Source organism: Pantoea vagans (assembly GCF_004792415.1).
GTDB classification, from domain to species: Bacteria; Pseudomonadota; Gammaproteobacteria; order Enterobacterales; family Enterobacteriaceae; genus Pantoea; species Pantoea vagans.
Window position 1 is genome coordinate 3,950,598 of sequence record NZ_CP038853.1, and the last position, 57,671, is coordinate 4,008,268.

Sequence of the window (57,671 nt, forward strand, 5' to 3'; positions counted from 1 at the left end):
ATACTGACGTGGACGGGCATGTAATAAATCCAGCAGGTATTGGCCGTAGCCGGTTTTTGTCAGCGCTTCACCGGCAGCACGCAGCTGGTCATCACTGAGCCAGCTGTTGCGCCAGGCGATCTCTTCCAGGCAGGCAATTTTAAAGCCCTGCCGTTTTTCCACCGTCTGCACAAACATGCTGGCTTCCACCAGGCTGTCATGGGTGCCAGTATCCAGCCAGGCAAAGCCGCGTCCCAGCAGTTCGACCGTCAGCTCACCGCGCTCCAGATACATCTGGTTAATGGCGGTAATTTCCAGCTCGCCCCGCGAAGAGGGCTTAACCTGTTTTGCGAATTCGATAACCTGGTTGTCATAGAAATAGAGTCCGGTGACCGCCCAGCGCGATTTCGGCTGCTGTGGCTTCTCTTCAATCGAAATCGCCTTGAAGTTATCGTCAAACTCCACCACACCGAAACGTTCCGGGTCCATAACCTGATAGCCGAACACCGTTGCGCCACGATTCTGTTCGACGACTTTCCGCAGCTTAGGACTGAAACCCTGACCGAAATAGAGATTGTCACCCAGCACCAGGCAGCAATTGTCATCGCCGATAAACGATTCGCCAATGATAAAGGCCTGCGCCAGCCCATCAGGACTGGGCTGCACCGCATAGCTCAGGCGTATCCCAAATTCACTGCCATCACCCAGCAGGCGTTCAAACTGCGCCCGATCTTCCGGCGTGGTGATCAACAGAATGTCGCGAATCCCCGCCAGCATCAGCACGGAAAGCGGATAGTAGATCATCGGTTTGTCGTAGACCGGCAGAAGTTGCTTTGAAACTGCCCGGGTTATCGGGTGTAATCGCGTGCCCGATCCTCCCGCTAAAATGATGCCTTTCATCACTGCTCCTTACGCGGGTTTATTGCGATAAGCCGAGGCGTTCGCCCTGATAGCGACCATCAAGAATGGCCTGCCACCAGGCGGGATTAGCCAGATACCATGCCACGGTTTTACGCATGCCGCTTTCAAAGGTTTCCTGCGGCACCCAGCCAAGTTCATGCGCAATTTTACTGGCATCGATGGCGTAGCGCTGATCGTGACCGGGCCGGTCAGTGACATAGGTAATCAGGTCGCGATAATGCGCCAGCCCGGCAGGTTTCTGCTCTGCGGCCAGCTCTTCAAGCAGGCTGCAGATGGTTTCGACTACCTCGATATTGCGGCGTTCGTTATGGCCGCCAATATTATAGGTTTCGCCTGGCTTGCCCTGACTGACCACCTGATAGAGTGCGCGAGCGTGATCTTCAACGTAGAGCCAGTCACGAATCTGCTGGCCGTTGCCGTAAATCGGTAAGGCTTTGCCGGCCAGCGCATTGATGATGGTCAGGGGAATCAGCTTCTCCGGGAAATGGCAGGGGCCGTAGTTATTTGAGCAGTTGGTAACCAGCGTGGGCAGACCGTAGGTTCGCAGCCAGGCCCGCACTAAATGGTCGCTGCTGGCCTTAGAGGCGGCGTAAGGACTGCTTGGCGCATAAGGGGTGGTTTCGGTGAAATAAGCCTGACTGTCATGCAGATCGCCAAACACTTCATCGGTCGAGATATGATGGAACAGAAAGGCCGCTTTGCGCGCGTCATCCAGGTTTTGCCAGTAAGAACGCGCGGCTTCCAGCAGCTGATATGTCCCGACAATATTCGTCTCGATAAAAGCCACCGGCCCGTCAATCGAGCGATCAACATGGCTTTCAGCCGCAAGATGCATTACGCAGTCTGGCTGATGGCGGGCAAAAACCTGATCAAGCGCCGGACGATCACAGATGTCCACCTGCTCAAAACAGAAGCGGGGCGAATCGGCCACACTGGCGAGTGACGCCAGATTTCCGGCGTAGCTGAGTTTATCGACCACCACGACCTGATGTCCGGTTTCTGCGATCAGAAAGCGCACCAGAGCCGAGCCGATAAAACCGGCACCGCCCGTGATCAGAAACCGCTTCATCGCCAGACACCTTTGGTGTCGACAATCCAGTTCTGCTGAACGTCGGCGGCATCAATGGCACGGAAGGCGCGGTGATCGACCAGCATCACCAGAATATCGGCCTTTGCCAGCGCCTGCTCGCAGGAGACCAGCTCTGCTTTGTCAGCCAGCGAGTCAGCAAGCTGCTCAATGTGCGGTTCAACTACCCAGGTCTTGCCGCTGTGCCACTCAGCAATTTTCTGTACCACACCGACGGCCGGGCTTTCGCGCAGGTCGTCGATATTCGGTTTAAAGGCCAGGCCAAAGCAGGCGATGGTGATATCGCTGGCGCGCTTGCCGGTCTGCGTCAGACAGTCCGCCAGCGCGGTTTTCACCTGGTCCAGCACCCACTGCGGCTTGGCGTCATTCACCTCGCGCGCGGTGCGGATCAGGCGGGCTAGTTCGGGATTCTGCGCCACGATAAACCAGGGATCGACGGCGATACAGTGACCGCCGACGCCCGGACCCGGCTGCAGAATGTTGACGCGCGGATGGCGATTCGCCAGCGCAATCAGCTCCCAGACGTTAATTCCCTGGTCGGCACAAATCAGCGACAGCTCATTGGCAAAGGCGATATTCACGTCACGGAAGCTGTTTTCGGTCAGCTTGCACATCTCGGCGGTACGAGCATTGGTTTCAACGCATTCACCTTTTAAAAACAGCCGATAGAGCTCGCTGGCGCGGGCAGAACAGGCAGGCGTCATGCCGCCAATCACCCGGTCATTGTTAATCAGCTCAACCATCACCTGGCCGGGCAGCACGCGCTCCGGGCAGTAGGCGACAAAAATATCGGGCGTCTCTCCGTGCTGCGGAAAACGCAGATCGGGACGCGCCGCAGCCAGCCAGTCGGCCATCTGTTCGGTGCTGCCCACCGGCGAGGTCGATTCCAGAATCACCAGATCGCCCTTTTTAAGAACCGGCGCGATCGACTCCGCCGCAGCTTTGACAAAGCGCAGGTCGGGCTGATGATCATCTTTGAATGGCGTCGGTACGGCGATCAGAAAAGCGTCAGCGGCTTCAGGCTGCGTGGTGGCGCGCAGATCGCCACGCGTCACGGCCGCATGCACCACCTGATCTAAATCGGGTTCCACAATGTGGATCGCGCCACGATTGATGGTTTCTACGGCGCGCGCGTTGATATCCACGCCCACCACTTTTTTTCCCTTTGAGGCAAAAACGGCTGCCGTCGGCAGCCCAATGTATCCCAGTCCAATCACGGAGATGGTTTCAAAACTCATAATTCGGCTCGGTTATCTTTTAAGGCTTGTAAAATACGACCACAGGCTTTGCCATCGCCATACGGGTTATGGGCATGGCTCATCGCCTGCCACGCATCGTCATCACTCAGTAATTCGCTGACGCTGGCAACGATTCTGGCGATATCGGTTCCCACCAGTCTGACGGTTCCGGCATCAACGGCTTCGGGCCGCTCGGTGGTGTCGCGCATCACCAGTACCGGCTTGCCCAGTGAAGGCGCTTCCTCCTGGATGCCGCCGGAATCGGTAAGGATCAGCCAGGCGCGGTTCATCAGCCAGACAAACGGCAGGTACTCCTGCGGTTCAATCAGAATGATATTCTCAATGCCGCTGAGTATCCGGTTAACCGGCTCGCTGACATTGGGATTGAGATGTACCGGATAGACAATCTGCGCCTCGGGATGCTGGCGGGCAATCTGCGCCAGCGCGCTGCAGATACGTTCAAAACCGCCGCCAAAGCTTTCACGCCGGTGGCCGGTAACCAGTACCAGTTTCTTATCCGGGTCGAGAAACGGATAGCGCGCCGCCAGTTGTGCGTTCAGATTACTGTCGTCCAGCACTCGATCGCGAACCCACAGCAGTGCATCAATGACCGTATTACCGGTGACGACGATGCGCGCATCGGGCAGATTCTCCTGCAACAGGTTCTGACGCGAGCGGGTGGTAGGCGTGAAGTGCAGGCGGGCAAGATGGCCAGTGAGCTTACGGTTACCCTCTTCCGGCCAGGGCGAGGCGAGATCGCCGGTACGCAGACCCGCCTCCACATGCCCGACGGGGATTTGCTGATAAAAAGCCGCGAGGCTCGCCGCCAGCGTCGTGGTGGTGTCACCATGCACCAGCACGATATCCGGTCTGAAGTCGAGCAGGACGGTTTTCATGCCCTCTAAAATGCGGCAGGTGATCTCGGTCAGTCCCTGTTCGGGACGCATAATATTGAGATCATAGTCCGGCTCCAGCTTGAACAGACGCAGCACCTGATCGAGCATTTCGCGATGCTGGGCGGTCACGCACAGTCGCGATTCAAAAGCGGGATCCTGCGACAGCGCCTGCACCAGCGGCGCCATTTTAATCGCTTCCGGACGAGTACCAAATACGGTCAGAACTTTCACACTGTTTCTCTCAATCATGCGCGTCTGACATCAGACGCGGACGACGTGCCAGCGCCACACCCGCGCCTGTTAATGCCCCAACGGCACCCCACATAATCATCATGAACAGACGTCGCGGACTGTCACGTGATACCGGCTCTTCCGGCGTACGCAGATAACGGTAGGTCTGAAACTGGCTGTTCAGTTTTGGTCCGGTCTGCAGCGTGGTCAGCATTGCTCTGTTCTGATCATAGCTGATATCAAAGCCTGGACCGGTGGCGCGCAGGGTATCCAGCTGTCCCTGCAGAACGGGCTGGCCCAGCAGGAACAGGTCGCTGTCTGCCAGGTTCTCACCCGCTTCGCGCGTCTGTTTCTCATTGATGCCCTGCTGGCTGGCAATCTTCAGCGCCTGCTCCAGCCGATGCTGCTGGCGCTGGAAGACTGCGTTAGCCACATCTTCCTGACGTTTCACCTGCGCCTGCAGCTGATCGGTACGCGCCCGCCAGGCTCCTTTTAACTCATCATTCAGATGACGCGCGGCGCGCTCACTGGCGTAAGCGATGTACTGCCGCAGCAGATTGTTGGCGTCGCCCGCTGTTTCCGCTTTGAGTTTAACGTTATCGGGCAGGTTATGTGCTGCGTCTGCGGGCGTGAACAGGATGTTGCCGATCAAATCGTCGAGCAGCGCAGCATCGTTATGCGCATTGCCGGTTTTACGGTTCTTGTAGTAATCCGTTTGCTGCCAGAACTCCCGACGCGTATCCCAGGAGGCAAGCTGCATGGTGAACTCCTGATAAACCTGATCCATCACTGTCGGTGACGGTGCAGCCAGCGTCAGGGCATTGTTGCGCACATCCAGATTGGTCAGGAACTGCTGCTGCGCATAGTAAGAGCCCAGCATGTTCACCGTCGGGCGATCGGTGATCGCCGTGGTGCTCCAGACCTGTTTCAATAGCAGCGTCGCCAGCCAGGCGATCAGAGCAAACAGCAGCGCCAGCCCGACAATCCAGCGTTTGCCACGCCATAAACGGCAGCTCAGGCCGCGAATATCCAGTTCGTTGTCCACAACGTCAGCAGGCATGGCAGAGGTATCCTTTTTCAGCATCGGGTTCATTTATTTTTTGCTTCGCGATGTTGGCTCAGACGACGCTTGATACGCCGGACGCGTCGCGCCACGCGCCACGCATGCTTCAGGCAGTAGCCATAAACCATAAAAGCGCCCAGGAACAGCAGCAGCATCACCCACTCCGGGATGAACGCCAGATATTCACCCAGTACACCGATACCGGCGAGGATGGCCGCCGCAACGGTAATCAGGACAAAGGCCTGACGCGAGGTAAAACCAGCACGCATAATCAGATGGTGGATGTGCTGACGATCGGCCGAGAACGGGCTCATGCCTTTGCGCAGGCGACGATACATAATCGCCACCATATCCATCAGCGGAATGGCGATCAGCCAGAGTGCGGTAACGGGTGTAATGGGATGGCTCAGGCCCTGCGTCGTTTCCAGCAGAATCCAGATAATGGTGAAGCCGATCATGGTGCTGCCGGCATCGCCCATAAAGACTTTGAAGCGACGCCCCAGGAAGCCGAGGTTAAGCAGGATATAGGGCAGCGTGGCGGCAATCATCGCAAAGCACCACATCGCAAGGCTGGTCTGGCCGTCGAAGTAGAGGATGATGCCCATTGCGGCAAAGGTGACCGAGGAGAGTCCGCCCAGCAGACCATCGATCCCGTCTACCATATTAAAGGCGTTGATCGCAGCCCAGACGGCAAACAGCGTCAGGACATAGCCGAAGGGCCCCACGATAAGCTCGAACGGACCCACGATAAAGCCCAGGCTGAGCAGATAGAGTTTTGCGCCAAACATCATCACCAGCGCGACGATGGCCTGTACGACTGCGCGAATTTTGACGCTGATATCGAATCGGTCATCCAGTGCGCCAACCAGCACCAGAACCCCGGCGCAGCCCAGATAGAGCAGCGCGTGTGGCAGATAGTAGTTGGTGATGGCAAACGTAAAGCAGATACCTGCGAACACGGAAATGCCGCCCACCAACGGAATCGCGCCATGATGACGTTTACGTGAGTTAGGCTTGTCAACTAAACCAATTTTTTTAGCTGCTTTTCGAGCAAAAAAGAGGAAAGCCAGGGAAAAGAGAAAAATTAAACCAAGCTCAGTACTCATAGTGAGTAAATTCACGTTAAACGCTCTCAGCTAACATCCCGCACCACAATACGCGAAAAAGCGCGACTGGTGCTGTGTCGGATTCCGAATTCTGCATAAAGAGACAGACGAACGGTCATAAATTCGCCATCACTACCACAGTCATTATAAATGCTCCTGCCAGTGTTCAATCCTATAGCTCACAAATGAAAAACGCCACGTTGAGACGTGGCGTAAGGTCGATTTTCTGCGCATTTGAACTAAAAAAGCCGAATCTGTGGTCCGGCCTGGCAGTATCGGATTATGAACGCTTCATCATATCGAAGAATTCATCATTGGTTTTGGTCATCGCCAGCTTGTTGATGAGGAATTCCATTGCGTCGATTTCGCCCATCGGGTGAATAATCTTACGCAGGATCCACATCTTCTGCAGCTCTTCCTGAGAGGTGAGCAGCTCTTCTTTACGCGTACCAGAACGGTTGTAATCAATCGCCGGGAAGACGCGTTTTTCAGCAATTTTACGGGCGAGATGCAGTTCCATGTTACCGGTACCTTTAAACTCTTCGTAAATTACTTCGTCCATCTTCGAACCGGTATCAACCAGCGCGGTCGCGATGATGGTCAGGCTTCCGCCCTCTTCCACGTTACGTGCAGCACCAAAGAAACGCTTTGGACGATGCAGGGCGTTGGCATCCACACCACCGGTCAGGACTTTACCTGAAGCAGGCACCACGGTGTTGTAGGCACGCGCCAGACGTGTGATGGAGTCGAGCAGGATGATGACATCTTTTTTATGCTCAACCAGACGCTTGGCCTTCTCGATCACCATTTCAGCAACCTGAACGTGGCGCGAAGCAGGCTCATCGAAGGTTGAGGCGATAACTTCGCCTTTAACCAGACGCTGCATCTCGGTCACTTCTTCCGGACGCTCGTCAATCAGCAGCACCATCAGCACGCAATCCGGGTAGTTATACGCCAGGCTCTGCGCGATGTTCTGCAGCAGCATGGTTTTACCGGCTTTCGGCGGTGCTACGATCAGACCACGCTGACCGCGACCGATCGGCGATGCCAGATCGAGTACGCGAGCGGTTAAATCTTCCGTTGAGCCATTACCCCGCTCCATACGCAGACGTTTATTTGCGTGCAGCGGCGTGAGGTTTTCGAACAGAATCTTATTACGCGCGTTTTCCGGCTTGTCGTAGTTAACTTCGTTAACTTTCAGCAGCGCAAAATAACGTTCACCTTCTTTTGGTGGACGGATTTTGCCAGAGATGGTGTCACCAGTGCGGAGGTTAAAGCGGCGGATTTGGCTGGGGGAAACGTAGATATCATCAGGGCCGGCGAGGTAGGAGCTGTCTCCGGAACGGAGGAATCCAAATCCATCCTGAAGAATCTCCAGCACGCCATCACCAAAGATGTCTTCGCCGCTTTTCGCGTGCTGCTTCAGGATGGAAAAGATAATGTCCTGCTTGCGCATGCGAGCCTGATTTTCCAGCCCCATATTTTCGCCGAGAGTAATCAGCTCAGCAACCGGCGTATTCTTTAATTCGGTAAGATTCATAGTGATGGGTTCTTAAACTCGGGGTAATACTCGGAATGTTTGTCGTGAGTGGTATGGCAATTAATCCATGCCGTTAATGGCTCTTTTCGGCTCTTCCCGACGATCATCGTATGAAATGGCGATCGGTATGCAGGCAGATGTCCGAATGTGATGCCAGAGTTGGAGCTAACCGTAAGATTGCTGAACCGTTCTATCTTTATAAGGTACAGGGCGACAGGGTTCAACAAGGGAAAACTTTTAGATGCAAACTACAAGGTAAGTTCGTAATGCAGTATTGGTAAGTTAGCACGCCCGAAAGCGAACGTCCAGCAGCAGGAGATAAATTCACCACTGCCAGACGTTCAGCCCTGAATTACGCCAGGTTGGCGTTCAGGAACTCTTTCAGCTGGCCTTTAGACAGCGCGCCCACTTTGGTCGCGGCGACTTCGCCATTTTTAAACAGCAGCAGCGTCGGGATACCACGAATGCCGTATTTCGGTGCCGTGCCTGGGTTATCATCAATATTCAGCTTAGCGATGGTCAGCTTGCCATCATACTCTTCTGCAACTTCATCAAGGATGGGCGCGATCATTTTGCAAGGACCACACCATTCAGCCCAGAAATCTACCAGTGTAACGCCGTCGGCTTTCAGCACGTCGGTGTCGAAACTGTCATCAGTCAGATGAACGATTTTATCGCTGCTCATGTTTTACTCCAAAGATTATGCCTGGCGAATTGGCGTAATATATACCAATGTTGGTTGACTTTATTTCATCGGATACGCTTTCGTAAAGCGATAGTAAGCTGATATTCTACCACACTATGAGCAAAACACACTTAACTGAACAGAAGTTTTCCGACTTCGCCCTGCACCCAAAAGTGGTGGAAGCCCTTGATAGTAAAGGCTTTCAATACTGCACGCCGATTCAGGCGTTAGCTCTGCCTTTTACGCTTTCAGGGCGTGATGTTGCAGGCCAGGCGCAAACCGGTACCGGCAAAACGATGGCGTTTCTGACGTCAACGTTTCATCATCTTCTCTCTCATCCTGCGGCAGAAGGTCGTCAGGTTAACCAGCCACGGGCTTTAATTCTTGCGCCGACGCGTGAACTTGCTGTGCAGATTCATGCGGATGCCGAACCCCTTACCGCCTCAACCGGCCTGAAACTGGGTCTCGCCTATGGCGGAGACGGTTATGACAAACAGCTGAAAGTGCTGGAACAGGGCGTTGATATTCTGGTGGCAACCACCGGCCGCCTGATCGATTACGCGAAGCAGAATCATGTCAATCTCGGTGCCATTCAGGTCATGGTGCTGGACGAAGCCGATCGCATGTTCGATCTCGGCTTTATTAAAGATATCCGCTGGCTGTTCCGTCGCATGCCGCCTGCTACGCAGCGTCTGAGCATGCTGTTCTCGGCGACGCTCTCTTACCGCGTCCGTGAACTGGCGTTTGAGCACATGAACAGCGCTGAATATGTCGAAGTGGAACCGGAACAAAAAACCGGCCATCGCATTCAGGAAGAGCTTTTCTATCCGTCTAACGAAGAGAAAATGCGCCTGCTGCAGACGCTGCTGGAAGAAGAGTGGCCCGATCGCGCCATTGTATTCGCCAACACCAAGCACCGCTGTGAAGATATCTGGGGCCATCTGGCCGCCGATGGACACCGTGTTGGTCTGCTGACCGGCGACGTGGCTCAGAAAAAGCGCCTGCGCATTCTGGATGACTTCACCAAAGGTGATGTGGATATTCTGGTCGCCACCGATGTAGCCGCTCGCGGCCTGCACATTCCGGCTGTGACGCACGTCTTTAACTACGATCTGCCAGATGACTGTGAAGATTACGTTCACCGTATTGGCCGTACCGGTCGTGCCGGCGCCAGCGGACACTCGATCAGCCTGGCCTGTGAAGAGTACGCACTCAACCTGCCTTCAATTGAAGAGTACATTGGCCACAGCATTCCGGTCAGCAAGTACAGCAGCGAAGCGTTGTTAACCGATTTACCGCCACCTAAGCGTCTGCAACGCAGTCGTACCGGCAATGGCCAGCGTCGCGGAGGGAATAACGCCAATCGTCGCGGTGCTCCACGCAACAACAACCGCAAACGTTCAGGTTAGGCCACCATGCTCAGCGCGTCGTCACTTTATGCAGCGATCGATTTAGGGTCTAACAGCTTTCATATGTTGGTGGTGCGCGAAGTCTCTGGCAGTATTCAGACCGTCGCAAAAATTAAGCGCAAGGTTCGCCTTGCTGCCGGTCTGGATAAAAATAACCTGTTGTCAGCCGACGCGATGTCGCGTGGCTGGCAATGCCTCAGACTCTTCTCTGAACAACTGCAGGATATTCCCCCCGATCAGATTCGCGTGGTGGCGACCGCCACGCTGCGTCTGGCTGCCAATGCGCAGACCTTCCTCGACACCGCCCAGCAGATTCTCGGCTGTACCATCAACGTCATCAGCGGTGAAGAAGAGGCGCGCCTGATTTATCAGGGCGTGGCCCACACTACCGGCGGTTCCGACAAGCGCTTAGTGGTCGATATCGGCGGCGGCAGTACCGAACTGGCTACCGGCGACGGCTCACACGCATCCGTGTTGTTCAGTCTGTCGATGGGCTGTGTGACGTGGCTGGAGCGCTTCTTCAGCGATCGTCATCTGGCAAAAGAGAACTTCGACCAGGCTGAGCAGGCGGCCCGTGAGATGATCCAGCCGATTGCCGCGCAGCTGCGTGCGCAGGGCTGGCAGGCCTGTGTCGGTGCATCCGGCACGGTTCAGGCGCTGCAGGAGATCATGGTGGCGCAGGGTATGGATGAGCGCATCACGCTGAATAAACTGCAGCAGCTGAAACAGCGCGCCATTCAGTGCGGCAAACTGGAAGAGCTGGAAATCGAAGGACTGACGCTGGAACGGGCGCTGGTGTTTCCGAGCGGCCTGTCGATCCTGATCGCTATCTTCCAGGAACTCAGCATTGATAGCATGACACTGGCAGGCGGCGCCCTGCGCGAAGGACTGGTTTACGGCATGCTTCATCTGCCGATTGACCGCGATATCCGTACTCGTACGCTGCACAATGTCCAGCGCCGTTTCAGCATCGATGTCGAACAGGCAGACCGCGTGCGTCAGCTGGCAGAGAGCTTTTTCCGTCAGGTTTCCACACCGTGGAAGCTGGATCAGCGCTGTCGTGAGCTGCTGCTCAGCGCCTGCGCGATCCACGAAATTGGCCTGAGCGTCGACTTCCGTCATGCGCCACAGCATGCGGCGTATCTGGTGCGTCACCTCGATCTGCCTGGCTTCACACCGGCGCAGAAGAAGTTGCTGGCCTGTTTACTGCAAAATCAGAGCGGCAGCATCGATCTGGCATTGCTGACTCAGCAAAACGCGCTGCCGCCGCGTCTGGCGGAACGGATGTGCCGTCTGCTGCGGCTGGCGATTATTTTCTCCACCCGCCGTCGCGATGACACCCTGCCTGCAGTGCGGCTACTGGCAGACGATGATGCCCTGCATCTGACCCTGCCCGCAGGCTGGCTGGAGGCGCATCCGCTGCGCAGCGAACTGCTGGAGCAGGAAAGCCACTATCAGTCTTACGTCCACTGGTTGTTAACCCTGTCGTAATAGCACCCGCGTGAGGCGAATTTCCTTCGCCTCCTGCGAGGTTTAACTCTTCTTCGCTTTATCCAGCATCGCTCTCAATCCGGCGACCCGACTCTGCCCGGTTTTCATCCGCTCTTCCGCACTGACCACTTTGCGCTCGGTCTCCCATTGCAAATCGTCCTGCGGCAGCTCAAGCAGGAAACGACTCGGTTCTGGCCGGATTAACTCGCCATACTGCCGGCGTTCGCGACAGAGGGTAAAGGTCAGTTCTTTCTGCGCCCGCGTGATCCCCACGTAAGCCAGGCGACGCTCCTCTTCGATGTTGTTCTCATCGATGCTGCTCTGATGCGGCAGCAGCCCCTCTTCCATGCCCACCAGGAACACATAGGGGAACTCCAGCCCTTTAGAGGCGTGCAGCGTCATCAGTTGCACCTGATCCAGCTCTTCATCGCTTTCACCACGCTCCATCATGTCGCGCAGGGTAAAGCGCGTCACCACCTGCGCCAGCGTCATTGGCTCATCGATATCGCTGCCTTCCAGCATTTCAGTCATCCACTGAAACAGCGTGTTGACGTTTTTCATCCGCATTTCGGCGGCTTTCGGGCTGCCGGAGGTTTCGAACAGCCAGCTTTCGTAGTCGATGCCGCGAATCAAATCGCGGACGGCATTCACCGGCTCTCGTTCGCTCAGCTGGATAATCTCATTCAGCCAGTGGGTGAAGCGCTGCAGATGCTCCAGACCACGGCCGCTCAGCGTCTGCCCCAGACCGACATCAAAACTGGCGTTAAACAGACTCTTGCTGCGCAGGTTGGCCCATTCACCGAGCTTCTGCAGCGTGGCCGGGCCAATCTCGCGGCGCGGCGTATTAACGATGCGCAGAAACGCGCTGTCATCCTCAGGATTGGTCAGCACACGCAGATAGGCGAGCAGATCTTTAATCTCCGGCCGGGAGAAGAAGGAGGTGCCGCCAGAGATGCGATAGGGGATGCGGTTCTGCATCAGAAACTTTTCAAAGGTCCGTGACTGATGGTTGCCGCGATACAGAATCGCGTAATCTTTGTACTGCGTGCGGTTAATAAAGTGATGCGCGATCAGTTCACCGGTGACCCGCTCCGCCTCATGCTCTTCGCTGTTGGCGGTCAGCACTTTCAGCTCGCTGCCCTGCCCCAGCTCCGAAAAGAGCCGCTTCTCAAAGACATGCGGATTATTGGCAATCAGGATATTGGCCGCCTTCAGGATGCGCTGCGAAGAACGGTAGTTCTGCTCCAGCTTCACCACCTCCAGCGCCGGGAAATCCTGATTCAGCAGCACCAGATTCTGCGGCCGTGCGCCGCGCCAGGAGTAAATCGACTGGTCATCGTCGCCGACTACCGTGAAGCGCGCGCGTGCGCCAACCAGCAGCTTAACCAGCTCATACTGGCTGGTGTTGGTGTCCTGATACTCATCCACCAGCAGATAGCGGATACGCTGCTGCCAGCGCTCACGCACTTCCTGATTACGCTGCAGCAGCAGCGTCGGCAGCAGGATCAGGTCATCAAAGTCCAGCACGTTGCACGCCTTGAGATGCTGACTATAGAGGGCATAGCAGTGGGCAAAGATATTATCCTGCTGTGATTTCGCCTGCGCAGCAGCGCCCTGCGGATCGATCAGATCGTTTTTCCAGTTAGAGATGGTGGAGATAAGCTGCTGCAACAGCGTCTTATCCTCTTCCAGCCACTCTTTGGTCAGCTCTTTCAGCAGGGCGAGCTGATCCTGATCGTCGAACAGCGAGAAGTTCGACTTCATGCCCAGCGCCGCCGTTTCGCGTTTGATGATCTCCAGTCCCAGCGTATGGAAGGTTGAGATCAGCAGGCCGCGCGCCTCTTTGCGGCCCAGCGTCTGCGCCACACGCTCTTTCATTTCGCGCGAGGCTTTATTGGTAAAGGTCACCGCAGCGATGTGGCGCGCCTGATAACCGCATTCACGAATCAGGTGGGCGATTTTCTTGGTAATTACGCGGGTTTTGCCCGATCCCGCGCCCGCCAGCACCAGACAGGGACCGGTAACAAATTCGACGGCACGTTGTTGGCTGGGGTTTAAACGCATAGGAGAAATCGCCTGATTGAATCAAAAGAAAGGGGTTTATACTGGGCGGCAATTATACACAACCGAGATACCAACATGGCGAAAACCGCGGCGGCTTTACACATCCTGATCAAAGAGGAAGCGCTGGCAAAAGAGATTCTGGCGAAACTGGCGAAAGGCGGCAATTTTCAGGAGCTGGCAAAGAAGCACTCTACCTGTCCTTCCGGCCGGAAGGGGGGCGATCTGGGCGAGTTCCGGCAGGGACAGATGGTGCCAGCCTTTGATAAAGCGGTCTTTACCTGCCCGCTGCTGACGCCTTACGGGCCGGTAAAGACCGGCTTTGGTTATCACATTATCAAAGTGCTTTACCGCAACTAGTTACTTCTTCTGTTTCATCTGCTGCAGGACGTTGCTGCACTGGTTGTCTTCGTTATCACTTGGGGAGATCAGTGCCAGCAGCGCCGCTGCCGGACCGACGACTGCACCCAGTGCCACGGCAGCGGCACCGCGGGCCAGCAGTGGCCCCGTTTTCACGCCCGCATCAGGATTTTTAAAGGTGCCACGCACGTAAAGCGGGGAGCGCAGCGTCACGATGCGGATGCCTTTACTCTCCGGATTCACCGACAGATCCAGCCGCTCACTGGCGAAGTTCGCATTACCTGACACATTGATAATCGCGTTCTCGGTATCAAACACAAACAGGTTAGGCGTCGCCACACCGTTCTGCAGTTTAAGATCGGTCGCGGCGCAGTTGATACGCACCTGGTCATCGCCAAACAGTTTGCCCACCACGTAGTTACCGACGTTGAGTCCGGCAATCTCCATCAGGCTGCGGCTGATCAGTCCATCATTCATCAGCAGCTTAAGCTGACCGTTGCTGGTCGCCAGCAGATCGGCCACTGAGTTACCGGTGCCGGTAAAGCTGGCATCGCCATTGAGCTGACCACGGCTGTTCTTCATTGCGTCCACCGTTGGGAAGAGCTGACGCAGCTGCAGCTTACGGACATGAAGGTCAACCCGGCCACGCATCGGCGAGCGATCGCCCTCCAGTCGGATGGTGCTGTTAAGACTGCCGCCTGCCACACCAAAGCGCAGCGGATCCAGCAGCAGATCGCCGTTTTTCAGCTGTAAGTGGGTATAGAGATCGCTTAACGGCAGGGAATTACTGTGTTCGATTCGTTTGCCGCTGAACTTCACATCGGCATCCATCACGTCCCAGTTTTTGGTCTCAAATTTATCATGCGGCAGCACGCGGTCGGCGGGCTGATTCGATTTCTCACCGCGACGGGCTTTGGCCTGCGCGGTTTTTTCGCTGCCTTTGCCTGAGTCCACGCCAATCAGCGGCCCCAGATCGGCCATACGCAGCTGCTCCGAAGTTAGTTCGCCGGTCAGCGTCGGACGGGGTTTGCCCTGCGTGTAAATCAGCGAGCCATGAATATCGCTGTCGCCAATGTGTCCGTTGAATTTCTCATAGCGGTAGACCGCACCCTTTTCGCCATTGAATTTCGCAATCAGATGGCCATCAGTTTCATAAGGCGGTGTGTCAGGCAACAGGACACCGGTCAGACCATAGAGATTCGCCAGCGTATCGCCTGCGAAGCGCAGCCGCACGTTAAGCCCGCCGAGGTTCATCGGATCCTGCAACCCGCCCGTCACCTGCACGCGCGTGGAGCCGTTGCGCACATCGGCCTGAATCGGGAACGGAGTGTTCTGGCTGCGCAGCGACAGCATGCCACCGATTTTGCCGTCGCCACTGAGTTTCTCGTTGTTATAGGTGCCACTGGCTTTCCAGCCAAAGACAAAATCGCCCGCGCCCTTCTGCTGGTCATCGCCTCCGGCAATCTGCGCATAAGGCACTGGTTTACCCAGCGGATTGACCTGCACCGTCACATCCGCACGGTTAACGGCATCGCGATAACGGATTTGTCCCTGATCAAACAGAATATTATCCAGACGGAAGGACCAGGCAGACGGCGCGGCATTCTTCTCGTCTTTGTCACTATTGGCCAGGGTAAAGGTCCAGTTGTTCTTTTTATCTGCGGTCTGGATCAGCCGGGCATCAGGCCGCTGCAGCTTAATCCACGGGATAAACAGCTCTTTATGCAGCAGCGACAACGGTGACAGCGTGGCATCCACACGTTGCAAATGCACCATCGTGACGTCAGGAATGTCTGGCGGATTGCCCAGCATGATATCTTCCGCGTGCACCTGCGGCCACGGCACCCAGCGCCGCCAGCCTGCCTCGTCGCGATTTCTTGCCCAGTCGATACCCAAATCTCCCCGTATCGCAAAGGGACGGTTTAATTCGGCAGAGACTTTCTGATTGATGGTGGGCTTCAGGCGATTCCAGTCAAAGGTGGCGATGACGACGATAATCACCACGATTAATAACACCAGAATTCCTGCTACCCAGCTGACTATTTTCCCGGTACGCGACATTACGCTTTCTCCTTGCACATTCACGGTCTGCGTTAAAGATAGTCGAGACGGCGAGCAACGGCATCAGGGAAGCTGGATAGTGAGATGATTCAGTTCAGAAAATGGGACAGGCCGCGAAAAGTAGTAGCCCTGGGCCGCGATAGCGGGGGACGCTTTCACCTGCTGCCACTGCGCTTCCGTCTCAACGCCTTCAACAATGACGCCGTTACAGTAGCGATTGATCAGCGCCAGCAGCATCGAAAACAGGCTGCGCCCTTCATCGGTGGTGCCCAGCAAAACAAACAGGTCGCGCGAGAGCTTGATGTAATCATAGTTGAGCTGGGTCAGCGCCGAGAAATTGGCCATACCCGAACCGAAATCGTCCAGCCACAGCGCCCCCAGCTCAGGAATTTTCGCCACTTTCTCCTCCTGCGGCAGCACCTGATGCTCGGTGAGTTCAAAGCGTAACCAGGGCAGCCGGGCAATAAGCTGGCGAATAGCAGGTCGATGCTGAATGGCGAGCAGTGAGGGGCCGTCTATGTTGACCGAGGCGACCACATCATTGCGTTCAAAAAATGCAGTCCATTCTGCGAGCAGTTCAAGCTGCTCATACACGACGTTCAGGCGCTGAGCGATGTCGAGTCCGGCAAACCAGGCTTCAGGCGAGAGATTACGTTCCGGCGCCATGGGATGATAAACGGCGGTCAGCAGTTCAATGGCGAGTAACCGACCGGTTACCCGATAGATCGGCTGAAACCGATAGCGTCGATGACATTGTTGCCAGAAGAGCGGCGTTTCCGTGTGGAGATTAAGGTCGGTTGAAGACGGCAGCCATTGGCTAATACTCTCCATCACCATGCTATTTTCCTGGTTGGTAACACGTCCCCAAAACGGGAGACTGAAGTGATTATCGTAAATGCCTGTGATAATGAGATGAATGGAGCGGCCGTATGAAAACGGGAAGTTTACCAGCCGATTCGTTAGCATAATCGGTAAAACAGGCCGAAATTAGCCGCTCTTATCGCCCGGATCGGGGCCTTTCAGCGCCTTAAGTTAAATTAAAACACCGTTTTAAAATCATTGACGTCTGCCATACCAGACGCGAGACTAAGGCGATATTTCACTACAGGTCTGAAACCATGACGCAGAAGAAAATCGCCATCATCGGCGAATGCATGATTGAGCTGTCCGAAAAGGGTGAGAACATTAAGCGAGGCTTTGGCGGCGATACCCTTAACACGGCCGTTTATCTCGCCCGCCAGGTTGATGAGCAGCAGTTACGGGTCGATTATGTTACCGCGCTGGGCACGGATTCGTTCAGCGATCAGATGATCGCCGCCTGGCAGCAGGAGAAGGTGAATACGGACCTGATTCAGCGCCTCGATAATAAGATGCCGGGCCTGTATGTGATTGAAACCGATGCCGACGGCGAGCGTACCTTCTGGTACTGGCGCAGTGATGCTGCCGCGCGTTACTGGCTCGACAGCCCGCAATCCGCAGAGATAGCCGAACAGCTGTCGCACTACGATTATCTCTACCTTAGCGGCATCAGTCTGGCGATTCTGCCGCCGGCAAGCCGTGAGAAGCTGATGGCATTGCTGGCCCGCTGCCGGGCGAATGGCGGCAGGGTGATTTTTGATAACAATTACCGCCCGCGTTTATGGGCCGATCGCGCCAGCGCGCAGGCTGCGTATCGCGCCATGCTCAACTGTACCGATATCGCTTTCCTGACGCTGGATGATGAACATCTGCTGTGGGGCGAGCAGCCGCTCGATGACGTTATTGCGCGTACCCGTCAGGCCGGTGCCAGCGAAATCGTCATTAAGCGGGGTGCAGAATCCTGTCTGGTCGCTATCGGCGATGCGCCGCTGATCGAGGTGCCTGCGGTACATCTGGCGAAGGAGAAAGTGATCGATACGACTGCCGCTGGCGATTCATTCAGTGCCGGATATCTGGCGCGTCGTCTGACGGGTGCCTCAGCGGAGGCCGCCGCGCAGCGCGGACACCTGACCGCCAGCACCGTGATTCAGCATCGCGGCGCGATTATTCCGGCAACGGCGATGCCTGAGTGATGCTGTAGCAGTTAGCGTCGTAAAGATCGATCTGCGAATGTAGATGACGGAAAATGCGCCCCTGGGCGCATTTTTTAGCTTTGGGCATTCATGCCTCTTACGCACAAAGCGGCTGACTGAACTGCATCTGATAGAGCCGCGCATACGCGCCGTTCTGTTGCAGCAGCTGCTGATGCGAGCCGCGTTCCACAATTCTCCCCTCTTCAATCAGCAGAATTTCATCTGCCTTTTCAATGGTTGAGAGCCGGTGAGCGATGATCAGCGTGGTCCGGTTCTGCTGTAGTGTTTCCAGCGCAGACTGAATCGCGCGTTCAGACTCGGTGTCCAGGGCCGAGGTCGCTTCGTCGAGGATCAGAATCGGGCTGTCGCGCAACAGGGCGCGGGCAATCGCGATGCGCTGACGCTGTCCACCCGACAGCAGCACCCCATTTTCCCCAATCACCGTATCCAGTCCGTTATCCATTTTATTAATGAATTCCATGGCATGAGCCATCTCTGCCGCCTTTTCAATTTCCTCGCGGCGGAAAACATCGGTGCGGGCATAGGCAATGTTGTTGGCGACCGTATCGTTGAACAGGTGAACATGCTGAGAGACCAGCGCCATCTGCTCGCGCAGCGAGGCCAGGGTATAATCACGCAGGTCATGCCCATCCAGCAAAATTTCGCCGCTATCGATGTCGTAAAAGCGCGTCAGCAGGCTGGCGAGGGTCGATTTCCCTGAACCGGAACGGCCGACCAGCGCTACGGTTTTACCGGCGGGAAGGGTCAGATTGATATGCTGCAGCGCCGGGGTTTCCGATCCCGGATAGGTAAAGGTGACGTCGCGAAATTCAATGTTGCCGGTGGCGCGTTTAACCACGCGTGTACCTTCGTCTTTCTCCTGTTCCGTATCCAGAATCGCAAACAGTGTCTGACAGGCCGCCATGCCGCGCTGGAACTGGGCATTGACGTTGGTCAGCGACTTTAACGGACGCATCAGCATCAGCATGGCGGAAAACACCGCGCTGATGGAGCCCGCCGTCAGCGTGGCCATCACCGAGGGGAAGCTGGCCGCATAAAGCACAAAGGCGAGTGCCGAGGAGGCGAGTAGCTGAATAATCGGATCGGAGAGCGAAGTCGCCGAGACCATTTTCATTCCCTGGTGACGCATTTTGTTGCTGACCTGGCCGAAGCGGTCGGTCTCAACCTGCTGACCGCCGAACATCAGCACCTCTTTATGGCCTTTCAGCATCTGCTCTGCATGAGAGGTCACCTGCCCCATGGTGTTCTGCATATTTTTGCTGATGCGGCGGAAGCGCCGGGAGACGATGCGGATCGCCAGCGACACAATCGGTGCCAGCACCAGCAGGATCAGAGAAAGCTGCCAGCTGTAGTAGAACATCATCACAAACAGGCCAAGAATCGAGGCCCCTTCACGTACTACCGTGACCAGCGATCCGGAAGAGGAAGACGCGACCTGTTCGCAGTCGTAGCTGATACGGGAGAGCAGCGTGCCGGTTGATTGCTGATCAAAGAACGATACCGGCATACCCATCATGTGACTGAACAGCCGACGACGCAGGGTCATGACCACTTTGCCTGACACCCAGGAGATGCAGTAGCTGGAGATATAGCCGCTGACGCCGCGGATCAGGATCAGCCCGATAATCACCAGCGGCATCCAGACCAGAATGCCGTGGTTATTTTTGCCAATCACATCGTCCAGCAGCGTCTTCAGTAACGTCAGCATAAACGGGTCTATAGCAGCATTGACGATCAGGGCAACACCCGCAACCAGCAGTCCCAGCCTGAAAGGAGAAACTGTCGGCCACAGGCGACCAAAGGTTTGTCTGGTAGAGAGATCGGTATCAAACATGAGATGCATCTTACCGTTGTGAACAGACGGATGATGTTATGTTAAACCGCATCAACCAACAGGAAACTGCCTCGTGGTAAATGATGCCGACCATTCCCAAATGAGACTGGCACATTCATCTCAGCATTGAGGCGGAGCTCACTCTGTCACTAAAAGCATTATGTCGCCTTAACAGCAAACAGCGTGATATCCGGTAAATTGCGGCTAAAAAAGCGGCCCGTGCCAGCCATTTACCTTAAGCTGAAAATTAGTGGTTAATAACAGACACTCTGCGGCAACCCCCGTTAACCCCTCTTATAATTTATTGATTAAAATTAATCCTTTACGCAGAAAGATCTCTTTCCAGGCATAGTCCGAATCTGGTCAGATTCGCCCTTTTCGGATGGACGACCGCCTGAAAAAAGACCATCTTTTAATCAAAAGACAGCAGGACGCTGTTCTCTCCGGCCGCGAACAAAACAATTAAAATATTCCCCGCATCAGGATCTATTTATGCACACAGAAATTATTAATATCTGGCCACACGGTGATGCGCCAGGCGCCAGCGACTCCCGCGCCGAACCGCAGATTGTCGATATGGCAAAAGAGTATGAGCCTTACGATCGCGCCGCGACCGGCGTGCGTTGCCCGGAGATGGCGATCTGGCATCCGGTCGAATCCAACGGCATTACCCTGCTGGTTGCACCGGGCGGTGGCTATCAGCGTGTAATGATCGATCGTGAAGGCAGCGCGCTGGCGACCTTCTTTACCTCCATGGGCTATACCCTGGCGGTCATGACCTATCGCCTGCCCTACGACGGGCATCACGAAGGCCCCGATGCGCCGCTGGCCGATGCACAGCGCGCGGTTCGCGTCCTGCGCGATCGGGCACAGCGCGGCCTGAACGGTAAATACATTGTGATGATGGGCTTTTCGGCAGGTGGCCACGTGGCAGCCAGTCTGGGAACGCGTTTCGCAGAGAAACTCTATCCGGTGCAGGATGGCGCTGAAAACTTCTCGCCGCGTCCGGATGCGATGGTACTGGTCTATCCCCTGATCAGCATGCGTGACGGCATCGCCCATGAAGGTGCCAGAACCCGCCTGCTGGGTGCGTGGCCGGATCAGAAAACGATTGAAGCCTACTCAATGGAAACCCGGGTTCATCCGCTGGTGCCGCCGACGCTGTTAATCCACGCCGCCGACGATGATGATGTCTCCGTGAATCACAGCATGGCGTTTTTCGGCGCGCTGCGTGAGCACAAGGTTCCGGCAGAGGTGCATTTCTATCAGAAAGGCGGGCACGGATTTGGTATCCGTGGCGTGGCAGATTTGCCCCTCGCCAGCTGGCCGATGTTAGTGACCGAGTGGCTCAGGGCAAAAACCTGACGTTACGCGGCGGGCGGAACGTCTTTGACGTTGCTATCCGGTGGACTGGCTTCATTGCTGGTCGCCGGTGCTGCTGATGGGGACATCACTTTGTCCCAGCTATTTTGCAGGCTCTTCACGTTGGTTTCTGCTTCGCCTTCCGGCTGAATCAGAACCATCATCAGTTCCTGCGTCAGCTGCTGGCGCAGCTCCTGGTTCAGCTGTTCACGGGTCAGGCCGGCCAGGAAAGTCTGACGCAGCTTCTGATACTGCTCAGGTGCGATATCGACCACGGCGTTCTGCTGCGAGCGCAGGCGCTGACTCATCAGCACATCGGTGTCGGTGCGGGCATACGTGGTAAACAGCTTGTTCAGCTCCAGCAGCTTCTGCGCCATCAGCGCATCAAACTCCTCCTGCGGTAAACCTTTATCACGCACGTTTGCCAGCTCACGCGCCACCAGATTCATATTCTGCGCCAGATTTTCATTGCGCCCATCCAGGTTGATCGAGCACTGCGCACGCTGATAGAGCACGCGGCAGTCAAATCCGACCTGGATGCCCTGCGCCTTACTGTCACTCAGCGCACGCTGGACATGCCAGAACAGCGCTTCACGAGCCAGATCGCCCTGCCAGTAACGCTGCAGATTCTGAGAGTCACGAATCGGCTGCCACGGCGTATCCCACACCAGTGAGAGGCGATCCTGGGTCATGTTGCTGCTGACCAGGTTGACCGGCTCATGCGGCAACGGCGACAGGGTGGGCAGTGGCGCAGGGGTTTCACGTTTGCCGGTTAACGCCGAGAAGGTTTTGTTGATCTGTTCAGAGAGGTTACGGCTGTCGACGTTGCCTACCACGTAGAGCGTCATCGCATCCGGGGTATACCACTGATGATAAAAATCGCTGAGCTGAGTTAAATCGACCGGCGCACGCGGCTGCGCGGCGGGATCGTGCGCCAGCAGCGCGGAGCCTTTCAGGCGGTAACGCCACCAGACATCCTGCGGATCTTTCGGCCAGGTCGCCACCGGATCGGAAGCGGCCAGCGCGGTGTTAACCACCTCTTCAGTGATCGCCATATTGCCTGCCGTGGCCGCCAGCCAGTTCAGCGCTTCTTTCAGCAGCTCAGGGCGGTTATTCGGCAGACTCAGATTATATTGGGTGGAATCATAGGAGGCGATGACGGGCGGCAGCGGATGCTGAGGATCCATCGCCTGTTGCCATAGCGCGCGCTGCTGCTGCGTATCGAGCGCCGTGTTATGCACCATCGCCAGACGCGACAGCAGATGGCTGAAGCCGGTCTGTTGCGCACTTTCCACCAGCGAACCGGTGTTCACCACCAGACGCAGTTCAATGCGGTCACTGGGGCGCTGCGGTGTGGCCAGTAACTGCCAGTTAAATCCATTATCCAGCTTGCCTTCCTGCCAGGCCGGATCCGGTTGCAGCGTTTCTGCCTGGAGACCAAAGCTGCCTGCCAGCACTAATCCACCAACCAAAAGCCGAATTCTGGTGCCCTGCATGTGAACCCCTACTCAAATAATTCAAATATCGTTATCACTGGCGCATATTGCCGCTGTTATTAACGAATCGGCTGGCGCCGAATCGCGCTGTTATCCAACAACAGAGTGTTTGACCACAGGAAGCTCAGGATGTCGCGCAACGAAGTGAAAAACGTCAAAAAAAACAAGTGGGGTTCATTATGCAAATGCCCGCTGTCAGGGCAAGCGACAGCGGGCATTTGTGGGGATTTAAGTGAAATTCAATGATTAAATTGAAGATTCAGACGCTTTATTCTCCTTATTACGGCCTGCCAGCGTGTCGGTCAGCTGTTTATGATCCAGCTGATCGACCCACTTCGCGACCACCACGGTCGCCACACCGTTACCGATCAGGTTAGTCAGCGCACGGGCTTCGGACATAAAGCGGTCAATACCGAGTATCAGCGCCAGACCCGCCACCGGCAGATGTCCTACCGCAGAGAGCGTCGCCGCCAGTACGATAAATCCGCTTCCGGTTACCCCCGCTGCGCCTTTCGAGGAGAGCAGCAGCACCACCAGCAGCGTAATCTGATGGAAGATATCCATGTGCGCATTGGTCGCCTGAGCGATAAACACCGCCGCCATGGTCAGGTAAATCGAGGTGCCGTCGAGGTTAAAGGAGTAACCGGTGGGGATCACCAGCCCGACCACTGATTTTTTACAGCCCAGTTTCTCCATCTTATCCAGCATACGCGGCAGCGCAGACTCGGAAGAGGAAGTCCCCAGCACAATCAGCAGCTCTTCTTTGATATAGGCAATGAACTTAAAGATGCTGAATCCGGCAAACAGACGCGCAATCAGCCCCAGCACGATCACCACAAACAGCACGCAGGTGATGTAGAAGCAGATAATCAGCTGGCCGAGCTGCACCAGTGATCCCACGCCATATTTACCGATAGTGAACGCCATTGCGCCAAATGCCCCTATCGGTGCCAGACGCATGATCATGTTAATAATGCCGAAAATCACTTTTGAGAAATTTTCAATCACGTTGAAAATCAGCGTGCCGGTATTACCCAGGCGATGCAGGGCAAAACCAAACAGAATGGCGAACAGCAATACCTGCAGAATGTTGCCGCTGGCAAAGGCGCCAATCACGCTGTTAGGAATAATATCCAGCAGGAAGGGAACGATGCCCTGCTGTTCTGCCTGCTGGGCGTACATCGCCACGGCTTTAGCGTCCAGCGTGGCAGGATCAACGTTCATCCCCGCACCTGGCTGCACGACGTTCACCACGATCAGGCCGATAATCAGCGCGATGGTGCTGACAATTTCAAAATAGAGCAGGGCTACTGCGCCGGTCCGCCCTACCGCTTTCATGCTTTCCATGCCAGCGATGCCGGTCACCACGGTACAGAAAATCACCGGGGCGATAATCATCTTGATTAATTTAACAAAGCCATCTCCCAGCGGCTTCATCTGAGTCCCTAACTCCGGGTAAAAATGGCCTAACAAAACGCCGATGCCAATCGCCATCAGCACCTGGAAGTAAAGGCTTTTAAAAAGTGAGGTTTTCATAAACAGGTGTCCACTAACGCCGTGAGGTGATGTTGTCGGATTCGTTATTGTGACTGGCGGGCAACAGAGGTGGCGCCTGACAGTAACCCGAAAATAACACTCTGTTTACGTGATTAATACAGGGTGACAAACGCCCAGGAAACCCTGGGATCGTAATTCTGAACTGAAACGCTTCAGCAAGGGGTTTTGTAACTAAAATTCTCGCAAAATCAATGAATCAGGCAATTATTGCGGCAGTGAAGAGTTTTCGATCCACGTCTCGTTGAATCGGCTCACCGGCAACGCTTCCGCATAGAGATAGCCCTGACCGATAGCGATACCGCGCGCCAGCAGCCAGTCGCGCTGCTCCGCCGTTTCCACGCCTTCAGCAATCACCTCAAGATGGATAATCTCGGCGATGGCCGCCACGATGCGGACCATGGTGTCGTCATGCGGCAGTGCCGCCACAAAGCTGCGATCCATCTTCAGTTTGTTAACCGGCAACGCTTTGAGCTGATGGAGATAGTTCAGGTTGGAATAGCCCATGCCGAAATCATCCAGCGCCACCGCCACGCCGGTCTGCTGCAACAGTCGCAGCATCGATATCGCCTGTTCCGCATCGTCAAGCTGAGCCGTCTCTGTCACTTCCAGCACCAGGGTACCAGGTGCGATGCGGTGGCGCGCCAGCAAAGATTGCAGATGAGAAACTACGCCGGTATCCCGCAGTTGCACCGCGGAAATATTCACACTCAGCGGCAGCATAATGCCCTGTCGCTGCCAGCCAGCCAGAATGCGGCACGCCTCTTCAAACACCCAGCGGCCAATCGCGCTAATCACGCCAATCTCTTCGGCACTGGCAATAAACTCTTCGGTCAGACCGTAACTGCCATCTGGCTGGCGCATACGCAGCAGCGCTTCTGCGCCGGTTAACCTGCCGGTGCGCATATCCACCTGAGGTTGCAGGTAGAGGGCGAACTGCTCATCGTGCAGCCCCTGCAGAATGTCATGCTCCTGCGTCAGGCGTTTCTGCGCGCGCTCGGTCAGGGCAGCGTCAAAGAACAGAATCTGATTTTTGCCCTGATGACGGGCCGACATCATCGCCGAGGTTGCACGGTCAAGCAGCTCATTCGCGCTCAGCGGCCGATCGTCGCGCAGCGCCAGACCGATACTGACGTTAGGACGCAGCTGCAGCTGATGCAGGTTGACCGGCTGATTCAGGCGAATCATCAGGTTGCGCGCCAGGCGCAGCGCACGGAACGGATTGCTGGCGCGCTTCATTAACAGCACGAAGTCGCTGACACCGGTCTGTGCCAGCAGGGTATGGTCATCCAGCGTATGCCGGATCTTCTCCACCAGCGTCAGCATCAGCGTATCGCGCTGCTCATCGCTCAGTACGCCGTTAGCTTCCTGCAACGTTTCAATGCGGATCACCATCAGACCCAGAGGCTGTTCAGGGTTGCACATGAACTGCTCGACCAGCGCCAGAAACAGCGTACGGTTAGGCAGATCGGTGACGGCAAAATGGGTGGTCAGCCGACTCATCTCGTCATGAATAGACTCCAGCACCTGCTGATTGCGGTTGTAGCTGCGAATCAGCATGCCGATTTCGTCATCGCGGTGGCTCTGCGGCAGGGTCAGTTTATGCGTCAGAATCGACTGCGGTGGCAGCTCCTGCAGCTCCCGTGAGAGATTGCGCAGCGGATGCACCACCAGCCGGTTGATGCACCAGCTGATCGCCACGGAGAGGATCAGCGCCAGCAGCAGATAGGTGATGATCATGGTCGAGAGCGTGCTGAGGATAAACTGGTAGACGCGCGTCGAGTTAGCCTGCAACACCAGATAGGCCAGCGGCTTCGGCATCCCGGTATTTTCCACCGAATAGAGCGGCAGGGTAATCTGCACCGGCAGCTCAAACAGGCGGGCCACCAGAAGCGGCACCGGTTTTTCCGTCTCAAAGTCGGCGTGCAGGGCCTGGAACGCATTCGGCAGCACTACATCGGCGCGCGATAAAATACCGGCTGGCTTCAGTGAATGAAGAATGCGTTCGGCCTGAGAAATATCGGCACGCAGCACCGCTTCCGACAGCGGCTGGCGGACGGTGTGTGCGATATTCTCCATCTGCTGGGCGTAGTCAATCCTGCGCTGCTGCACAAAATGAAACAGTTGGATGACGATAAAGATACTGATGGTGATAACCGCAACCAGCGAAACTGTCGCCATCTGCTTTATCGTAAGTGACCGGCTTACGCGCAAAAAAATTCTCTCCCGACGATGAAAAAAGCCCAGATAGCAGACAGGACAATGCCCGCCAGTATATCCCATAAACTGACTTTTTTACCGTCTGAAAAGTCCTGCTTTTTCCCGTTCCGTGTTATTTAAAATCTGCGTAAGGGATCAGCGGCTGTGGCGGCATATCGAGATCGCCTTCCCAGCCGCCGGCAGCATAGCGCACATAGAGCAGACCATGACTCGGGGTGTAATCCTTCGCCTGCTGAATATCGACACCCGCACCAATAAACCAGCTTGACGTCAGCCGTCGCTCAATCACTGCCTGCAGCGTATAGCCCGTACCGCCGCCGGAACTGCTGGCAGAAGACGGATTACTGGCCAGGGTATAACCCGGATTAACCGGATAGCGCTGCTGCGCACTGGTTTTCGAATGGGACCAGGAGACGGAGCCGCCCAGGTCAAACGACCAGTTCTCTGTCCGCTGCCGCCAGGTCACCGGCACGGAAAAAGAGAGATACTGCTGCGGACTATAGTAACCGCCCTGGCCGAAGGTGTAATCGCTGAGATCCTTCTGATAGTGCCAGAGCATGCTGTTCAGCCCGACGGTCGCACGGCGGTTGTCGCTGTTGATGAGCTTGTAGTAGTAGCCGCCCATCAGCCGTTCGCGGCTGTTATCCGCAACATTCTTACCGGTGATCTGATGCGCACTGATGTCGCCCCAGACGCCATGCGCCCCGCCCTGATCGTAACTCAGCCCGATGCTGCCGCCCGTGGCCACCACGCCACCCCAGCTTTTGCCGCCATTGGCGGCGGGATCGCGCGTCCCGGCATAGGAGAGTAGCGAACTGGCTATCGGCCTGCGTGAGGCGGTAAGTGTGACGCCGAGCTGTTTCACATCGGTTTTCCAGCTCAGCCCGCCGGTCCAGTTCGTGACTTCAAAACCCAGCGGCGTGGTACCGAGATCGGCTGACCAGGTTGCGTTATGCCAGCCAGCGGCCAGCGCCGTACCCTCATCGCGCTGGCGGGTCTGACGACTGCAGCCGCCGGAATTCGCATCGTCACAGCTGCCAAACAGAGCGTTGATGTTGCCGTTTTGGGTGGTAAAGGTGCCTGCGGAGACATCCACCCGATCAAGACGGAAAAAGCCCCGGCCATCGGCAAACGGATGTTCCGCCTGCAGCATGGTGGTGTGCGCCGTAAAATCAGAGATGCCGCCGGTGCCGCTGTTGCGTGAATAGTCCTGCTGCACCGTCAGCGTGGTCTGCTGCTGACGGTAGAGATCGGCCGTGTCGCTGCGCAGGCTGCGCTTCAGCCAGTCATCCTGGGGATCGTTGCGGGTTGCGCGGCTGATATTGCCATTGCTATCGATACCGCTGGCCGTCATCGCCTGACGATAGTCTGCCAGCGCCTGTTCAGGCTGCTGCTGTGCGCCCTCCAGCCGTGCCGCATCACGAAACACCAGCGCCTTATCCTGCGAAGGCGGCAGCGCGGCGGCGCGCTGTTTCAGATCGGTAAACTGCGCAGCAGCCCGCGTGGTTTCACCCACCGCCTGCCACGCCAGCGCAACACGGCGATCCGCATTGACACTCGCCTGTACGGGCGGCAGTTGCGCCAGGGCCTGTCGGGCTTCGCTGTTGCGCTGCAGGGAAACCAGCGCTTCGATTCGTCCCAGCGCCGCATCGCCGTTATCCGGCAGGCGCGACAGCACCTGCTGATATTCCGCCAGCGCCTGCTGCGCTTCACCGCGCTCCAGCGCCCAGTCGGCCAGCATCAGGTCGCGCCGGGTAGAAACCGGCTGCTGCTCAAGCAGCGTCACCGCTGCCTGCTCCTGCCCGGTGGCGCGCAGCGCCTCAGCCTGGGCAAAGATCTGATCCTGCTTCAGGCGGTCAGCCAGTTCGCGCATATCGCTGCTCCACTGCGCGTCGGGCAGCCGATGCAGCGTGGCCATCGCCTCGCTGTTGTTATCGTTGCCTGAGAACCAGAGTGCGGTCGCATAAAGCGCGGTGGCGTCCTGAGGATGCTGCTGCGGCAGTGCGCGCATTACCGCATCCGCCTGCTGTCCGACTCCGCTGTTACGCAGTGCACCCGCCAGCCGGTAACTGAGCCAGACGTCATCCGGTGACAGCTCGCGCGCCTGACGATATTTCTCTGCGGCCTGCGACCAGCGTGCCTGCTGCGCCAGGGCATCCGCTTCCGCACGCAGGCTGTCGCTGCGCAGCGTCCGGATCGTGTCGGCCAGTGCGCGCTGCTGTGCAGCAGGTAAGGTATTGATGAATTCCATCTCGCGGGCGGGCGACACCGTCTGATACAGCCCCGCCAGCCGACGTACCGCGGTGATATTCGTGCCATCCAGCCGTCGCGCGCGCTGCCAGAACTGTTCAGCCGCCGCCGTCTCTTTGCGGGCCATCGCCACATCGCCCAGGCCAATCAGGGCATAACTGTCGCTGCTGTCATACGTTTGCGCCGCGAGATAGTGCTTTTCGGCAGCATCAATATCGTGCTGTGCCAGCGCTTTATCGCCCTGCTCAATCGCCAGCCAGTAGCGATTGCTCTGCAACAGCGACTGCCATTTGCCGATCAGCGTGCTCTGCTGACCCGCTTTGATGGCGCGTTCCAGCCAGAGAATGGCGGCATCACGATGGCCGGCGCGGGCCTGGGTCTGTCCCATCGCGCCCATTAATTCAGCATCTTCGGGATTCGCTTTCAGCGTCCGGTTAAGGGTCGTCATCGCGTTATTCACATCGCCTGCGTCGACCAGCGCCAGCGCCCGCATCCTTTCCCGATAAGCGGGATCGGCCAGCGTCGTCTGCTGCTTCGCGAGCGCCTCTGCGCCCTGCTGGTACGCATCGCCCTCAGTGAAGACGGCCAGATAGGCTTTAAGCTGCGCCACGCTGCTGTCGCTGATCGGCTGACTGGTGATCTGCTGCAGCCAGAGGTCGGCGGCAGCGGCACGCCCGCCGTTGCTGTTTGCCAGCTTTTTCAGCTGCGCTATCGCCTTTTCTGGCTGCTGCTGATTAAACGCCATGCGTGCAATTTGTAGCTCAACCCCGATATTGCCCGGATAGCGCTGTTCCAGTGCCTGAAGCTGCTGATAAGCCACCCCCTCCTGGCCGGGAAGGCGCGCCAGCAGCCGCCAGTACTCCAGGGCAGTATTGGGATCGGGGAAGACGCCGTTAAACAGCGCGTCATAAGCGCTTTTCGCCTCGGTCAGTCGCCCCGAGGTGGCAAGCAGACGCGCCTGCTGCAGTTGCTGCCGTCCATCGGATGAGGTCAGCGCCAGGCCGACAGCTGATTCGCGCGTCTCTGCCGAATCAGGTGCAACCTTTTTCAGTTGATCCAGCAGCAACTGCGCGCTGGCGATATCGCCCTGGTGCAGTGCCAGCCGCAGACGTGCCGCCAGCACCTGGGGATTATCGGGATCGATTTTCTCCAGCCGATAGAGCGACTGCTGTACCAGATCGTATTTGTTGGTCGACTCGCCGGTACGGACCTGGGTCAGCAGCCAGTCGACCGGCGAGACTTCCGATCCGTCAGCGGCGACGGCCATGCCCGGCAGCGCACTCAGTGCGCCGAGCAGCATGCCTGTCCGCAATAACTGAGCGTTATTCATCTTCATCCAGTAAACGACGACGGGTAATAATTCGCATCAGACGCCATGTCATCAGCGCGAACAGCACCACCACAAAGAGCGCACAGAGTGCCAGCCAGAAGGGATGGGAAGAGAGCAGCGACCAGAGACGCTCCCACCACGGCAGATGGCCGACAAAGTAAGTCTCTCCGACGCGCAGGCTGTTGACGCCCGACTCACGGATAATCGCCGTAGAGCCTGAGATCGCCTGGCGTTTGCCGCTGTCAGCCAGCGCCTCATCAAGCAGCTGCCAGCTGCGCGGACTGCCATCGGCGAGCAGCGCGACGACACTGCGCTGATCGTAAAACGGAGACTGGAAACCGATCACGGTCGCCAGCGGGCCGCGTGACCCAATGGCCGTGGTGCTTTCCGCTGCTCTTTCAGCCTCGCTCAGCGGCTGAACAGGCTGAGAAACCTTGCGCGCCGGGGTTTTCAGCCAGCTAGCGGTGGCATCGACCAGCGCTGTGATCCGACGGTCATCCTGAAGATCTTTGGGGATGTCGCCGATCATCAGCAGATCCGCATCCTGCTTTTTCGCCGTACTCCAGTCATCGGTAAGCTGCACGCGCAGCGCCGGATAGCCGGTCTGCGCGCCCATATTTCCCAACGCATTCAGTAGCGTACTGACCTGTTGTGCATCGGGATTGGGCTGGACCAACACCAGCGTCTGGGCCAGATCGGCGTAGCGACTGAACGGGAAGCCCGCATTCGCCCAGCTCTGCAATGAGGGCATTTCGATGTAGTGGCGATAGCCAGAGAAGTCGATGCTGGAACTGTCGTCCACCACCACATGATGTCCTACCGGCGTCACGGTTTCACAACGCCCGTCGGCGGTGCCACCCATAAAAGTGTTGGCATAGTCAAAATCAAAGCGCAGCTGGTTTACCACGCCCAGCCGCAGCGCCGGGATCAGCAGCTCATGATTCTTGTCCATCATTCCCTGAATCAGCGGAATATGCAGCAGTTGCTGCCCGGCGGTATTTTTCGGCACCAGCGGGTAGTCCTGAATAAACTGATTATTCAGGTTAACGGCCAGCCGTGAGCCATCCGGGTGGACAGGCGAGGTATAGCGATAGCTCAGATCCATATCGATACCGCGCGCCCGTACCAGGAAGAGATCGGGCGGCAGGTTCAGCGTCAGGCTGATCGGGTTGGGCTGCAGACCGTCAGACTGTAACTGGTTTTCATACTGCGTCAGCTCTGCAAAAGTGGTGCGGCGATCGGTCCGCACCCAGTTTGGCGCATCATAGGGCTGACGCGGTGCCAGCAGTGTGACACGGTCGACGGTGGCGCTGTCGCCGCGTAACAGCAGCTCACCCTGCGCAATCCCCTGCACCGCCGTCAGCAGATCGTCGTCGTTGCGTCCCAGGATTAGCAGCATTTTTTCATAAGGACTGTCAGGCTGGCTTACCATCGCCACGGTCGGCTTCATCACCGGCGGCAAATTTTTCAGGAAATCCGGGCGTGCATCGTTGGTGGCAAACACCACCGCATGCTGCTGTTGCGGCAGCTGATTGTAGAGCACCGGAAAATGCTGTCCGCGCCAGGCGGCTTTGCTGCCGAACCAGGAGGCCAGGATCGCGGCGGCACGCTGCTGGTTAACGTCTGGCCGGGCAGCAAACACCATCGGCAGGGTCAGCGGTCGCGTGTCACGCGTATCAAGAAAGGGCTCCGGGAAATGAGACAGGTCATTTTTCAGCGGCAGCTTTTGTAGCGTCAGAGCCAGACCGCTCTCTTTGCCGATATCGAGCCAGATGGTGCTGTTGGCCGGATTTTCACAGATGTTGGCGTAGTGACCGACCAGCTCAAAGCGAACGCGGTTAAAGTCGGTGATAAAACGGGGATCGATCGCCAGCTGCATCTGATTCTGTTTGCCAATTTGTTCCGGCGTCAGGGTAATCAGGCTCACCAGCTCATCATTGAGATAGACTTTCAGCTGCGACAGCGTGGGCAGCAGCGCAGGCGACGGCCGGTAGCTGAGATTAAGCAGCGCACGTGTCACTACCTCATCACTGCGCACCCCGAACTCGATCTGCCCGCTGGGGCGCGTTCCGCTCAGCGTCATGCTGCCCGGCGGCGGCGCCAGCTTAGCAAAGCTCAGCTGACTGCTACGCAGCGGCGCGGCAGGCTGCTGCGGCAACGATTGCACCGCCGTTTCTCCGGTAGCCATGACCGGTGCACTCTCCTGCGCCACGGCACTGCTCAGCGTTGCCGAGCCCAGCAGCAGCGCAGCGACCCACCTGTTTATTCCTGTTGTCGTCATATCATCAACTCAATGCAGATTTTTTGAAGCGGGCACGCGTCCGATGCCTTGCGGCAACAGCGAAGCCAGCCAGCTTACCCCAGCGGTAAGCAGGTTAAACAACCGACGTAACTGCGGCGGGCCATATTCCGCCAGGCGCAGATAACCTTTAAAGCCGAGGATCATGATGTCGGCCAGACTCTGCACTGGCTTATCCTCCGGAAAACCGTCCTGCCACAGTGCCCAGGTATCAGCACGGGCGAAGGTGCACTGGATAAAATCAATATGTTGCTGGGTGGTCAGCTGATGCAGACGGACACCCGCCCGACGGCCAAAGACACGCTGAACCTGGCACGGAAAGCTGAACTCCTGCTGTCCACGACGCAGCAGCAGCCAGACTTTTTCATCCTCCCGCAGCGCATCCGGTTCGCGCATCTCCAGCCCCACACCGCCGTCAGAGTAGTCACGCAGCGTACAGGGCAGCATATGACCATCTTCGCGTGCGATGGCGGCGGGCATGGCAATCTCTACCCGATGCGCCTCGCGGATCTGTCGAGCTTCAACCGACACCGCCACCGCGCCACCGAGAATAATCATGTTGTAAATCACCCAAATCAGGCTTACGCATACCGTCAGTATCTCGTTTGCCGGGCCATGCTGTATGCGCCAGAACGCCATCAGCACACCCGCCAGATTGAGCAGCACCAGCAGCATATAGGGCTTGGTGATCACCCAGTCCAGATGCTGCTCCTCAACCAGTCCGCCTTTGGCGGTAACGTTAAACTTGCCTTTGTGGGGATTGAACAACGCCACGGTGGTCGGGCGGGCGATATACCAGGCCAACACCGTCTCGTAGACTTCGCTCCAGAAAGAGTGACGCCAGCGCCCCTGGATACGCGAGTTGGTGAGGCTGGTATGCAGCATGTGAGGTAAAACATAAATCGCGATCGCCAGCGCAGGCGCGTAGATGATGTAGGCGTGGCAGAGTAAAAATGCTAGCGGTGCCAGCAGGAAGACCAGCCGTGGAATGCCGGACAGGAAGTGCAGCATGGCGTTGGCATAACAGAGCCGCTGCACCCACTTCAGCCCTTTACCAAACAGCGGGTTGTCCAGGCGGAAAATCTGCACCATGCCGCGTGCCCAGCGGATACGCTGCCCGATATGCGCTGACAGGCTTTCGGTTGCCAGTCCGGCCGCCTGAGGAATGCGGATGTAGGCCGAGGTGTAGCCACGCCGGTGCAGACGCAGCGAGGTATGGGCATCTTCAGTCACGGTTTCGACGGCAATACCGCCAATCTCTTCCAGCGCGGTGCGACGCAGAATGGCGCAGGAGCCGCAGAAGAAGGTGGCGTCCCAGGTATCATTACCGTCCTGCACCAGCCCGTAAAACAGCGACCCCTCATTAGGCGTACGGCGAAACCGCCCGAGATTGCGCTCAAACGGATCGGGCGAAAAGAAGTGATGCGGCGTCTGCAGCATCGCCAGCCGCGGATCCTTGATAAACCAGCCCATGGCCATCTGTAAAAATGAGCGTGTCGGCACATGGTCGCAGTCAAAAATCGAGACGAAGTCGCTGCGGCAGTACTTTTTCAGCGCGTGGTTGATGTTGCCCGCCTTGGCATGTTCGTTAGAGGGACGCACGACATAGTTGATGCCCACGCTGGCAGCAAAGTCGCGAAATTCCGGCCGGTTGCCGTCGTCGAGCAGATAGATAGTCAGGCGGTCTTTCGGCCAGTCGATGCCCAGCGCAGCATAGAGCGTCGGTCTGACAACGCTGAGCGGTTCGTTATAGGTCGGCACCAGCAGGTCCACCGATGGCCACTGCGAACGATCCGCCGGCATAGAAACCGGCTGGCGATTAAGCGGCCAGAGCGTCTGGAAATAGCCCAGCACCAGCACCACCCAGGCATAGGTCTCTGCTGCAATCAGTAGCAGACCAAAGATCAGGCTCAGCGGATCGTCCCAGTTCAGCGTCGAGGTATAGCGCCACCAGAGGTAGCGGCACGACACGGTCAGCGACAGCACGATGAGCATCATCGTGGGAAAACGCCCCGGTATGCGCCGTACCAGCATCGCCAGCCCCCAGAGCAGTACGACAAAAATAAACTGGGTCATCAGACCAAAGGGCTGACTGATACAGAGCAGTGCCAGCAGTGAGGCAAAGAGGGCAACGACGACGAAAAGGCTGCGCCGCATCAGCGGTGACAGGCGCTTCAGCCGCTGTTCAAGACGCGTATCAATGCTGTGGGTTTGCGAGCGGGCGACAAGATTATCCAGCCAGCGATAACCGTGGTGCCGCCAGCCAGTCAGCACGCTCAGGCGGTTAACGCCGTCGCGCCCGCCCGCACCCGGTAGCCGGATCACAATCAGCCAGAGTGTCTGAATCAGATAACGCAAAATATCCAGCGGACGCGGACGCTCCGGAGAAATGTGCGGGTAAAGGCGGCGGCGCTGCTGAATAACACGCTGCCAGGCCGGGCTTTCGAAACGGAGCAGCATCAGCCCCAGAACAGACCAGAACAGGTGAAGTGCACTGGCGAAGCGGGAAGCGCCATTGCCTCGCGCGGTGGTATAGCCGCTGTGCAGTGATTGCCAGGCGGGAGCAGTCAACAGCCAGCGCAACGGGTTCACGACCTCACCCCATTCAGATTGAGCAGCAGCCAGTTTGCCAGCGTGACGATCTCTTCGCTGACTAACGCATGTGGCCGATATTCACCAACCGGCTGCTTCATCATCAGCGCTTCAGCCAGCGCCTCATCGCGGTGGATCAGCAATGGTATCAGCTCTGTCAGCGAAGCCATCCAGAGCTGATGGAGGTCCTGCTGCAGACGGCTGTTGGCATTGAACTGATTGATGATAAAGCGGGTACGTGCCGGAAAATGGCGCTGGCTCAGACGTAGATGACAATTCGCATCTGGCTGAGTGACGCACAGTATACCGTCCAGTGCCGGAAAGAGCGTTTCGTGCCACGGCAGGGGATCGGCGGGCAGATCGAAAATAATCCACTGATAGCGCGCCTGCAGGTCCGGCAATGCCTGGAGCAGCGGCGCGGCTACCGCCTCATTCTGGTGGGCAATAGTCAACGCATGCTGATGAGAGAGCACACCATGTGGAAGCAAATCAGGTCCATTGGGATAGCGAAGCGCGGCATGCTGCCACTCCCCGTCATCGCACAGCGCCTGCATCCAGCCACTCTCCTGCTGAGCGGGCAGATTAAAATGCACGCCGAGCTGACTGATCGGCGAGCCATCGATCAGCAAGACCCGCTCGCCGAGGGTGGCGAGCGCCCAGCCGAGTCCGGCACAAAGAGAGGTTGTGCCAATGCCGCCCCGCACGCCCTGAAGCGCTATCAGCGGCATCAGTCAGATTGCTCAGGCTGGCTGGGGAGCGTTTCCGCTAACAGCGGCCAGCGCGACACGATCTCTTTCAGGCGCTCTTCACGTGCAATGTCGACATAGCGAAAAGAGTGCAAAGAAAAGGCGTCACGCAAAGCGCTAATATCATCCTGACGATCGCCGGCAGTGGCGACAGGGGTATAAAGATTTTGGTTTTTCATTACTTTTCGCCAAAAATAAAACAATGTCAGACTCAGAATGACCGTCTGCGCGCAAAAAAGGGCATTGAAAAAAAATTTCCTGAAACGCGGCATTTGCAGAACATTGTGAGTCAGCCTGTCATTAGCAATGTTCAAATTTCTCAGGTTACATCCAGGCCTGTCTATAATAAGCTAGCCTGGACTGGAAAAATAACGAATTCAATATGAAAAATTCTTTTTCGCTAGGGCTGTTGCATGTTCAGCCTGAATTAACGGCATTGCAAACCCCTGGCTGTTATTGGGTCACTTGTGCACGGCAGGATGACGCCCGCACTTTTATTCGACAGGTGATTTCACATCAGCAGGCCGTCACGCTAATCAGCGCTGATCAGCCGCCGCGTGATTTACTGACGCCCGACCCGGTCGGCGGTCCTGACCGTATCCCGCTGTTTTCTCTTCCCAAAAGCAAACGAAGTCTGTTGCAGCTGGAAAGTGATTTTCTGCGCACGTTCGGCAGTAAAAATGGCCTGGTGATATTTAACAGCAGCGCAGCGCAATGGGATAAGCTCGATGACGCCGAATTAACGCGGTGGATAAAGGGTATGCGCCACACGCTGCATAAAAGAAAACTCACGCTGTTAATCGTGACGTCCGGTTCCACTATAATAAACCTGAGTAATAATCTTCAGCGTTATTTTCGTCAGCTGGATGGCGTGGCGCATTTGGGTTTTCAGCAGGATAGCTGGCAGTATCGAATTAACTGGTGGTATGCCGCAGAACGCCTGCTGGCCGATCGTGCAATACGCCTGGGCTGTGAAGAAGATCGTTTCTTTACGTTAAATGAAAATCAGGAACCGCTGAGCCTTAATGACGAGCAGCATTATCTTGCGGACAAAATCGTGCTTGAGGGTGCACCGCCACTTTCACGCCAGTGGCAACTCTTTGATGATAATGAGCAGGTCTGGTTACGGGCTCAACAGGCCAATGCCGCAACGGTTATTTTCAGCCTGACCCGAAGCGACCTGATCAACGAACTGGCGAAGTTTGTACACAGCCTGCGACGCGGACGCGGCAACGGCCTGAAAATTGTGGTGCGCGAGATGGGTGCCAGCCTGCGTTACAGCGACGAGCGTCTGCTGCTGGCCTGCGGGGTAAACGTTATTGTGCCGACCAACGCGCCCATGTCGCGGTTTCTGACCACGCTGGAAGGCGTTCAGGGACAGGTGTTTAACCGTCGCGTTCCCGCCAGTCTTGAGGCGTTAACCGCATCGTTGCAGCCTCTGCATGAAAAAGGCTACCTGCGGCTTGACGCCTTCTGCCAGTCGGTCAGCCAGTTGATCAGTAATACTTTGCTGCCGGAAAATGATAAGGGCCTGCTGGTGGCGTTGCGGCCGGTGCCACAGCTTAAACCGCAGCAGATCCTGACACTTTGTAAGCCGCGCCGCTTTGGCGATCTGGTCACGGTACTGGAAGATCGCGTCATTCTGTTTCTCTCCTCCTGCCGCTATAACGATCTTGATAAAGCATTGAAATATATATTTTCACTGCCTCACGACGAGCTGTTTGCAAACCGAATGGTCTGGTTCGAGGATAATCAGATTTTTGCGGAAGTCAGCAATATTAAGAAACTGACGCCCATGGCGATTCAGGATCTGACGCCGGTATCAGAGACAACACGTGCCGCCGTTGAGCGCCATCACGAAACGCAGGAACGCTCAGCCCCCCTGCCCATCACTTTACTGCCGGAGAATGAATCCCGATGAACCTGATGGATTGGGTACAGATTGCGCTGCTGATCGTTGTTATCTTGCTGATTTTAAAGCCGGTCTGGCATCAGTGGCTGCCGCGTCGCTGGAACGGCCTGCTGAATCGGCTGTTGCCTGCTCGCGCGCTGAAGTCTGAAGGTCACTGGCAGCGTCAATCTCCAAAAACGGATGCAAAAATTAATGAAAAATGATCAACCCGCTGCGGCCCACTCTTCCCGGTTGTGGTCCTGCTGGCGCGGACTGGGCGGCTGGAACTTCTACTTTTTAGTCAAATTCGCCCTGCTGTGGTACGGCTACCTCAACTTTCATGCCCTGAGCAATCTGGTGTTTCTCGCCTGGCTGCTTTTCCCGCTGCCGTCGGTTCGCCTGCATCGCCTGCGCCACTGGGTCTCGATCCCGGTTGGCTTCGCGCTGTTCTGGCATGATACCTGGCTGCCGGGACTCAGCAGCATTCTCAGCCAGGGCGATCAGCTGGCGGGCTTCTCGGGTGCGTACCTGCTTGATCTGGCTGACCGTTTTATCAACTGGCAAATGGTGGGTGCCCTGTTTGTTCTGCTGGTGCTCTATCTGTTTATTTCGCAGTGGGTTCGCATCACCGTGCTGGTTTCATTGATGCTGATCTGGCTCAACGTGCTGACCATTGCGGGTCCGGCGATGTCGCTGCTGCCGACCCGCGCGACGACCCCGCAGGTGGTGCTGAATCAGACACCGGCTGCTGCCAGCCAGGCGGCGGCCGTGCCGGATGGGCTCGATCAGTCAGCCGCGCCCACCAGCGCCAGCCTGACCGCCTGGCTCAGCCGTTTTTATGAGAGTGAGCGCAAGCGCGTCACCCATTTCCCTGACAGCCTGCCGGCCGATTCGCAGCCGTTCGACATCCTGGTGATCAACATCTGTTCACTCGCCTGGTCCGACATGGATGCCTCCCAGCTGCGTAATCATCCGCTGTGGCAGCACTTTGACATCATGCTGACCAACTATAACTCCGCCACCAGCTACAGCGGACCGGCGGGGATCCGTCTGCTGCGTGCCAGCTGCGGTCAGACTTCGCACAGCGAACTCTACAAACCCACCGATTCACGCTGTTATCTGTTCGATAATCTGGCGAAGCTGGGCTTTAAAGAGCAGCTGATGATGGATCACACCGGCGTGTTCGGTAACTATCTCAAGGAACTGCGCGAGGGTGGCGATATTCAGGCACCGCTGATGTCGCAGGCGGGTATTGCCCCGGAGCTGACCTCATTCGACGGCTCGCCGGTGCTTAACGATGCCCAGCTGTTGCAGCGCTGGCTTGACGATCGCAGCAAGAGCAGCGATGCACGCAGCGCCACCTTCTACAACCTGATCCCGCTGCACGACGGTACCCGTGAGCTGGGCAGCACCCAGACTGCCCCGTGGAAGCCGCGCGCTCAGCTGCTGTTTGATCAAATCGACGCCTTCCTCACCCAGCTGGAGAAGTCGGGCCGCCGGGTGATGGTGCTGGTGGTGCCGGAGCATGGCGCCGCACTTGAGGGCGATAAGATGCAGATGTCAGGCCTGCGGGATATTCCCAGCCCTGCCATTACGCATGTGCCTGTGGGGATTAAGTTTGTCGGCATGAAGGCCCCGCATCAGGGACAATCCCTCAATATTGATGCACCGACCAGCCTGCTGGCGATTTCAGAAATTATGTCGCGGGTGGTGGACGGACAGGTATTTAATGCGCCGAATGTGAATATGTCGGTATTGACCGACAAACTGCCGCAGACACCGGTGGTGTCGGAAAACGACGGGGCGGTGGTGATGATGTATCAGGGCAAGCCCTGGATCAGGCTCAACGGCGGCGACTGGGTGCCCTATCCGCAGTAACGCATTATTGCCGGATAGCAGAAGTATGAGTCAGGCGCGGCTCAGCGCCTGACATACCGGGTTATCAGCCACAGAACGGCGGCCAGCGCCGCCGTTCTGCGATTGATCAGCGCTTCTCCTGAAACGCCTGCCAGGTCAGCAACTGCAGGCTGGCAGAGAAGTAGTTCTGATCGGCAGCCAGCTTATCGCTCAGATAGCCGGTCTCATTCAGCGTCAGGTCTCGCACCGCCAGCAGACCGCCCTCAAGGTGGTAAGGAGCTGGTGCATTCGCCAGCACATCGAACCAGGCGGGGGTCAGCATGCGGCTGTAACCCTGCCAGACGCGCTGAAACGGCACCAGCGCCAGACTGTGCGGGTCATACCACCAGATGTTCAGCGGCACGCGAATCGCGTCGTAGCTGAAGCGGTTTGAGTAACCCACCGCTGGCGCAACCGACCCATCCGCATTCAGCGCGACCCAGTCCAGTGGCAGGCCAGTTTTACCAAAGCTCAGCTTACCCAGCAGATCAAAACCATCGTTAATCAGCTTATCCCAGACCTGCAGATGACTGCGCTCGCCAAACTCCCGCCACGCCTGAAACAGGAAGTACGAAGGATTCAGCACCACATAGCTGGTTTTATTGAAGCCCTGCGCGCCCGGCAGCAGGACGGTATGGCCGCCGAAGCTCGTGACATCCAGCTTGATGATCGCGCGCTGAATGCGGTCTGACTCCTGCTGGTAACTCTCCACCTGCCATTTCTGTGCGGCGCGCTGTAGCGCCCATGCCAGCAGCACATCGCCATCCGAGGCGTTATTTTTGTCGGCAACCGGGTTGTCACTGCCCGGCACATAGCGCCAGTAGAAGAGATCGGTCTGCGGATTACGCAGCTGAGTGCGCGTCCACTGCCACAGCCGATCAAAGGTGGCGCGATCGTTGTTGGCCACCGCCAGCAACATGCCATACCCCTGACCTTCGGTGTGACTGACATTGTTATTGGCGGTATCCGTGATCCGCCCTTCGGCGGTCAGAAAACGACTTTTAAAGGTATCCCAGCCGCTGGCATTGGCCTGCGCGCTGCAGGCCAGCAGTAAAACAGAGCAGATCCAGCCCATCCAGAATGGCTTACGTTTCATTTCTGATCCTATTGATATCGATAGTGCAGCGTACTGCCATCGTTGAGTTCAAGCGTCACCGGCACCATTCTGCTGCCGCCCTGGCCCTGCAACCAGCCTGAAAAAAGCCCGGCGATGACCGCACCAAACGCCGCCTGCCAGTCAGCCGGAGAATGGCGATTGTCGCCTGCCGGTAAGGCGTGATACGCAATCAGCAGCGCCTTCTCTTCCGGCTGAAGCTGCACAAAGCCCCAGTTAAACCGCGCCAGTTGCAGGTTGGCCTCACGCTCCAGATCCTGCACGGTGCGCGACTCTGGCAAAGGATAGCGGGTCGCCAGCGATTCACCCATCCTGTAGAGAAAAGCTTCCGCCTCCTGCTGACCGGCGTTGGCGATCATCCCGTCAATCAGCACGCTGACCAGGTCAAACCAGCCCGGCTGATAAGGATGTGATACCCCCGAATGCTCACTCATTACTTCTCTCCGAACAGGTAACGGACATAGAGCCGGGCGCTGCTTTCGTTGTAGTCACCAAAGGTGTCATAACCCAGCTGGCCGCCAATCGTCACATCTTTATTGAGTTTGTAGTCCGCCCCGGCGTGCAGGTTATAGCCGATGCCGTTTTTACTGCCGCCAGAGTAGTACGCGTCTTTCACGCTGCCGCTGGCAGCAAGGGATGCCAGCTCTGACTGCAGGCTGGCATCCGCCGGGAAGTACGCGCTCTTATCCTGACTGTAGGTCTGATAACCGGCGGCACCGCCAATATTCACTTTGAGATCGTCAAACTTGCGTGAGAACTCTATCGGGAACGAGACCGACGCGTAGTTCTGCGGGCTGAAGTAGCCGCCCTGCCCGTAGCTGAAGTAGCTGAGGTTTTTTGAGAAGTCCATCCACGCCAGACTCATGCCCACTTTCAGCTCGCGGTCGTCACTGTGGAACGGACGAACATACGCCCCGGCGGTCGCCTGCAGGTTATTGTTGCTGGCAACATTTTCACCAAGGTAGCTGTAAGCGCCGCCGCCAGCGTAGAAGCCCGCATCGCCATTATCGTAGCTTAACAGGGCGTTCGCGCCGTTCTTCGTGACGCGTCCCCAGCGTTTGCCGCTGGCTTTATCTTCTGCGCCGACGTAAGAGAGCAGGCTGTCGGTAATCGCGCGACGCTCACCGGTCAGGATCAGCGTCAGGAAGTCGGTGAGTTTCGGTGACCACTGCACCCCCCCGACCAGCGTACTGAGATCCTGGCCCAGCGGCGTACTGCCGATATCCACTTTGTAGCTATCGCCCTTCAGCGCCAGATTCAGCTCGACGCCAGAAGCGGTCTGCGAATCGGTGGTCGCGTTGGGCAGATCATTCACCGTCGCGCCGCCTGCGGCCACAACGCGGCCCTGGCTCAGCGCATTGGTGCCGAAACGACGCCAGGCATCGGCGGCGCCACTGCCTGCCGTGAGTGAGACCGGCGTGGCGGTAAAGTCGAGGCGCGCCGTTTCAAACGGCACGGTGGAGAAGGTCAGCGGCGCTTTGGCTTCCGTCAGTTTGCTCAGGCCCGACTCGCCGTCGCGCCCGCGCACCTGCACCATGCCCTGACTCCAGGTAGCCGTTTTCTCCTGCAGCGAATCCATCATGGTATTGACGTCATGCAGAACCTGTGACTGCTGAGAAACCGTTGTGCTGCCCGCAGCCGGTTCGCCCTGTGATGTCACGCCAGCAGTCTGGCCCACCGGTGCCGCCTGCCACGGCAGCACGGTGCCGTAGCTGGACGGTGAGCGTCCCACCGGCGAGGTGGTGCGGTTGATAAACGGATTGTCCGCCAGTGCCAGGCCGCCCACGGTCGGCACGCTGCCAGGCTGCGCGCCCTGCAGGCCAGTCAGCTGCGCGCGCGCGGAACGCAGATACGCCATCGCCTGTGAATGGTTGCCATTGGCTTCGGCGACACGTGCCAGCAACAGCAGGCGATCCGGCGTCTGCGTGGTGGTGTTAAGGCCGCGGCTCAGCTCGTTAGCACGCGGCACATTGTTCTGCGCCAGCGCGACGTTGATGGCCCCGACGCGCGCATCCTGGGTCGGCGTATCCTGGGTCATCAGGTAGTCATAGACTACGCCCGCATCCCGGTTCATCTTGCCGTCCTGATAGAGGCGGGCCATCGCGAACATCAGGTCGCGGTTCTGCGGATCCTGCTGCAGCGCGCCAATCAGCTTGTCATAAGCCACCGCGTACTGCCGCTGCTGCCGCAGGCGATCCACTTCGTTAATCAGATAGCCGTTACGAATACCCGCGAGCTGCGTCGGGGTGCTGCGCGCCTGCAGCTCCGGGTTGCTGAGGAAGCGCTGCGCCTCACCGCCGAGGCCCGCCTGATTCAGCACCGCCATCTGCGCGGCATAATCGCCCGCGTTGCCCTGCACGCCACGCTGCAGGTTCGTCCGCACCACCGACACCGCGCTGGTGAGATCGCCCGCCTTTGCCAGCTTCTGCGCCAGGTTTCCGGCATCCACCGGATTAGCGGGCGGCATGACCGTGAGCGCTTTCAGGGTATTGGCGGCGGCGGCCGTCGCGCCCTGCGCCAGGTACTGATCGGCGGTGCTCATCTGCAGATTGAAATTCACCCGCTGCGCCAGTTCACGCATCGCCGCCGTCTGCGCATTGGCAGGAATGCGCGCCAGCAACGCGCTGGCCTGCTGCCAGCCACCGCTTTCGCTGGCGTTCAGCGCACCGGCATAGAGTTCGCTGGTGCTGGCCCCGTTGCGCATCACCGGCTGCATCACGTTGGCCGCCAGCAGCGTATCGCCCTGCTGACGATAGAGCCGGGCTAAATCGAGCCGCAGCCAGCCATCAGAGGGATAGCGCTGAATGCCCTGCTGCAGCGTCGCGATGGCAGCGGCGTTGTTACCGGCCGCCAGCTGACGCTTTGCCTGCTGACGCAGCGCATCCGCTTCATTGGCCCGTGGCGTCACGCTCTGACGCACGCTATCCGGCAGTGCCCCCAGCAGCGTACTGGCTTCGGCACTGCGATTCTGCTGACGCAGAACGTAGAACAGCCCTTCTTTGGCGCTGCGGTTATCCGCATCACTTTGCAGAATGGTGCGGTAGATCTGCTCCGCCTGCTCAGGCTGATTGGTGCGGCGCAGCACGTCGGCGCGGAACAGTCTGGCGGCCAGCCCTTTTTCACCGTCAGCCTGGACCAGCGGTTCGCTTAAGGTCAGCGCCTGCGCGCTGTCGCCGTTTTTCAGCGCCTGCTGCGCGCTGGCCAGCTGCGCATAAAAGCGGGCATCGTCGGCCTGCTGCTGGCGCGAGGAACCCTGATCGCCGCCCTGCTGAGCAGAGCGCTGCAGATAATCAGCCGCTTCCTGATAACGTCCGGCTCGCTGGGCCACATAGCCCATGCCCGCTAACGCATCGGCATCCTGGGGATTGGCTCCCAGTACTTTTTCAAAGCTGGTCTGCGCTCCGCCGACGTCACCGCTGTTCAGCGCGCTGAATCCGGCTCCTTTTTCTGCGCCACCGACATTTTTACGGTAGTAGTCGATGACGGCAGAGTCCTGCGGATGACGCTGCTGCCAGGTCTGATAGAGTGCCGCATCTGACGGCTGCGGACCGAGCCACAGCAGCGCCTGGCGCAGTGAACGATCGGCATCCTGATTACCACTCGCCAGCGAACTCAATACTTCAATGCCTTCGCGACGGGTCGGTTCCTGATAAGTCAGCGCTTTACCCAGCGCCAGCCGTGCGCCGGTGTCCTGCGGATGCTGAGCCGCAAACTGCCGCAGCGCCTCAACCGCCTGCGGCAGCAGCGTACGGTCACCCGCCATCGTAAGATAATATTCTGCCGCGACGCTCGGTGGTGGCTCATTACCGCTGAAGGTATTGCGCCAGGTCTGTAACGCCGCCGGAATGTTGCCGCTGCGCGCCTGCTGACGCGCCAGCGAAAGCTGCGCCTGCGGAATGGTCTGCATCTGGCGCGCATTATCCAGCTCGCTCAGGTGCGGATCGCTTGGGGAGACCTGGCTGAGACGGGCACGATACTGCGCTGCGGCAGCCGTGTCGCCGCCCTGTTGTGAATAGAGGGCCAGCAGATAAAGCGCCTGGGTATTGCCGGGTTCAACCATCAGCACCTTTTGCAGCGAGGCTTTCGCCAGGTCGTCATGCGCTTTCTGATGCCAGTAGGAGGCCTGATCGAACAGGGCCTGCAACGCCGGATTGGCGCTTTCCGCCGCCAGCAGCGGCGGTGACAGGGCCAGGGCGCTGCCCAGCAGCAACGCATGGCGGATACCGGCACTTAACAGATTTTTTTTCATTATTGTTGTCCTTACTTCCTGCCGGAATCATGGCTCTGCTTTGGGTTCAGACGCCGCCAGGCATGACGCTTCAGCATCACCCAGGCCGCACTGCCCACCAGCGCAGAGAGCAGCATCGCCGCCACCGCCAGCAGCACCGAGTGCTGGTTGGCATACCACACCACCATCATGTACCAGGGCATTTCGCCGCTGGGGAACTGTGCACCGACGCGGAAACTACGAATGCCGTTTTCATCGGTGATAATCGCGGTGTCGCCGCGCACTGCGGCGTTAATCTGCGCCGAACTTAAATCGTTGTGCAGTCGCAGCAGCTGATCGTCGCTGGTTGCCACCGTCATCACCACCAGCCGATCGCGATTCCACGGCGACCGGTAGCTGAGAAAGCCCCGCCACGCTTCGTTGGAAGAGAAGTAACGATCCGCATCCAGCTGCTGACGACTCCAGTCGCCGGTCAGCCAGCCGCGTAATTTTTCCAGCGTGTCGGGCTCTTTCACCCCAAAAGTGCTGCTGGTAGCGTCATAGGGTGACGCCGCCAGCATCGCCTGATTGAAGGCGCTGTTACCGGTGGTGCTGACTGCCAGCAGATCGCTCTGCTGTATGCGCGCCAGATGGGTGCCGCCAGTGGGCAGACCAAACAGCACCTGATTCTGCGTCAGCGCCACGCCGGTCGCGGTTCCGGCCCGCGCCGCCAGATCCAGCAGCGTCGACAGCTCGGCATCGCTGGGCGTTTCCGGCAGCAGCAGCGTGGTCTGGCCAAAGTCAGCCAGCCGCGAGAACGGGAACGAGGCACCGACAAAGTAAGAGAGGTTCGGCAACATGCTGAAGTGGCGGGTATGGCTCAGATCGATCCACGAGTCCTCTTCAATCCGGCTCTTGATGTTGTTGTTCAGGAGCACGCCGCAGGGCGCATCGGCGCGCGGTTTGATATTGAAGTAGAGCGCCAGCTGGTTATCGCCATAGATCAGATAGGGCTCGAGATTCAGCTGATACTGCTCCTGACGCGCATCACCGCCTAAACGATGCCAGGCGTTCTCCAGCAGGCCGACTTTGTTGACCGTCAGGTTGCGCAGGAAAGTGCCGTTGAGCATGACGTTAAGGAACGAGTTGTCCTCATCAATCCAGCTTTCAGACGGGAAGCGATAGTGCAGATTAACCGGCACCGTGTCGCCATCCCACAGGAACAGATCAGGCGCGGCGCGGAAGTTAACCCGCAGCGCATCATGCCAGATGCCGCTGCTGGTCAGGCTCTGGTCTTTACGCAGCAGTTCGCTCAGGCGGACCGGGCGGTCAGTGTTAATCCAGCGTGGCGCATCGTAAGGTTTGCGGTTGCCAATGGTCTGTACAGGAACCTGCAGCTGGCTCTCATCGTTGGTGAATGGCTGGGTTGTCAGACGGTTCGCCGCCTGACGCAGCTGATCGTAATTGTTACCACTGACCAGCAGCAATTTGTAAACCGGGTTACTGGGGTTATCCACCACCTGCAGCATCGGGCCATGACTGGCCGGGAACGTCAGGATGCCGATTCGATCGCCAGGATGACCAAACAGGATGCCGTTGTTTTCCGGCAGTTCGCCGCGCACCACCGGGAACCGGATGCCGCGATAATCACTCTGAATGCCAAGCCAGGAAGCGACCAGTGCCGCCGCGCTGACCGCATCAGGTGAGACGTTACTGGCAAAGCCCATCGTGATGGTGGACGCCGTCATCCGCTGCGGATCCAGGAACGGACGCGGGAAGTTGCGCAGGCGCGTACCGATATTGAGCTTCTGCCCTTCAAGGTGCAGCGCGGTATTCGGCAGAATGGTGACCTGATACTGCTGCGCGCTCTCTTTCTCACACAGCAGCTTGTCCGCATCGTTGATTTTAAAACTGAGGTTGTTGTTCGACACCACCATCGCCGCCGGAATATCCAGCTCATAATCACTGACGTCGCTGTCCGTGGCACCCAGCGGCAGCGTACCGAGCGGCTGACCATTCAGCATCAGCTGCAGCGAAGTATTGCGTGCCGCCAGCGCGGCTGAGACGCGCAGCGTCAGATTCAGTCGCGCATTGGTAATGACCTCATCGCCGGGCAGGGTAAAGGTGATGCCCGATTGCAACTGACCGCCGGTCAGCGTAATGCCGCGTGACTGGCCCATCTGGGCTACGGAGATGACGCTGCTGATCGGCTGATTGATAGCCGCCGTGATCGGCATCTGCGGTTCTGCAACCGGCGCAGTCGTCTGGCCTGGCGCGTAGGGCAGCGCACTGGCGGCCGCTTCCAGCGCGGGATCGGCACTGCTCAGCCCCTGCGGCAGCGGCACCGCGGAGAGCGCGCTGCTGTCCTGCGTCACAGCGCCGCTGCTCGTCACCGGTGCGGTGGAAGAAGCCTCGCCATTCGCTGACGCCTGAGGTGCGGCGGCGGCTTCTGCAGCCGGAGCATAAGATGGGGTCGCAGATGTCTGTGAGGCATCCGGTACTGCACTCTGTGGCGCAGAGGCCGGTACAGATTCTGCGGGCTGGGCCGCGGATGGCACTGACGGCGTTGCTGATCCGCCACCACTTACCGGGGCCGTCACCTGCGCTGAACCGGCATCCGGTGTGGCAGCATTATTAACAGGCGTTGCAGGTGGTGTCGCCGGAGCCGCACCGCTGGCCGGTGCCTGGTTTTCCGCTGGCGCACTGACAGTGGCATCGGCTGACTGTGTGGTTGCAGCGACATCAGGCGACGCCGGAGCCGCACTGTTTACCGGCACACTGACGGCGGCATTAGCAGATTGTGAGGTTGCAGCAGCCTCAGGCGGCGTCGGCGCAGAACTGTTCACCGGCGCACTGACGGCGGCATTAGCAGATTGTGAGGTTCCAGCAGCCCCAGACGACGCCGGAGCCGCGCTGTTTACCGGCGCACTGACGGTGGCACCCGCTGGCTGGCTGGTTGCAGCAGCCTCAGGTGGCATCGGTGCCGCACTGTTTACCGGCACGGCACTGCTGTTATCAATCGCTGTCTGCGTTTCCGCGCCAGCGGGCGTCAGCCATAACGCGGCGGTCAGTGAACTGGCCAGCAACGTGTGCGTCAGGATCTTCATGCCGCGCCATCCTCTTTCGCCGCCGCGGCAACCGGGTCGACTTTTTTACGTTTATCGTGGCGACCTTTCCAGGTCAGCCAGAACAGCTCAAATACGGTACGGATAATGGTGCCCAGCGAAATCAGCGGATTGTCCTGCTTATATTCCGGCTGGATCCAGGCATCCGCACGCGCCAGTACCACCCGCACCAGTTCGCGACGGCGCGCCAGCGGCATCGCCTCAAAGCGCAGGCGGATGCTCTCGTCATCGCCGGAAATCTTACTCACCGGGATGGTGATCGCGCCGGATTTCAGCAACAGATCAATCTCTTCAATTTCATCCGTTTCATGACGGCCATCCGGCGCATCAAGCTGTGCACCGCCCATCGACAGGTTGCTGGTCAGGGTGCGTGATGAAATGCCGCTGGCGTAGTGAATAATCGCCGGGATTTGTACGTCAACGCGGATAGTTTTACGCACCTGTTTGGTTTCGCGCGCTACGGCAATCGCCGCCATCAGAATGATCAGGCTGAAAATCGCCCAGCCGACGTTAAGCGCAATAACGTAAGGGTCGACGCCAAAATAGTCATGCATCACCGCACGTATCACGCCCGCGACAATCCCGATGCCCAGCAGCAGCGCCACAATGACGTGCGGACGCACGATGTGGAAATCGAAGAAGCCCTGATCCAGCACGCCGCCTTTATCGGTCACGTTAAACTTGCCATGTTTCGGCGACAGCAGCGTCAGGAGGGTCGGGATCACCAGATGGAAGCACATTACCGTCTCATAAATCTCACCCCAGAAGGTGTAACGGAAGCGGCCATTCATGCGCGAGTTAACGTAAAGCGACATCACCAGGTGCGGCAGCACATAGGCAAAAATCAGTGACGCCGACGAGTGAATAATATTCAGATTAAACAGCAGGTAAGCCAGCGGCGCGGTCAGGAAGGCGACGCGTGGCAGACCAAACTGGAAGTGGAGCATGGCGTTGAGGTAGCAAAGACGCTGCTGCCACTTCAGGCCGCGACCAAACAGCGGATTATCGACGCGGAAAATCTGCGTCATGCCGCGTGCCCAGCGGGTTCGCTGGATGATATGCAGACCTAGACGTTCGGTCGCCAGACCGGCCGCCAGCGGGATCGACAGGAAGGCTGAGCCCCAGCCCAGGCGCTGCATTTTCAGGGCGGTGTGTGCATCTTCAGTAACAGTTTCAACGGCAAAGCCGCCAATCTCTTCCAGCGCCGAACGACGGATTACCGCACAGGAGCCGCAGAAGAAGGTGGCGTTCCAGTTATCGTTACCCTGCTGCACTGGGCCATAAAACAGCGCGCCTTCGTTGGGAATGCTGCGCGCAGCGCGCAGGTTACGCTCAAAGGGATCGGGCGAATAGAAGTAGTGCGGCGTCTGCAACAGCGCCAGCTTTGGATCTTTCAGAAACGGTCCCACCGTCGCCTGCAGGAAGGTGCGGGTTGCCACGTGGTCGCAGTCGAAGATGCAAATCAGCTCACCTTTGGTGATTTTCATCGCATGGTTGAGGTTACCCGCTTTGGCATGTTTGTTGTCGTCGCGGGTGATATACCCGACCCCGACATCCGCCGCAAAGCGGGCAAATTCGCTGCGTTTGCCATCATCCAGCAGATAGATTTTGAGTTTGTCACGCGGGTAGTCGATACACTGCGCCGCCAGCACGGTATCGCGCACCACATCCAGGCTTTCATTGTAAGACGGCACATAAATATCGACCGTCGGCCACAGACGGGTATCGTCCGGCAACGGCTCAATGGTGCGCTTTAATGGCCAGGTGGTTTGCAGGAAGCCGAGAATTAAGATGAGCCAGACGTAAAGCTCCGCCAGATATAAGCCAATCCCTAATATCGCCTCGACTTCGGAATTAAAGTGCAGCGTCTCAGTGGTGCGCCACCAGATATAACGGCTGGACATCAGGGCAGAGAGAATCACCATCACCACGGTTATTTTGCGGCTCTTGCTGAAACCCAATAAAAACATCATGCCGATGCTGATCAGACCAAAAATATACTGTTTCTGGCTGTCCATTGGCGTAATGATGATCACCGCGGCAACGGGTGCAAGCACCAGCAGCAGCAGGTAAAACCCGATTTTACTCATGATTCACCCTGAGAAGAGCTGTGTAAGTCAGTCGCCTGCAGTAGCCGACTAAAAATGATTTGTGCGGATGGAAGCCTGAACTTCGCCATTTCCCACGGTGATATTCAGAATGCTGCTGACCCGTTTGGCGATCAGTTCAATATCAAATGCCGCTGCTGAGGCAGGGCTGAAATCATATACGGACTGCTGGGAAGCATTGGCTTCACCCACACTTTCATCACGGTGAACCACGCCCAGTAAATTATCGCCCAGACGCTGCTGCATAAATGCAGTGACATCGCGATTAATATTCCGGCGGTTATCGCACTGGTTCAGGATAAAATAGTGTCCCTGCTTATTATTGAGCGGTTTCCCGGTCATCCGGTTCTCTTCAATCTGCGGTAATAAAGACACAGAAGCGGTATCCGCTAACATCACCACTAAATGCATATCGGCCAGCGCCGTCATTGCTTTAAGGGCCGGGCCCGGACCAGGCGGAAAATCAGCGACAATGACCAGACCGGGATAATTAAGTACCGTATCCAGACCACGCTTAATAAAGTGGGGATCTTTCATCAGGTTCTCTTCGAACCGTTCGCGCTGTGGCTCGGTGACGTCGCCATAGGGCAGGACAAAGATATTGCCGCCAGTGGTGAGGATCGACTGGCTCCAGTCCGCCTGCTCTTCTGAGCGCGCCACAAATCCGCGACCATCATGCAGCGGCACGCCAAAGTGAAGACGCAGTGCATTCTGCACATCAAAATCAATGGCCAGAACTTTGCTACCGGAACGCGCCAGACTCCAGGCCAGATTCGCCGCCAGCGTGGTTTTCCCCACGCCGCCCTTCGGCGAGCACACACAAACTAACGGCATAGCGCAATCTTCTCCAGTAACGGTTTGAGTAAGGTTTCTTTCGGCAGATTCGACGGTTCGCTGTCACGCGAGCGGAACAAGGCACTAAACCGTTCCGGTTCAGAATGGGGTGTGACAGGCGTGATGGCGGGCCGGACGGGCTCAGGATGTGATACAGCAACAGGCTCAGCCGCAACCCGTTTTTGCGGCGGCGGCGGTGGCGGAAACAGTGATGAAGGGTCACGTTCAGCCGTGCGTGCTGCGGGCAGGCTGCTGCCTGACAGACTATCGAGAATTGAGCTGCGGGCTGATGTCGTCGGTTGCGCACTGAGTGTGGCAGGCCTTGCCGGTGCCTCAGGCGGTGGCGCGGTGAATTCATCCCCGCGCAGCGGCTGAGGCTGCGGCAGGTCGATTCGCTGACCGCCTCCCAGTGAGGTCTGATGGTCCTCTTTCGCCAGCTGGCGAATCAAAGCCCATTTACTGTGTTCCGCCGCTTCCTGCGCCTGGCCAGACATATCTTTAAAGTCGATGTCGAGCGTTTGCGTTTTCTCTTTAAAACGCTGCAAATCATCGTAATTATTCTTCATTGGCCGTGGCCTGCAACAAGGGAGGAATTTTCCTGGAATATAACACATCCCTTTAATGTCAGTCAGAAAAACCTGATTATAAATAAAGCAGATTCAATAAAATAGTTTAATCATAAAGATTCACTTACAGCGGAATAAAGCCGATATAAGATGATTAGCCCCTATAATTAATAAGTGATGTTTAAGTTAAATTAATCTGCGATGTTTCAATAATTTTTAAGACTTAGCCGCTCTGACAACCACTGGCACAACCAGGCGGGACACGATAAGCGCAATGTCAGGACGTAATCGGACTGCCGCAGGCGCAAAAAAGCCTGATCGCTGTCATAAGGGATGGAGAGTGTTTATCTTTTTTCGCTGCGAATATCGCCAGCAGAAAAACAGGTTAAATCTGATAACGGAAAAAGACGGGAAATAACCGAAACGTGATGACTGGTCCGCCAGCGGTGCGGTTTACAGCGGAATTGAGATAAAAAAAAGCGCCAGAAAGGCGCCTTTGGCTGGGGAGCTAAGATCGCGAACAGGCTCAGGGAGCATACGCCTTACGCAAAGACGCAAAAGACGCCATCCCTGGCAGGCTCAGCGCGGGCCATCCATGGCCCGCGATGCTTTGCTACAGGCGTATGCTCCCATCGCTTTCAATTTTGTGCGGTCTGTAAACACCAGAATGCGCTGCCAATCCTCAACTGACCTTTTCTGCCACACCCACCGGCTGGTTCTCATCCTGATCGACCGCGAAGCAGGCAATCTCCTGACCACCGTAGTTTTTCAGCTTCGGCTGTAACTGCACGCAGGTGCCAAAACGTCGGTGGCAGCGCGCATTGAAAGCGCAGCCTGGCGGCGGATTAAGCGGGCTGGGCAGCTCGCCGGTCAGCTTAATACGCTCACGACGGTCGTCCGGATTCAGACGCGGCGTCGCTGACAGCAAAGCCTGAGTATAAGGATGGCGCGGGTTAGCAAAAATCGCCTCTTTGCTGCCCTTCTCAACGCAACGGCCGAGATACATCACCATCACCTCATCGGCAATGTGTTCTACTACCGACAAATCGTGCGAGATAAAGACGTAAGAAAGCCCCATATCCTGCTGCAGATCCATCATCAGGTTCAGCACCTGAGCACGCACCGAAACGTCGAGCGCCGAAACCGGCTCATCGGCGATCAGCACGTCCGGATCGAGCATCAGCCCACGCGCGATGGCGATACGCTGACGCTGACCGCCTGAGAACATGTGCGGGTAGCGATCGTAATGCTCGGTTTTCAGGCCCACTTTCGCCATCATCTCCAGCGTCTTCTCGCGGCGTTCCGCTTTGGTCAGCTGGGTATTGATGACCAGTGGCTCCTCCAGAATCTGGCTGATTTTTTTACGCGGATTGAGTGAGCCATACGGGTTCTGGAATACGATCTGGATTTTCTGACGACGCAGCTTCTGCGCCTGGGGATCGTGCTTCAGCAGATCCTGACCGTGCCAGTAAAGCTGCCCTTCTGTCGGGGTTTCAATCATGGTCAGCAACCGGCCCAGCGTGGATTTACCACAGCCTGACTCGCCGACGACCGCCAGCGTTTTGCCGCGCTCCAGATTAAAAGAGACGCCATCCAGCGCTTTGACCAGTCGCTCCTGACCAAACAGCCCCTTCTTCACCGGGTAGTGCTTCTTCAGATCAATCGCCTGCAGCAGGAACTGATCTTTCGTGATTTCATGATTCATAAGTGGGTCTCCCGGCATCATCCAGCGGATAGTGACACTTGGACTGACGTCCTGGAATGGTGCGCAGTTCCGGTTCTTCCTGGCGACACAGGTCAGTCGCATAAGGGCAGCGTGGGTTAAGCAGACAGCCAGCCGGGCGGTCATATTTGCCCGGCACTACGCCAGGCAGTGACGCCAGACGCGCTTTATCGGCCGCAAACTCCGGCAGCGCGCGTAACAACGCCTGGGTATAAGGATGGCGCGGCGCTTTGAAGATATCGGTCGCTTTGCCGCTCTCCACCACCTGTCCGGCATACATCACGATAATGTGGTGCGCCGCTTCTGCCACTAACGCCAGATCGTGCGTAATCAGGATCAGCGCCATGTTCTCCTGCCGCTGCAGATCCAGCAGCAGTTCGATGATCTGCGCCTGAATGGTCACGTCGAGCGCCGTCGTCGGCTCATCGGCGATCAGCAGCTTAGGCCGGCAGGCGATCGCCATGGCAATCATCACGCGCTGGCTCATGCCGCCCGACAGCTGGTGCGGATAGACATCAAGCCGTGACGCCGGATCGGGAATACCGACCTGGTTCAGCAGGTCGATTGCCCGCTGACGCCGGGTGCGTTTGTTGCCGCCCTGATGCACCTTGATCGCTTCCATAATCTGGAAGCCTACGGTGTAGCAGGGATTCAGGCTGGTCATCGGGTCCTGAAAAATCATCGCCACTTCAGCGCCTACCAGCTGGCGGCGCTCGCGTTCAGAGATGCGTTTCAGATCGCGCTGGTTGAACTCCAGCTTCTCCGCCATCACTTTGCCGGGGAAGTCGATCAGTCCCATGATCGCCAGTGAACTGACCGATTTGCCGGAGCCGGACTCGCCCACGATACCGACGACCTGGCCCTGCTCAACCTGATAACTGATGCGGTCAACCGCACGGAACGGTGCTTTATCGTCGCCGAAATGCACCGATAGTTTGTCTACATTTAATAACGCCATCTCGGTGCCTCTTTACTGCTTGAGTTTCGGGTCGAGGGCATCACGCAAACCGTCGCCCATCAGGTTAAATGCCAGCACGGTAAGCAGAATGACCAATCCAGGGAAGGTCACGACCCACCAGGCACTTTGCGCATACTGCAGAACGTCGGAGAGCATGGTGCCCCACTCCGGCGTTGGCGGTTGCGCACCCATACCGAGAAAGCCCAACGCCGCCATATCGAGAATGGCGTTGGAGAAACCTAATGACGCCTGCACGATAAGCGGTGCAAGGCAGTTAGGCAGAATATTCACAAACATCTGGCGCAGCATACCGGCACCGGCCACGCCGGAGGCGGTCACATAGTCGCGGTTCACTTCCACCAGCACCGCGGCGCGGGTCAGACGGATGTAGTGCGGCAGTGCCACAAAGGTCAGCGCGATAGAGGCGTTAACGATCGAGGGACCAAAGATAGCAACCAGCACCAGCGCCAGCAGCAGGCTTGGCAATGCCAGCATGATATCGACCACGCGCATGATGATGGCATCGACCACGCCGCCGAGATAACCGGCCAGCAGGCCGAAGATTACGCCGAAAATCAGCGACAGCACCACCACCAGACAGCCGACCAGCAGCGACAGGCGCGCGCCGTACATCAGACGCGACAGCACATCGCGGCCTACGTCGTCAGTGCCCAGAATGTAGCTCCAGTTACCTCCTTCCTGCCAGACCGGCGGATGCAGCAGCGCATCGCGGAACTGCTCAGCAGGCGCATGCGGGGCCAGCACATCGGCAAAAATGGCGCACAGCAGCACAATGATGATGTAGACCAGGCCCACGACGGCGCCTTTGTTACGTTTAAAGTAGTGCCAGAATTCCTGAAACGGGGTCATCGGCTTCGGTGCAACGGTAACGCTGCCGGGATCAACAACAGACATGATTCCCCCTTATTTCTTGTGACGTATGCGCGGGTTAACCACGCCATACAGCAGATCAACCAGCAGGTTGACCACAATAATCAGTACCGCGGTCAGCAGCACACCGCCCTGCACCACCGGATAGTCACGGCGCTGCAACGCTTCAATCAGCCAGCGCCCCAGACCCGGCCACGAGAAGATGGTTTCGGTCAGAATCGCCCCGGCCAGCAACGTGCCGACCTGCAGGCCGATGACCGTCACCACCGGCAGCATGGCGTTGCGCAGTGCATGCACCACGATTACGCGCATCCGCGTCAGTCCTTTGGCGCGCGCCGTACGGATGTAATCTTCACCCAGTACTTCGAGCATTGCCGAACGCGTCATTCGTACAATTACCGCCAGCGGAATGGTGCCCAGCACGATGGCAGGCAGAATCATGTGCATTACCGCATCGTGGAAGTCGCCCGGCTCACCCCAGAAGAAGGTGTCGATCAGCATAAAGCCGGTCAGCGGCATGCTGTCATCCAGGAAGACGGTGTCGCCGACCCGCCCGGAAACCGGTGTCAGGTTGAAGTGAACCGAGACCAGCATGATCAGCATGATGCCCCACCAGAAGATCGGCATGGAGTAGCCGGTCAGTGAGATGCCCACAGCGGTGTGATCGAAAATTGAACCGCGTTTTACCGCCGCCAGCACCCCAACCGGGATACCAATGGCCACGGCAAATATCATGGCGCAGATGCCAAGTTCCAGCGTCGCTTTGAAGCGCGGAACAAACTCATCCCAGACAGGGATGCGGCTCTTAAGTGAAATGCCCAGGTCGCCATGTAATACGCCGTTAATGTAGTTCAGGTACTGTTTCCACAGCGGCTGATCCAGACCTAACAGCGCCATTAACTGTGCATGACGTTCAGGAGAAATACCGCGCTCGCCCGCCATGATCAGCACCGGATCGCCCGGGATCATGTGAACAAACGCGAAGGTGAGTAATGTAATACCGATAAACGTTGGGATGACAAGGCCCAGACGTCGGAGTATGAACTGCAGCATAATCCGGGTTCTCTCTTGTCCGCGCGACCGTCGCCGCGAGGGTTGTTATTGCTTACATCTGACGATCGGGTAGGCCCGACCGCGACGCAGACAGGCTGCGCCTCTACCGTTTCCAGTAAAACAGGGAGATAAAGCCGGGGCGACGCGCAGTCGCCCCGGAAAAGGCGACAATTATTCTTTAATGTCTACCTGAGCAAAGTAGTGTCCGCCCAGCGGATCGACTTTGTAACCGGAGACTTTTTTGCTGACCGGTTCGTATACCGTTGAGTGCGCGATCATCAGCGCCGGTGCCTGGTCATGCATCACAACCTGAGCCTGCTTGTAGTACTCGATACGCTTCGCCTGATCGGCGGTGGCGCGAGCTGGCTGAATCTGATCCTCGAAGGATTTATCACACCAGCGCGAGTAGTTAGAGCCATCTTTGGCCGCTGAACAGCTGAACAGGGTGGCCAGGAAGTTATCCGGATCCCCATTGTCGCCGGTCCAGCCCATCATGACGGTCTGGTGCTCGCCCGCTTTGGCGCGCTTCAGGTATTCGCCCCACTCGTAGGTCACGATTTTGGCTTTGACGCCAATCTTCGCCCAGTCGCTCTGAATCATTTCAGCCATGCGGCGTGCGTTCGGGTTGTACGGACGCTGAACCGGCATTGCCCACAGGTCGATGGAGAAACCGTCTGCCATGCCCGCTTCTTTCAGCAGCGCTTTGGCTTTCTCAGGATCGTAGGCGTAGTCTTTTACGTCGTCGTTATAGCCCCACATCGTTGGTGGGATCAGGTTTTTAGCCGGCTGGCCTGCGCCCTGATAAACGGCGTCGATAATCGCTTTTTTGTTGACCGCCATGGTCAGTGCCTGACGCACTTTCAGGTTATCCAGCGGTTTTTTCTCAACGTTGTACGACAGGTAGCCGACGTTCAGGCCAGCCTGCTCATACAGGTTGATGTTTTTGTCCTGCTTCATACGCGCGATGTCAGCCGGGTTCGGATATGGCATGACCTGACATTCGCCCTTCTGCAGCTTGGCGTAGCGCACCGACGCATCCGGGGTAATGGAGAAGACTAAGCGATCGATTTTTGGCTTGGTGCCCCAGTAATCCGGGTTAGCTTTGTAAAGGATGCGCGAATCTTTCTGGTACTGCAGCAGCTGGAACGGGCCGGTACCGACCGGGTTCAGGTCGACGTTTTGCGGGGTGCCCGCTTTCAGCATGTTGTCTGCGTACTCTTTCGACAGAATCGAGGCGAAGTCCATGCCGAGGTCAGCAAGGAACGGCGATTCAGGGCGGGTCAGCACGAAGCGAACGGTATTCTCGTCCACTTTTTCGATTTTGCTGATCAGCTTCGGCATGTCCATGCCTTCGAAGTATTCGTAGCTGCCGCCGGAGACGCCGTGATAGGCGTTGTTTTTATCCAGCTGGCGCTCAAAGGT

Annotated in this window: 41 protein-coding genes (3 of these 41 running past the window's edge); 8 read left to right on the top strand and 33 right to left on the bottom strand. The window is 57.4% G+C overall.

Features of this window, described 5'->3' with window-relative positions; translation table 11 throughout:
• Positions 1-20 carry the beginning of a dTDP-4-amino-4,6-dideoxy-D-galactose acyltransferase gene (rffC, locus tag EGO56_RS18480; RefSeq protein WP_135910464.1) on the bottom strand. The gene continues 688 nt to the left of window position 1, outside the view, so 20 of the gene's 708 nt are visible here — the first part of the coding sequence; the start codon lies at positions 18-20; its stop codon lies beyond the left edge, outside the window.
• Positions 1-879, bottom strand: the 5' portion of a protein-coding gene (gene rfbA, locus EGO56_RS18485) for a glucose-1-phosphate thymidylyltransferase RfbA (protein WP_008926428.1). It extends 3 nt beyond the left edge of the window; 879 of the gene's 882 nt are visible here — the first part of the coding sequence; it begins with the start codon at positions 877-879; its stop codon lies beyond the left edge, outside the window. The genes rffC and rfbA overlap by 23 nt, the downstream gene beginning before the upstream one ends.
• A gap of 19 nt (positions 880-898) precedes the next feature.
• Entirely contained in the window at positions 899-1,969 is a 1,071-nt protein-coding gene (gene rffG / locus EGO56_RS18490; protein ID WP_135910465.1) for a dTDP-glucose 4,6-dehydratase, read from the bottom strand.
• On the bottom strand, positions 1,966-3,225 hold the full coding sequence (gene wecC / locus EGO56_RS18495; protein ID WP_135910466.1) for a UDP-N-acetyl-D-mannosamine dehydrogenase: 1,260 nt from the start codon (positions 3,223-3,225) through the stop codon (positions 1,966-1,968). Before wecC ends, rffG begins: the two co-directional genes overlap by 4 nt.
• Positions 3,222-4,352 (bottom strand): non-hydrolyzing UDP-N-acetylglucosamine 2-epimerase, encoded by a 1,131-nt coding sequence (wecB, locus tag EGO56_RS18500; protein WP_033784696.1) that lies wholly within the window; start codon positions 4,350-4,352, stop codon positions 3,222-3,224. The genes wecC and wecB overlap by 4 nt, the downstream gene beginning before the upstream one ends.
• 10 nt (positions 4,353-4,362) lie before the next feature.
• A complete protein-coding gene (wzzE, locus tag EGO56_RS18505) occupies positions 4,363-5,412 on the bottom strand; it encodes an ECA polysaccharide chain length modulation protein (RefSeq protein ID WP_135910608.1) in 1,050 nt (349 codons plus the stop codon).
• 29 nt (positions 5,413-5,441) lie between these two features.
• Positions 5,442-6,521, bottom strand: a complete 1,080-nt coding sequence (wecA, locus tag EGO56_RS18510) for a UDP-N-acetylglucosamine--undecaprenyl-phosphate N-acetylglucosaminephosphotransferase (protein ID WP_033734802.1) — start codon at positions 6,519-6,521, stop codon at positions 5,442-5,444.
• 280 nt (positions 6,522-6,801) lie between these two features.
• Complete coding sequence (gene rho / locus EGO56_RS18515; RefSeq protein WP_003851960.1) at positions 6,802-8,061, bottom strand: transcription termination factor Rho; 1,260 nt, start codon at positions 8,059-8,061, stop codon at positions 6,802-6,804.
• A 352-nt stretch (positions 8,062-8,413) separates the two neighbouring features.
• Positions 8,414-8,746 (bottom strand): thioredoxin TrxA, encoded by a 333-nt coding sequence (gene trxA, locus EGO56_RS18520; protein ID WP_003851963.1) that lies wholly within the window; start codon positions 8,744-8,746, stop codon positions 8,414-8,416.
• A 116-nt stretch (positions 8,747-8,862) separates the two neighbouring features.
• Here trxA and rhlB point away from each other — a divergent pair, with 116 nt between their 5' ends.
• The gene (gene rhlB / locus EGO56_RS18525) at positions 8,863-10,155 is read left to right on the top strand and encodes an ATP-dependent RNA helicase RhlB (protein ID WP_013359670.1); all 1,293 of its coding nucleotides are present in this window, start codon (positions 8,863-8,865) and stop codon (positions 10,153-10,155) included.
• Positions 10,156-10,161: 6 nt separating this feature from the next.
• Positions 10,162-11,646 (top strand): guanosine-5'-triphosphate,3'-diphosphate diphosphatase, encoded by a 1,485-nt coding sequence (gene gppA / locus EGO56_RS18530; protein ID WP_135910467.1) that lies wholly within the window; start codon positions 10,162-10,164, stop codon positions 11,644-11,646.
• Positions 11,647-11,688: 42 nt separating this feature from the next.
• Here the strand turns inward: gppA and rep are convergent, their stop codons facing one another.
• Positions 11,689-13,710 carry a DNA helicase Rep gene (gene rep, locus EGO56_RS18535; RefSeq protein ID WP_135910468.1) on the bottom strand — a complete coding sequence of 674 codons (2,022 nt, stop codon included), beginning with the start codon at positions 13,708-13,710 and terminating at the stop codon, positions 11,689-11,691.
• Positions 13,711-13,785: 75 nt separating this feature from the next.
• Between rep and ppiC the strand changes: the two genes are divergently transcribed.
• Entirely contained in the window at positions 13,786-14,067 is a 282-nt protein-coding gene (gene ppiC / locus EGO56_RS18540) for a peptidylprolyl isomerase PpiC (RefSeq protein WP_135910469.1), read from the top strand.
• Here the strand turns inward: ppiC and EGO56_RS18545 are convergent, their stop codons facing one another.
• Both EGO56_RS18545 and pdeH read right to left on the bottom strand, forming a co-directional pair.
• Positions 14,068-16,128 (bottom strand): AsmA family protein, encoded by a 2,061-nt coding sequence (locus tag EGO56_RS18545; protein ID WP_135910470.1) that lies wholly within the window; start codon positions 16,126-16,128, stop codon positions 14,068-14,070.
• A gap of 63 nt (positions 16,129-16,191) precedes the next feature.
• Complete coding sequence (gene pdeH, locus EGO56_RS18550; RefSeq protein ID WP_095706409.1) at positions 16,192-16,965, bottom strand: cyclic-guanylate-specific phosphodiesterase; 774 nt, start codon at positions 16,963-16,965, stop codon at positions 16,192-16,194.
• A 281-nt stretch (positions 16,966-17,246) separates the two neighbouring features.
• Here pdeH and kdgK point away from each other — a divergent pair, with 281 nt between their 5' ends.
• On the top strand, positions 17,247-18,179 hold the full coding sequence (gene kdgK, locus EGO56_RS18555; protein WP_135910471.1) for a 2-dehydro-3-deoxygluconokinase: 933 nt from the start codon (positions 17,247-17,249) through the stop codon (positions 18,177-18,179).
• 97 nt (positions 18,180-18,276) lie between these two features.
• Here the strand turns inward: kdgK and msbA are convergent, their stop codons facing one another.
• The gene (gene msbA / locus EGO56_RS18560) at positions 18,277-20,034 is read right to left on the bottom strand and encodes a lipid A ABC transporter ATP-binding protein/permease MsbA (protein WP_420371894.1); all 1,758 of its coding nucleotides are present in this window, start codon (positions 20,032-20,034) and stop codon (positions 18,277-18,279) included.
• Positions 20,035-20,526: 492 nt separating this feature from the next.
• Here msbA and EGO56_RS18565 point away from each other — a divergent pair, with 492 nt between their 5' ends.
• Complete coding sequence (locus tag EGO56_RS18565; RefSeq protein WP_013359660.1) at positions 20,527-21,399, top strand: alpha/beta hydrolase; 873 nt, start codon at positions 20,527-20,529, stop codon at positions 21,397-21,399.
• A 2-nt stretch (positions 21,400-21,401) separates the two neighbouring features.
• On the opposite strand, the gene EGO56_RS18570 is transcribed toward EGO56_RS18565, so the two are convergent.
• The 8 genes from EGO56_RS18570 to bcsR form a co-directional block, all read right to left on the bottom strand.
• Positions 21,402-22,892, bottom strand: a complete 1,491-nt coding sequence (locus EGO56_RS18570) for a M16 family metallopeptidase (RefSeq protein ID WP_033734794.1) — start codon at positions 22,890-22,892, stop codon at positions 21,402-21,404.
• A gap of 246 nt (positions 22,893-23,138) precedes the next feature.
• Positions 23,139-24,428 (bottom strand): dicarboxylate/amino acid:cation symporter, encoded by a 1,290-nt coding sequence (locus EGO56_RS18580; RefSeq protein ID WP_013359658.1) that lies wholly within the window; start codon positions 24,426-24,428, stop codon positions 23,139-23,141.
• A 225-nt stretch (positions 24,429-24,653) separates the two neighbouring features.
• Positions 24,654-26,660: a biofilm formation regulator HmsP gene (gene hmsP, locus EGO56_RS18585; protein ID WP_135910473.1), complete on the bottom strand. Its 2,007-nt coding sequence runs from the start codon at positions 26,658-26,660 to the stop codon at positions 24,654-24,656.
• Positions 26,661-26,778: 118 nt separating this feature from the next.
• The gene (gene bcsC, locus EGO56_RS18590; RefSeq protein ID WP_135910474.1) at positions 26,779-30,246 is read right to left on the bottom strand and encodes a cellulose synthase complex outer membrane protein BcsC; all 3,468 of its coding nucleotides are present in this window, start codon (positions 30,244-30,246) and stop codon (positions 26,779-26,781) included.
• Positions 30,239-32,527: a cellulose biosynthesis cyclic di-GMP-binding regulatory protein BcsB gene (bcsB, locus tag EGO56_RS18595; protein WP_135910475.1), complete on the bottom strand. Its 2,289-nt coding sequence runs from the start codon at positions 32,525-32,527 to the stop codon at positions 30,239-30,241. Before bcsB (EGO56_RS18595) ends, bcsC begins: the two co-directional genes overlap by 8 nt.
• Before the next feature lie 9 nt (positions 32,528-32,536).
• Complete coding sequence (gene bcsA / locus EGO56_RS18600) at positions 32,537-35,137, bottom strand: UDP-forming cellulose synthase catalytic subunit (protein WP_135910476.1); 2,601 nt, start codon at positions 35,135-35,137, stop codon at positions 32,537-32,539.
• Complete coding sequence (gene bcsQ, locus EGO56_RS18605; protein ID WP_135910477.1) at positions 35,134-35,865, bottom strand: cellulose biosynthesis protein BcsQ; 732 nt, start codon at positions 35,863-35,865, stop codon at positions 35,134-35,136. Before bcsQ (EGO56_RS18605) ends, bcsA (EGO56_RS18600) begins: the two co-directional genes overlap by 4 nt.
• A complete protein-coding gene (bcsR, locus tag EGO56_RS18610; RefSeq protein ID WP_033734787.1) occupies positions 35,865-36,062 on the bottom strand; it encodes a cellulose biosynthesis protein BcsR in 198 nt (65 codons plus the stop codon). The genes bcsQ (EGO56_RS18605) and bcsR overlap by 1 nt, the downstream gene beginning before the upstream one ends.
• Before the next feature lie 203 nt (positions 36,063-36,265).
• On the opposite strand from bcsR, the gene bcsE reads away from it, so the two are divergent.
• Genes bcsE through bcsG form a run of 3 tightly spaced genes read left to right on the top strand, consistent with a single transcriptional unit; the run spans position 36,266 to position 39,652 of the window.
• A complete protein-coding gene (gene bcsE / locus EGO56_RS18615; RefSeq protein WP_135910478.1) occupies positions 36,266-37,804 on the top strand; it encodes a cellulose biosynthesis protein BcsE in 1,539 nt (512 codons plus the stop codon).
• A complete protein-coding gene (gene bcsF / locus EGO56_RS18620) occupies positions 37,801-37,998 on the top strand; it encodes a cellulose biosynthesis protein BcsF (RefSeq protein WP_013359650.1) in 198 nt (65 codons plus the stop codon). The genes bcsE and bcsF overlap by 4 nt, the downstream gene beginning before the upstream one ends.
• Positions 37,988-39,652, top strand: a complete 1,665-nt coding sequence (bcsG, locus tag EGO56_RS18625) for a cellulose biosynthesis protein BcsG (RefSeq protein WP_135910479.1) — start codon at positions 37,988-37,990, stop codon at positions 39,650-39,652. The genes bcsF and bcsG overlap by 11 nt, the downstream gene beginning before the upstream one ends.
• Positions 39,653-39,758: 106 nt before the next feature.
• Here bcsG and EGO56_RS18630 read toward each other — a convergent pair whose 3' ends face one another.
• The 12 genes from EGO56_RS18630 to dppA form a co-directional block, all read right to left on the bottom strand.
• Complete coding sequence (locus tag EGO56_RS18630; protein ID WP_135910480.1) at positions 39,759-40,766, bottom strand: family 8 glycosyl hydrolase; 1,008 nt, start codon at positions 40,764-40,766, stop codon at positions 39,759-39,761.
• A gap of 8 nt (positions 40,767-40,774) precedes the next feature.
• Positions 40,775-41,218: a cellulose biosynthesis protein BcsD gene (bcsD, locus tag EGO56_RS18635; protein ID WP_013359647.1), complete on the bottom strand. Its 444-nt coding sequence runs from the start codon at positions 41,216-41,218 to the stop codon at positions 40,775-40,777.
• On the bottom strand, positions 41,218-45,033 hold the full coding sequence (locus tag EGO56_RS18640; RefSeq protein WP_135910481.1) for a cellulose biosynthesis protein BcsC: 3,816 nt from the start codon (positions 45,031-45,033) through the stop codon (positions 41,218-41,220). The genes bcsD and EGO56_RS18640 overlap by 1 nt, the downstream gene beginning before the upstream one ends.
• Before the next feature lie 11 nt (positions 45,034-45,044).
• Complete coding sequence (bcsB, locus tag EGO56_RS18645) at positions 45,045-48,098, bottom strand: cellulose biosynthesis cyclic di-GMP-binding regulatory protein BcsB (protein WP_135910482.1); 3,054 nt, start codon at positions 48,096-48,098, stop codon at positions 45,045-45,047.
• On the bottom strand, positions 48,095-50,206 hold the full coding sequence (gene bcsA / locus EGO56_RS18650) for a UDP-forming cellulose synthase catalytic subunit (RefSeq protein ID WP_135910483.1): 2,112 nt from the start codon (positions 50,204-50,206) through the stop codon (positions 48,095-48,097). Before bcsA (EGO56_RS18650) ends, bcsB (EGO56_RS18645) begins: the two co-directional genes overlap by 4 nt.
• Positions 50,207-50,254: 48 nt before the next feature.
• Positions 50,255-51,058 carry a cellulose biosynthesis protein BcsQ gene (gene bcsQ / locus EGO56_RS18655; RefSeq protein ID WP_033734778.1) on the bottom strand — a complete coding sequence of 268 codons (804 nt, stop codon included), beginning with the start codon at positions 51,056-51,058 and terminating at the stop codon, positions 50,255-50,257.
• Entirely contained in the window at positions 51,049-51,624 is a 576-nt protein-coding gene (gene bcsO, locus EGO56_RS18660) for a cellulose biosynthesis protein BcsO (RefSeq protein ID WP_135910484.1), read from the bottom strand. The genes bcsQ (EGO56_RS18655) and bcsO overlap by 10 nt, the downstream gene beginning before the upstream one ends.
• A 682-nt stretch (positions 51,625-52,306) precedes the next feature.
• Positions 52,307-53,329, bottom strand: a complete 1,023-nt coding sequence (gene dppF, locus EGO56_RS18665) for a dipeptide ABC transporter ATP-binding subunit DppF (protein WP_135910485.1) — start codon at positions 53,327-53,329, stop codon at positions 52,307-52,309.
• The gene (dppD, locus tag EGO56_RS18670) at positions 53,319-54,305 is read right to left on the bottom strand and encodes a dipeptide ABC transporter ATP-binding protein (RefSeq protein WP_033784396.1); all 987 of its coding nucleotides are present in this window, start codon (positions 54,303-54,305) and stop codon (positions 53,319-53,321) included. Before dppD ends, dppF begins: the two co-directional genes overlap by 11 nt.
• A 12-nt stretch (positions 54,306-54,317) precedes the next feature.
• The gene (gene dppC / locus EGO56_RS18675) at positions 54,318-55,220 is read right to left on the bottom strand and encodes a dipeptide ABC transporter permease DppC (protein ID WP_013359639.1); all 903 of its coding nucleotides are present in this window, start codon (positions 55,218-55,220) and stop codon (positions 54,318-54,320) included.
• 9 nt (positions 55,221-55,229) lie between these two features.
• Entirely contained in the window at positions 55,230-56,249 is a 1,020-nt protein-coding gene (dppB, locus tag EGO56_RS18680) for a dipeptide ABC transporter permease DppB (protein WP_135910486.1), read from the bottom strand.
• 171 nt (positions 56,250-56,420) lie between these two features.
• Positions 56,421-57,671, bottom strand: partial view of a dipeptide ABC transporter periplasmic-binding protein DppA gene (gene dppA, locus EGO56_RS18685; RefSeq protein WP_013359637.1) — the 3' portion only. Its footprint extends 360 nt past the window's final position; the window shows 1,251 of its 1,611 coding nt (coding positions 361-1,611); its start codon lies beyond the right edge, outside the window; it ends in the stop codon at positions 56,421-56,423.

Coding starts and splice junctions, on each gene's coding strand:
- rffG (WP_135910465.1), bottom strand. CDS start 1,969: ATGAAGCGGTTTCTGATCACGGGCGGTGCCGGTTTTATCGGCTCGGCT.
- wecC (WP_135910466.1), bottom strand. CDS start 3,225: ATGAGTTTTGAAACCATCTCCGTGATTGGACTGGGATACATTGGGCTG.
- wzzE (WP_135910608.1), bottom strand. CDS start 5,412: ATGCCTGCTGACGTTGTGGACAACGAACTGGATATTCGCGGCCTGAGC.
- wecA (WP_033734802.1), bottom strand. CDS start 6,521: ATGAGTACTGAGCTTGGTTTAATTTTTCTCTTTTCCCTGGCTTTCCTC.
- rho (WP_003851960.1), bottom strand. CDS start 8,061: ATGAATCTTACCGAATTAAAGAATACGCCGGTTGCTGAGCTGATTACT.
- trxA (WP_003851963.1), bottom strand. CDS start 8,746: ATGAGCAGCGATAAAATCGTTCATCTGACTGATGACAGTTTCGACACC.
- rhlB (WP_013359670.1), top strand. CDS start 8,863: ATGAGCAAAACACACTTAACTGAACAGAAGTTTTCCGACTTCGCCCTG.
- gppA (WP_135910467.1), top strand. CDS start 10,162: ATGCTCAGCGCGTCGTCACTTTATGCAGCGATCGATTTAGGGTCTAAC.
- rep (WP_135910468.1), bottom strand. CDS start 13,710: ATGCGTTTAAACCCCAGCCAACAACGTGCCGTCGAATTTGTTACCGGT.
- ppiC (WP_135910469.1), top strand. CDS start 13,786: ATGGCGAAAACCGCGGCGGCTTTACACATCCTGATCAAAGAGGAAGCG.
- EGO56_RS18545 (WP_135910470.1), bottom strand. CDS start 16,128: ATGTCGCGTACCGGGAAAATAGTCAGCTGGGTAGCAGGAATTCTGGTG.
- pdeH (WP_095706409.1), bottom strand. CDS start 16,965: ATGGTGATGGAGAGTATTAGCCAATGGCTGCCGTCTTCAACCGACCTT.
- kdgK (WP_135910471.1), top strand. CDS start 17,247: ATGACGCAGAAGAAAATCGCCATCATCGGCGAATGCATGATTGAGCTG.
- msbA (WP_420371894.1), bottom strand. CDS start 20,034: ATGTTTGATACCGATCTCTCTACCAGACAAACCTTTGGTCGCCTGTGG.
- EGO56_RS18565 (WP_013359660.1), top strand. CDS start 20,527: ATGCACACAGAAATTATTAATATCTGGCCACACGGTGATGCGCCAGGC.
- EGO56_RS18570 (WP_033734794.1), bottom strand. CDS start 22,892: ATGCAGGGCACCAGAATTCGGCTTTTGGTTGGTGGATTAGTGCTGGCA.
- EGO56_RS18580 (WP_013359658.1), bottom strand. CDS start 24,428: ATGAAAACCTCACTTTTTAAAAGCCTTTACTTCCAGGTGCTGATGGCG.
- bcsC (WP_135910474.1), bottom strand. CDS start 30,246: ATGAATAACGCTCAGTTATTGCGGACAGGCATGCTGCTCGGCGCACTG.
- bcsB (WP_135910475.1), bottom strand. CDS start 32,527: ATGACGACAACAGGAATAAACAGGTGGGTCGCTGCGCTGCTGCTGGGC.
- bcsQ (WP_135910477.1), bottom strand. CDS start 35,865: ATGCCGCTGATAGCGCTTCAGGGCGTGCGGGGCGGCATTGGCACAACC.
- bcsR (WP_033734787.1), bottom strand. CDS start 36,062: ATGAAAAACCAAAATCTTTATACCCCTGTCGCCACTGCCGGCGATCGT.
- bcsE (WP_135910478.1), top strand. CDS start 36,266: ATGAAAAATTCTTTTTCGCTAGGGCTGTTGCATGTTCAGCCTGAATTA.
- bcsF (WP_013359650.1), top strand. CDS start 37,801: ATGAACCTGATGGATTGGGTACAGATTGCGCTGCTGATCGTTGTTATC.
- bcsG (WP_135910479.1), top strand. CDS start 37,988: ATGAAAAATGATCAACCCGCTGCGGCCCACTCTTCCCGGTTGTGGTCC.
- EGO56_RS18630 (WP_135910480.1), bottom strand. CDS start 40,766: ATGAAACGTAAGCCATTCTGGATGGGCTGGATCTGCTCTGTTTTACTG.
- bcsD (WP_013359647.1), bottom strand. CDS start 41,218: ATGAGTGAGCATTCGGGGGTATCACATCCTTATCAGCCGGGCTGGTTT.
- EGO56_RS18640 (WP_135910481.1), bottom strand. CDS start 45,033: ATGAAAAAAAATCTGTTAAGTGCCGGTATCCGCCATGCGTTGCTGCTG.
- bcsB (WP_135910482.1), bottom strand. CDS start 48,098: ATGAAGATCCTGACGCACACGTTGCTGGCCAGTTCACTGACCGCCGCG.
- bcsA (WP_135910483.1), bottom strand. CDS start 50,206: ATGAGTAAAATCGGGTTTTACCTGCTGCTGCTGGTGCTTGCACCCGTT.
- bcsQ (WP_033734778.1), bottom strand. CDS start 51,058: ATGCCGTTAGTTTGTGTGTGCTCGCCGAAGGGCGGCGTGGGGAAAACC.
- bcsO (WP_135910484.1), bottom strand. CDS start 51,624: ATGAAGAATAATTACGATGATTTGCAGCGTTTTAAAGAGAAAACGCAA.
- dppF (WP_135910485.1), bottom strand. CDS start 53,329: ATGAATCATGAAATCACGAAAGATCAGTTCCTGCTGCAGGCGATTGAT.
- dppD (WP_033784396.1), bottom strand. CDS start 54,305: ATGGCGTTATTAAATGTAGACAAACTATCGGTGCATTTCGGCGACGAT.
- dppC (WP_013359639.1), bottom strand. CDS start 55,220: ATGTCTGTTGTTGATCCCGGCAGCGTTACCGTTGCACCGAAGCCGATG.
- dppB (WP_135910486.1), bottom strand. CDS start 56,249: ATGCTGCAGTTCATACTCCGACGTCTGGGCCTTGTCATCCCAACGTTT.